The sequence below is a fragment of the Prevotella merdae genome (assembly GCF_900290275.1).
GTDB lineage: Bacteria > Bacteroidota > Bacteroidia > Bacteroidales > Bacteroidaceae > Prevotella > Prevotella merdae.
In genome coordinates this window covers 310,001-367,671 of the sequence record NZ_LT985324.1, presented here as the reverse complement: position 1 = coordinate 367,671, position 57,671 = coordinate 310,001, and the positions used below count along the sequence as shown (strand labels likewise).

Below are 57,671 nucleotides of genomic sequence, written 5' to 3'. Positions count from 1 at the left end.
ATGTTCATGATGGTGAGGAAGAAGGTGGTTTGTCAGTATCGCTCACTTGGGCAGATGAAACCGACCAAGGTACGGAAGTGAAGGACGTGAAACTCTGGATATTCAATGCCGATGACGGTTCCTTAGTTGAGGAAAAACATTATGGCAGTGCGCAGGAGGTGGCAAGCCAACGCTTCGCTCTTCCTGAAGGGCATTATCAGATATTGGCTATTACCAATCTTATAGAGCCATTCTTCATCACTGACCAGACCAGGGCTTTGACTAATTGGAACAATATCCAGATAGGCTTGACCAATCCTAAGGATGTGAAGGACAATGCTTATTTCGGAGTTGCCGATGTGAAGATAGACAACAAGGAAGGCAACTATGTGGTGCGGAATCCTGTCAAAAGCGTGCTTGCCGAACTGACCATCATCATAGAGAATGTACCTAAAGGCACAGAGATGAGTGGCAAGGCTTTAGACTGTGCCTGGTGTCTGTTCCCTACACAGAAGAATAGTGATGGCGACTATGGGTTGCCGAGCATAGATCCAACGGAAGTGGAAATGCCTACTATCCTGGCTACGGAATCAACCCTGAAATCAGAAGTCATCCGGCTGATGCCGACCATACAGGGAAGCCCCGCCTCTCATGTTTATCTCCGCCTCTTGCTGCCTAACGGGATCTTGCAAGAGTATGACATCACCACTCCGGCGATGAAGGTTGGAGGAAAGTATGAGTTGCGACTCAACTACAACCAGATGCAGCCAAAGATGAATCTGGAAGCTACCATCAACGGTTGGACGAACCTCAACAATGAAGTAGAAATAAAATAATAATAACTTTTAAAATATTGATAATATGAAAAAGATGACTAAGTTTTTCGCCCTTGCACTCTTGGCTGGTGCAATGGTTTCATGCAGTACAGAAGACACCGCACCTTCTACCCAGAACGAAAAGGTAGCCGTGCAGTTTACTGGTGGTATCAACGTAAACACCCGTGCTGCGGGTGTAGCCTGGGCTGATGGTGACAAGATCGGTATCTTCATGACAGGTACCAAACAGCCTCTCTCGGCAGATGCAATCAAAGAGGGTGTTGACAATGTTTGCTATCAGTCAAATGGAAGTATAGGCTTTTCACCTGTTTCTGGAGGTAAGACTATTTTCTTCCCGATAGATGGAGATGTGGACTTCTATTCTTACTATCCACAGACCACTGTCAATGACTACAAGGTAGCACTTGATGTAACAGACCAAGGGAAACAAGAAGCTATCGACTTCATGTATGCCAAGACTGAAGGCTGCAACAAAGCTACGCCACAGGTATTCTTGAAGTTCTACCATAAGTTAAGCAATCTTGTTTTGGAAGTTCAACCAGGTAACGGTCTCACGCAAGAAGACCTTAAGAAAATGACTGTGACAGTGAAAGGTCAGAATACCAAAGCCACTTTCAATCTTGCGGATGGGACTATCTCTGGTGAAGAAACTCCTGCGGACATCACGATGAAAACTACCGAAGCTGGCAAGCTGTATGAGGCAATCCTGCTCCCTACAGAAGAAGCAAGCCGAGTGATAGAGTTTGACCTCAACAATGGTTACGACGCTCCTTTCGTATGGACAATGCCTGTAAAACTTGAGGGTGGCAAAAGATACCACTATACAGTAGTAAAATTGAGTCGTTCTGCCGTAGATATTTCTGGAACCATTGAGCCTTGGATAATGGCAGGAGACAATAATGAACATATAGCACAATAACAACTCTTAAATAACAAGAGATATGAAGAAATTTAGATTCTTATACATTGCTGCCGCAGCATTGCTGTTTGCAGCTTGCGCTAACGAAGAAGACGGTATCGGCAACAATGGTCCTGTTGCAGCCACAGTAAAGGCGGATATTTCCAACAATATCAAAACCCGTGGAACTGCAGACAACGACAGATGGACAACTGGCGACGCTATCGGTGTGTATGTCACTTCCGCAGGAAACACAAAAGGAACAAATGTTAAGTATGAATATGACAGATATGGTGAATTCGTTTCGGCAAATCCTATTTATTTTAGAGATAACGCGGAACAGACATTCAGTGCGTATTATCCATACATTGATGACCCCAATAATGACAAATTCGATGAGGATGGTTGGTTAAAAAATGATTGGGCTATTGATTACAGCAATCCAAGTAATACCTTATTAGCAAACGATTTTCTCTTTGCCTCGGGAGCAACAGCCAGCAAAGCATCGCCAATGGTTAATTTCACTGACTTGAATAATGTGGGTGAATCCTTGCCAGAGAAAGATCATCGCTTTAAGCACAAGATGAGTATGATAGAATTTACGGTCAGTGCAGGAGAAGGTATTGAGAGCAGGAAGAATAATCTTCAAAGTATAACATTGGACAAGATAAAGACACAGGGTAAGATAAATGTAAAAACAGGTGCGACAGAAGTCACAGGGACTTCTTCCCTAAAAACCTTACCAGTAACAGGTCTTTTGACCGATCGCAGGGTCTGCAAGTTCATACTCTTCCCGCAACAGTTCGAAAACAAAGAATTGACCATCAGTTGTAGTGTGTTGTATAACGAAAATACTATTAACAATTATACAACAAAGATACCCCTACCAAATGGATTCGAAGGTGGTAAAAAATATACTTATACTATCACTGTTAGAAATAATAGTATAGTAATAGGAAATGCAAGCATAACGGGTTGGGGTATTGGCATAGACAATGGATCTCTCGATGCAGAAATGGAATAATAAGGTACTGAAAATAGGAAATACAGGGTTAGTGAGCTTGGCCGCTCACTAACTCACTAACAATAAAAAACTGAAGATTATGAAGACGATAAAACAAAGAATTTCCTATGCGGTAATGGCTCTTATGGCTATGGGCTTTACAGCATGTACGCAAAATGAAGATATGGCTCCAACGCTGAAAGGGCAGGAAATCAATGCCACTTTCTCTGTTGGAGGTATGCAGACTCGTGTCAATACATTGGGAAATGGTAAAAATTGGGAGGACAAAGATAAACTGAAAGTAAGTATATTTACTGATTATGATCCTGGTAGTACGACTGTTCTTTCTTTTAATGGCGAAACCTGGTCCCGCAGTGGTAGTTTCCGTTGGTTAAATGGATACGAACAACATACTATTTTGGCTGTATATCCATCTGACATGGATTTTGGGAAAAATAATCTACAGTATGATTTACAGACAGACCAAAGCAGCGAAGATAAATTGAAAAACGCTGATCTCATAACTGGATATTGGTACGATGTTCCTTGGTCCGATTTAATAACCATTCCTATGAAGCATCGCATGTCGCTGGTTACAATAGTATATCATGTTGGAACTGCAGATTATCCTAATATGGATATTAGTGAACCACAAGTGTATTCTAAGCACAATAGTGTTGATTTTAGTAGAGACCAAGCCCGAGGGCAATTTGTCATGAGTACACCTAAAGGTAATCCTGCTTGGGTAAAAGCCTATAAGCATGACGATGGTATGTTTTCTGCAATTGTTATCCCTGGTTCATACATTAAAGATGAAGTCTTCTTGAGATTCATGATAGGCGACAATATTTTTAATGCTAAAATGAAGATGCCTACTGACTTTGAAGAGGGTAAACGCTACACCTACAAACTCGATATAGGAAAAGACAAAGTGGAACTGACCCGAATCAGCGTAGATGATTTGAAAGGTTGGGACAGTAACAACGAAGAAGAACTCAAATAATTGGAGGAAAGAATATGAAAAAGATATTTCAATACATCATGCTGGCAGTCGTTACTATAGTAATGGCGTCATGCACAAGTGATATAGAAGAAACAACCGCAACAACAGGCAAGAGCAACGTACAGTTGGTTGTAGGTGAATTTCCTGCATTCGGAGATTCACAGACTCGTGCTATTGGTACACCTGATGAAGGCAAGACTTCATGGGCAGAAGGAGATGAACTACTTTTGGTGATAGACAACACTTCTTATGGAAGTCACAGTGCAACCTTTACATATAATGGCAAGAGTTGGGAGTTGACAAGTGGTGAATTGGTTTATCGGGAAGGAGACCCTGCATATATACCTCATGTATATTACGCCCCTAATTATAAATGGGCCAACACCTCATTAATGTTGAAAAAAGGTAAGGCGGCAGGAACGGATGAACTTATCGAGGGAAATGCTATAATCACTGGTAATGGTGAGACTATAACCGTTTCTTTTGCCGAGGCAACACGCAAATATTCACGTTTGCGTATTGCAACTCTACCCAATGAGCAAATAACAGTTGATACCGAAGATTTCACTCCTGCGGGCAGCAGCGATATGGAACAGAAAGGAAATTATACACTTACTTCGGATGAAAAGGGCAATGCCTATTTATATGGTACTTTTGAAAATAATTCCGAAGTTACAGTGAAATATAGAGAAGCAGCATTGACAACTTACACATTCTCGCAAGCAACAGAAAATGCTAAGAGTTATGCTCTGGATGCTACTGTTGTTTCGCTGGCTGACGAAGGTATCACTTACGATCAAATTGTGGGAAACGTCAAGAAGGAATTGGATGCGGGCAAGACTTACATCAATCTCATGCTTGCTCCCGATGCGGATGAAGAAACATTGGATGCAATACATATCGGACTTGCAGGAGCAAGTTATGGGACTATAAACCTTACTTTGATAGGATGTAAGAAGATTCCTTCAGGAGGATTTATGTACTGGAAAATGCTGAAATCCATAGCCCTCCCAGATGTTACAGAAATCGCGGAAAAAGCTTTTTTAGATTGTACAAGGCTTCAAAAAGTAGTTTTAGGCAATCTTACTAAAGTATATGGTAAAGCAGGAGAGAAAGGTATCTTTGAGGGTTGCAGAACCAAAGACATCGACTTGATTTTGTCAAAAGACCAGAAAGTCATGAATGGTGGCAAAACCGAAGGTGGATATTGTTGGACTGCTGATATTACTAAAGATTATAGTGGTAGCGACGAACATAATGGAAGAGTATTCCTCAATTATGACTTCCAGTCTATTACATGTGATTATCAAGTTCCATAATAAATACAGATTATTTAACTCCTAAGCTGGGCAGGAGTATAAGTTGCCCAGCAAACATATCCCCCCGCACCTCACGGGAAACGACAAGGGTCTATATGCCACGATGAACAGGTGGCGTATAGACCCTTGAATGTAAATCAGCATCTGTAGTGTTGCAGCTCATTAAAACTTATATATAGTTAAAACCTTGACCTTAGAAGTTTTATAGGTTTTGCTTGGTAGTTTCAAGAATAAAACGTACTTTTGTTGATGAATAACCATATATACATTAAATAAGGAGTAAGTATGAATACCTCAATCATAAATGAGCCACAGCTTTTGGTAACGGTATCTGACCCTACTATGTTGACAAAGCTGAAAAACGCCATCAAAATGATGAATGGTGTTAGTTCTATTTCTATTATGAGACCTAAGAAGACTGGTCTGGAACTTGCCGAAGAGGACAAGGCGAAAGGTAGGGTTACCCAATGGAATTCTGTTGACGAAATGTTTGACACTGTTTTAGGAGAATAATGTATAAGTTTGGTACAACCAAAAGATTTGACAAGGCTTTAAAGCTTTGCAAAAAGCGTGGCTATCCGATAGAAGAACTAAGAAAAGCCATAGCAATATTGGTAGAAAATGGTAGTCTACCATCAGAATACAAACCACATGTTCTTCATGGTAACCATGAAGGTGAATGGGAGGCGCATATAAAACCAGACTGGCTGTTAATTTGGGAACAGAATGATGACGAATTGACTCTCTTAATGCTAACAACGGGTACCCATTCCGATGTGTTTGGCAAAACAAGAAGATAATATCCCCCCGCACTTCGGGGAAACGACAAAGGGTCTATATGCCACGATGAACAGGTGGCGTATAGACCCTTCATCGTGTCCTGGTGCCTGTTGGGTGGATGATATTACTTAAAAACGTCTTCTTAATCGAAAAATATGGCACAAAAGCGTTTCTTAATAGAAAGAAATGGCTATCTTTGCAGAAAAACAAACGTTTAATTGAAAAATATGGCACATAATAATACTATCCATAATATTATGGAAGTAGTGGTAGGTACTGCTGACATTCGCAGTAGCAATCAAGTGAAAAGTGGAAAACTGAGAAAGATAGCTACAAGAATCTATACAAGTAACATGGATGATGCACCTGAGGACATCATCAGAAGAAATGTATTCTATATTTTAGGACAACTTTATCCTCATGCTGTTATCAGCCATCGCTCTGCATTTGAACTTAAACCAACATCTGATGGCGATATCTTCTTGACATACAAATATACCAAAAACATAGAATTGCCAGGTATTAAAGTTCACTTAATGAAAGGTCCAATGGGTACAGCCCATGATATGCCTTTCATTGAGAACTTGTATATATCAAGCACAGAAAGACGCATGCTTGAAAATCTCCAAAAAGGTAGGACTCGTGGCAATGTTTCCAAATGTTTGCCAAGGACGTATATCGAGGAGAACCTGGAAAAAATGTTAGTAGTTAATGGAGAAGAAGGCATCAACGGCTTCCGTGACAAAGCTAAGGAAATTGCCAAACAGCTGAATATGACAGAAGAGTTTGAAACTCTCAATTCTATTATTGGAGCCTTGCTTTCTACCAAACCCTCAGGAATACTTTCCTCTGGCAGTGCTTTAGCCAGAGCTCAAGGTGTGCCGTTTGATCAAGAACGTGTCAAATTGTTTGAAACGTTGTTCAAGGCGCTTCATAATGAACCTTTTCCTAATATGGACGAGCAGAATGTTTCTACCGCATCATTTAGAAACTTTGCATTTTTCGAGAGCTACTTCTCTAACTATATCGAAGGAACAGAGTTTGAGATAGAAGATGCTTATCGCATCATAGAGACAGGTCAGCCAATGCCAGCAAGAAATGCAGACTCACATGATGTTCTTGGAACGTTCCAAATTGTAGCAAGCAGACGAGAGATGATACGAACGCCAAATACTGCCGATGAACTGATAGAGATCCTTCAAGACCGTCATAGAATTATGATGGCAGCGAGACCCGACAGGAATCCAGGTATGTTCGTGGGTCAAAACAACCATGCTGGTGATTCGCATTTCGTAGACTGCACACTTGTAAGGGGAACTTTGATAAAGGGATTCGACTTCTACAAAGCCCTGGAGTCGCCTTTCGCCAAGGCTCTCTTTATCCTATTCATGATTAGCGAGGTTCATCCTTTCAATGATGGTAACGGTCGTATCTCAAGAATCATGATGAACGCTGAACTTGTCCATGCAGACCAATCAAAGATTATCATTCCTACAGTCTTTCGTGAGGATTACCTAAATGGATTGAGACGCTTGACTAGAAAAGGCGACCCAAGCGTTATCATCAAGGCTGTATCAAGAGTTCGGCAGTTTAGTGCCAACATCATAGGTGAGGATTTCGAGGAGACACGTCGTTACCTTGAGGGAACCAATGCCTTCAAAGATGGTGACGAATATATTTTGAGATTCTAAACGACAATGGTCTATATGCCACGATGAAAGGTGGGCGTATAGACCCTTCTCTTCAAAAGCTATCACAATATTTACCAAAACTTTTCTTCTGTTTTCTTTGCGCTTTCAAAATAAAAGCTTAGCTTTGTAAGTGAGACTGATTAAAAAAGGAGGTTGCAATGCCAAAGAAATTATGAACTTAAGTATTGTTTCTGCAAAATATGTGGCGCCATTAAAAGTGGAATTGCACTTTAATGATGACACCGTTAAGACGATAGATGTTGGCGCTTTTATCAGAAAGCATCCACATCCGCAATACAACTCTTACTTGAATGAAAACAAATTCAAAAAGTTCAAGATAGAGTTTGGCAATATCGTTTGGGGAAAGAATTGGGATTTGATATTCCCAATAGATAAGTTATATGCTGGCGTTTGCTGCTAAACAACATTCAAGGGGCTATATGCCACGATGAATAGGTGGCGTATAGACCCTTGATTATATGGTGATATTCATAATCTACCTGGCATCAAACCAAAGTAGTCATTTTCAGAAAATCTCGCAGATGAATGTGCTTAATGCCATCAATATTGGTTTGACTGTAAAGCCTATCCATAGAAATCACGTATTTGGGATGACTGTCTTTTATCAATTTCAAATTGCCGAATTCACGCTCTACCGTTTCCTCAGAAGCCAGCAGATAGGTAACTTGCACATACGCCACACTATCCGCTTTCTCGGCAACAAAATCAATCTCAGCCTTATACATCTGACCAACATATACTTTATAACCCATCCTGCACAAATGGATATATACAGCGTTCTCCATCACCTTTTCGATATCAAAACGCCTGTTGCCACCTATAATATGATTCCTGATTCCCAGGTCTTCGAAATAGAACTTGTCGCCTAACTCGAAAAGTCGCTTGCCATGAATGTCGTATCTGTTAACTCGATCGATAATAAAAGCATTGCTTAAATACTCCAAATACGTGAGAATCATCTTGGCAGACGTTTCGGTGTTCTGGCTTTTCAGAAATTTTACAATACTCGTTGCTGAGAATTGTTTACCGATATTATCGCTCACAAACTTCAGCAGCGTTCGCAACAATGGTATGTTTCTGATGTTTTCTCGCTCTATGATATCACGAAGTACTATCGTATTATACACATTGTCAAGATAATCTTCTACCAAATCCGTATTTTCCAATCCTAAACTGCGCAACTGAGGGAGCCCGCCATACTGCAGATACAGGTTCAAGGAAGCATCATCATCCTTCAGTTCATGGAACGTCAGAAACTCTTCATAGCAGAGTCCTCGAATACGATAAGCTATATATCTGCCTCTCAGGCGAGTTGCCAGTTCGCCCGAAAGCATCTTGGCGTTGCTGCCGGTAATCATAATCTGGCAGGTATCATCCGATTGGATACTGAGGAGTGCTTTCTCGAAATCAGAAATCTCCTGCACCTCATCAATAAACAGATAGTTTTCCTTACCCTCAACGATGTTGGCTGCTACATAAGCCTCCAGATCCTGATAGTTGGCTATCATATCAAATGAGGTTTTCTCCTTATCTATATAGATAACGTGATTTTCTTCATTCTCAGCGATGTGATTATAAATTCGCCGCATCACACAACTCTTGCCGACACGCCTTTGGCCCGTCAATGCAATCATCATTCCACGTCCAAACATGCGTTCGATACGGTTGGAATACCCTAGTCTTTCTAATATTTTTTGTTTCATACGAGTAAAACTTTTCGCAAAGATACTCTTTTTGTTTCACATAAGTAACAAAAACGATAGATTTTTGTTTTTATTACTTATAATTAACAGGTTGGGTACACATTGCACCTCACGGGAAACGACAAGGGTCTATATGCCACGATGAACAGGTGGCGTATAGACCCTTGATTATTTGGTGATAGTCGTAATCTACATCTTGGCTATTATATTTTTATGTTGTTTTCTTCACGAATAATTTGGTAGTTACAAAAAAGCAGTGTATCTTTACGGCAGAATGCTGCACTTGGCAATTTGAAAACAAGCTTTCATTGTGTTTGTTTGCATAGCCAATGAATCAAATAACAAAAATTCTGTTTATGGGAAAGATAGTAGATAAAACAGAGACTAAGATAGTTACGCTTGATGGTGTTGAGATTATCAAGCAGGTAACGAAGGTACTTATGCCTAATGGTAAGTACCGATATCCTACTGTGTATTTTACGGTTAACGATGATATCAAGGCTTTGACAACAGAACAATTAGACAAAATCCGCATTCCTGTCTATAAACAGTTAATTTGAAATTAGTATGGAAGAAAGTGAAGGTTATCCATTCGTCCTGACTTCGTCATTGCGTCACCCAAAAATCTTCATCAAAGAGTTTGGAGATTTTCTGATGCCTTGCCATCAACATTGTCTGAGTGTATACATCCTTGTTCAGAGGTAGCTTAATTTGTATGGTGGTGATGGTCTTTGCTAATCTGTAAACCTCGTGATTCAAGCAAATTAACGAGATTTTCCGAGGATTCAAACCGTTTTGTAAAGGAAATAAGATTCGCCATATTCAAAAGGGTATAAACAAAAAACGCCTCGCACGATTTGAGCATTGTTAAGAGGCTTGGCGAGGACTGACGCTGTAAATATACGAATAATTATTGATAATACAAACTTTTTAGCAAGAAAAATATCGCAAAGTGGATTTCTTTGACATATTTATATTTGATGATGTTAAATCAGACCATGGAATCATACTTTGCCAGTCAAACAAAGTGGTTTTCAAGGTAAAAGTGTTATCTTTGTAACGTCTAACCCATACCAGAAGCCCCAATGGGCAGAGGTTGGGCAGACATATATACATATAAGGCGTAACTGTACGCTTTGGTTTTGACGCAGTAATAATCTGGCAGTTCGAGCAAAGTTGTCAAGAGTGCTTTCTATATACGTACACAGGCGTGGGGCTTTCGGCGTTGCTCGTTTCGACAACTTGGGCGATGCCAGAGCATTTACTGCGTAGAACGAGTGACAGGATTGGCTCCACGTTTTCATGTATATATACCAACCATTTATTAATCATGCCAATATAGTAGCCGTTGGCATTTACTGAAATGGATTTTATGCATAAGGAAATAAGATATGAAATAAAAGATGGTAAAATATATACCTACAAAATTGAGGAAATATCAAATTATTCCAAATTGCTTCGGTACAAACCGAATTATAGAAAAATTACAGACGATATTATCTTTGTTGATAATGGGAAACACAAAGATTACCTTTTACTCTCACAAGAATTATTTGCTGAAGAAATAAAACACTCACCTAAGCCTACCACTAATGGGGTGTTAGGGAATCATTCTATATTCTTCTATATGTATGGTCATACGAAAGATTGGATAAAGGCGACAGAGAATGAAATAGCAGTTGGTAAAGCCCTACTAATATGTTGCTCAGATAGTAATATAGAAAAAACATTGCTAATGCTCAGAAACTCACGTAACATTAACGAGTATGCGCAAATGTTGGAAACCGAATATAAAATTTCGCAGATTGTTTCAAGACAAATTGCAAATTTTAGTATAGCTCAGCTTGCTGGCATTAGATTTGAAAAAGTAGAAGAGAATATTGAAAAAGAAAGGCAGTTGTTGGAAAAACTACATGCGCTTTTACAATTAGAGCAAAGCTAACCCTATATCAAAAAAAATATGACAGACAGATATTTACTATTTAAAGAATTTGCGCAAGAATGCAGCAACAGCGACTTCTATATAGGACAAGGAAATCCTAACTCAATGATTTTGTTTGTCGGCTGTGAGCCCAACAATACAAATGAGCTGAAGGTGATAAACAACAGACACACCTTTGAGTGCTTGAATGAACTAAATGGCAAGAGTTATAAAGACCTTTGGCAAATCCGCTCGAAAAAAGGCGAGGGATGTACATGGAGCAAGTATCAAAAGATAATAGATACTGTTTATCCTAAAAGAAAACATATAGCAGGAAAATTAGATTTTGAAGAAATGGCATTTTGTACGGAGCTCAATAATGTTTGTGCTCGCCATTCTGCCTATGCAAAAAAAGACACGATAGGGACAAAACTTGAGTTGTTCAAAGAATCTAAGTTCATACAATCTTTTCCTGTAGTGGTGCTTGCTTGTGGAAGCTATATTGTCAATCAAGGAAGCAATAGACAAATTGACAATACTTTTGGAGTGTCTTTTCACAAAGTTGGTTTACCTGATTCGACTCAAAATTATTGGATTCATTATGATGGTCTTGATTACGACAAATCAAATAAGTTAGTCATCCATACAAGACAATTAAGCGGACCAATAAATAATGAGTTACTATTTTCTATAGGTAACTCTATTAAAAGTTTTTTGGAATTAAATTGCGACTTATAAAGTAGGCTGTCCAATTTATTGTACCCACTTTTTACTGTTTTCAATCACTAAGTGCTTGATATGCAATACTCAACCTTAGTTGAAAAAAGGAGGCGTATAGACCCTTGATTATATGGTGATATTCGTAATCTACATTTCCGCTATCAGCAGCTTTATCTCCTCTGCCGAAGAATGTCGCCACGCACACCCTGAATGTATGAGTTAAATATTGCAAACATTTATTTATTTTCTTACGGAAAGTTCTCAATATAGAGAACTTTTATTTATTTTTGCAGCAAAAATAAACGATTATGAAGATATTAAAGTTCAAATTGCTAAAAGATTTTGCAAGGAAACATCCTGATGCAGCAGATCCGCTCATGCGCTGGGCAGAGTTTGTTGAAAAGACAGAATGGAAAAGTCATGCAGAATTAAAGCAAGCATTTCCTTCGGCAGATTATGTAGGGAATGACAGATATGTCTTCAATATATCAGGCAATAAATTTAGGCTTGTAACTATCGTTGTGTTCTTTCAAGGATTTCTACATATTAGATTTGTTGGAACTCATGCCGAATATGATAAAATTAAGGACATTAAAAATATATAACTATGACTATCAAAGACGAAAAGACATATAATGAAATTGAAGAGCGAATGGAGGCTCTGCTTGCAAAGGGTACCCAATTGGGCGGTATGGACTTTCTCAGCGAAGTAGAAAAAGAAGAATTAAAGGTCCTCAGCGAAGCTGCTTACGATTGGGAATGCGAAGTTGATCCCCATCCATGGCGAGTTAAGCCTTCACTTATAGCTGCCATCAAAGTTGCTTTTCGCCAAAAAGGATACAAGCAAAAGGAGGCTGCAAAAGCTATAGGCGTATCAACAACCGCATTAAGTGATATTCTCCATGGACGTCGTGCAATTAATTTTGATGTTGCAAGAAACATATACCACAACCTTGGCGTTCCTGCCAATGTTGTATTGGGATAAACAAACGACAAGGGCCTATATGCCACGACGAACAGGTGACGTATAGACCCTTGGTTATATGGTCGTAAAATGACACAAGTAATATATATTAAATGAACATATATTAAATGCCAAAAGAACATATATTAAATGCCAAAAGAACATATATTAAATTGACGAGGGTGTGTCAAAATAGGAGTTAGAGGAAGTTAAGAAGAAGTTAATCCATCTACGATGGATGGGAGTTCTTGCTAAAGCAAGCGGCAAAGCCGAGCGAACAGACAATTGCTTTATTTTCAGCAATTTATACATATGTCCGCTAACATCCGTTAACTTCGGGCGAAGTCCAAACTTCCTTTAACTCCTATTTTGACACACCCTCTATTCTCCCTTATATTTTAGGCAAAACTCTTCGCCAAGTTTGAAGCCTTCCTCGTACAGACGCTCCAGCTTTGCGGTATCTTTCTCCATACGCGTAACCTCCATAGTACGCTCCGGACGAATGCATACAACACTACCCTCTTCTTCCATTCGGTCTATCATATCGAGTTGTCGGTTGTAAGCCTCAAGTCGTCGGCTAAGCACCACACGCAGGCGAGGATACTTCTTGTATATAAACTTAGGTATCTTATGGTCGTGACCCGTGTTGCGCCAACCCTTGTTGCGGGTAAGGATAAGCACATTATTCTTATGTCCCATTTCCACGGCACGCATCACCGGAATGCTGTCAACTATTCCTCCATCAAGCATTGGCACACCATCTACCATAACAATTTTGCTGACATATGGCAACGAGCTCGATGCCCTGACAGCATCAAGAGCACGCTGACGGTCGTTTCGCTCCTGCAAATATTCGGCGCGACCGGTTAAGCAGTTGGTAGTAACCATCTCGAACGTTGCCTTATTATTAAAAAAGGTGTCGAAGTCGAATGGTATATACTCATTAGGGAACTTGTCGTACAACAACTTTCTGTCGAATATGCAGCCTTGAGTTACAATATGACGCAAGCCTATATAATTGTAACGCGCAAGATAATCAATATTGGATACACGCGCCCTACGAGGCTGCCTGCTGATATACGACATACCATTGCAAGCGCCAGCCGACACAGCCACTACATAATTAAAATACAAACCGTGTTTCATGAAGGCGTCCAACACGCCACTGGTAAAGACGCTGCGCATTCCGCCGCCTTCGAGTACAAGTCCGGTGTTACTGTCAATAGTCATCTCACTTATGTTTTTCCGTTATCTACAATAATAGTTTCCTCATTGCAAAAGTAAGCAAAATACATCAAACAACCGACTCAAACACAAAAATATTTCAAAACCTTATGACACTTTGCGCATCAGCCTTTGTTCTAATCATAATAAAACATAAATAAGAAGTTAAGTCTTTGGTGTGTGTTTAAAATTCATTAACTTTGCACTTAAACTTAATACATTATTAATATGTTTGATAAAGCTACCTACGTAAACCGCCGCGCCAAACTCAAGGAGCTTGTAAAGAGCGGAATTATTATATTGTTCGGAAACAACGAATCACCTTGCAACTGTCCTGCAAATGGCTATTCACCATTCCGTCAGGACTCTTCCTTTCTATATTACTTCGGTTTGAACCGCGACGGTCTTGTTGGCGTTATCGACATCGACAACGACATTGAGACACTTGTGGGCAACGACATCGACATAGAGGATATTGTATGGTTTGGCAGCGTAGACAGCGTGCACGATATGGCAGAAAGCGTGGGTGTAAAGAACTCGGCACCTATGAAGAGCCTTAAGACAATATGCAACGATGCCATGCGTCTGAAGCGTCGCATCCACTTCTTGCCGCCTTATCGCCACGATATCAAGATTCAGATATTCGACTTGCTTGGCATTCATCCGGTACAGCAGAAGGAAGCTGCAAGCATGGATCTCATCAATGCTGTTGTAAAGATGCGTTCTACCAAGGAGCAGCAGGAGATAGAGGAGCTTGAGCGTGCTGCCGTTATTGGTTACAAGATGCACACTACAGCTATGCGTCTTACCAAACCGGGCGTTACCGAGAAGTATATCAGCGGACAGCTCGACGGTATTGCCAGCTCGTATGGTGCAATGGTTAGCTTCCCTAACATTTTCAGCCAGCATGGCGAGATTATGCACGGATGTCCATCAATGGCAGAGCTTGAGAGCGGTCGACTGGTTTTGTGCGACTGCGGAGCCGAGACTATAAACAACTATTGCTCGGACAACACACGTACTTATCCTGTCAACGGCAAGTTTACACAGCGTCAGCTCGACATATACAGCATTGTTGAGGCTTGCCACGACTACGTGCTCGATGTAGCCAAGCCTGGTGTTAAATATATGGACGTACACTTTGCCGTGTGCCGCCTTATGACAGAACGTCTTAAGGAACTGGGACTGATGAAGGGCGATGTAGACGAGGCTGTAGCAGCTGGTGCACATGCCATGTTCTTGCCTCACGGTTTGGGTCATATGATGGGTATGGATGTTCATGATATGGAGTCGTTAGATCAAATTAATGTTGGTTTTGATGCCGAGACACGTCCACGTCTTGACCAGTTTGGAACTAATTGCCTACGTATGGGACGTCGACTTGAAGAGGGTTTTGTTGTAACCGACGAGCCAGGCATCTACTTTATTCCTGCCTTGATAGACAACTGGAAAGCATCAGGTCATTGTGCAGAATTCCTCAACTTCGACATGCTTGAGACCTACAAGGATTTTGGCGGCATACGTATCGAGGACGATGTGCTTATAACAAAGGACGGATGCCGATTCATCGGCAAAGACCGCATTCCTTATCATCCTAAGGACATCGAGGAGTTTATGAAGAACAATTAATTCAAACAACAATAAAAAAACAATGAAGAAATTTTTCACACTTGCGCTTCTTGCTGTATTCGCATTGAACGCAAACGCTGAGGAGAAGAAAGACGAGAACAAGAACAAGCCCGTCTTCACTACCATCAAGGCAAACCCTATCACAAGCGTTAAGGACCAGAACCGTAGCGGTACATGCTGGGCTTACTCAACACTCTCATTCTTTGAGGCTGAGATTTTGAAGGCTACTGGCAAGACATACGACCTTTGCGAGTCGTTTGTTGCCAATAAGGACTATATGGACCGTGCTGTTCAGGTGGTTCGTTTGCATGGTGATTGCCAGTTTGCTCAGGGTGGCTCGGCTTACGATGTTTACTATGTTCTTAAGAACTATGGTATTTGCCCAGAGGACGCTATGCCGTTCCCAGGCTCTCTCTATGGCGATTCTTTGAACAACTTCAACGAATTCTTCGGTCAGCTTGAACCTTACGTAGCTGGTATTGCACGCAGCAAGGCCAATAAGATTTCAAGCCAGTGGAAGGTTGGACTTCAGGGTATCCTCGATGCATATCTTGGCAAGTGCCCAGAGTCGTTCACATACCAGGGCAAGAAATACACACCAAAGTCGTTTGCAGCAAGCCTTGGCTTAAACTGGGACAACTATGTCTCAGTTACAAGCTATAGCCACAAGCCATACTACACACAGTATGCTGTTGAGGTGCAGGACAACTGGCGCAACCCATTGTCATGGAACCTTCCTATGGAGGATATGGCACGCATTATCGAGAACGCTATCATGAACGGTTATACTGTAGCATGGGGTGGCGATGTTAGCGAGCCAGGATTCACACGCAAGGGTCTTGCTTACTTCTATGACACTAAGAAGATGGAGAGCCTTTCTGGTTCGGACATGGCTCGCTGGCTTAAGATGTCGCCTGCAAAGCGCACCAACCTTGTTGACTCTCTTGGATGCACTGTTCCTGAGCTTGAGCCTACAGCAGAGCAGCGTCAGCAGCGCTTCGACAATTGGGAGCTAACAGACGACCACGGTATGCTTATCTACGGTATCGCTAAAGACCAGAACGGTAAGGAATACTATATGGTTAAGAACTCTTGGGGCGAGACTGGCGACTACAAGGGTACATGGTACATGACAAAGAACTTCATCATTGCCAACACTATGGACTATATGGTTAACAAGAACGCCATTCCTAAGGACATCCTTAAGAAGATTGAGGACGCAAAGAAGAAGCAGTCAATTGCCGACTAAAAGAAATACAAACTATAACGTCCCCTCGTTTGGTCATCCCAGACGAGGGGACGTTTTTTTTTATACTATAGGAGGTACGGTCTCCGAACCGTACCACTCAAGCAGCCTATAAAATATGTAGTTTGTGCAACATTTTTTAGATACATATTATTTCATAGAAAATAATTTTTTTCTTACTTTTGCCTTATCTTATAAAACAATATAAAAACCTATCTAAATGCATCGACAATATCTATTAGGCTTTGATGTTGGCAGCAGTAGCGTCAAGGCTTCGCTCGTAGACATCGACAACGGACAATGTGCCGCATCTGCCTTCTATCCCGAAACCGAAGCTCCTATTAAAGCAATAAACTCTGGTTGGGCCGAACAAGACCCTGAAATGTGGTGGCATAACGCCAAACTTGCACTTAAAAAGATAATGGCAGAAACCGGATGCAAGGGAGAGGACATACAAGGTATAGGCATTTCATATCAGATGCACGGCCTGGTATGTGTGGACAAAGACCTTAAACCATTGCGCGACAGCATTATCTGGTGTGACTCTCGTGCCGTGCCATACGGCGAGAGGGCATTCAATAAGCTTGGTGCCGACTATTGTCTTAGTCACTTGCTCAACTCGCCTGGCAACTTTACCGCAGCTAAATTGGCTTGGGTTCGCGAGAAAGAGCCACAACTGTTTGAACAGATATACAAGATAATGCTGCCAGGCGACTATCTGGCAATGAAACTTAGCGGAAAGGCTAATACCACTATAAGCGGATTGTCGGAAGGCATATTCTGGGATTTTAAGGAGCGGAAAGTGTCTGAGCCATTGCTCAACACATTTGGCATAAACAAGGATATGATAGCCGACATAGTACCTACATTTGGCATACAAAGCAATGTATCGGCAGAGGCAGCCGCAGAGACAGGCCTTGCCGAAGGCACTCCTATATCCTATCGTGCAGGCGACCAGCCTAACAATGCGCTATCTCTTAATGTGTTTAACCCAGGCGAAATTGCCTCGACAGCTGGCACATCAGGTGTGGTGTATGGAGTATTGGGCGAGGTTGGATACGATAAAAAGAGTCGTGTAGGCACATTTGCCCACGTCAACTATACTGACATACAAACACGTCTTGGTGTGCTATTGTGCATCAACGGAACAGGATGCTTAAACTCATGGATACACCGCAACATTGCGCCCGAACTGTCGTATGCCGAGATGAACGAACTTGCAGCAAAGGCCCCTATAGGTAGTGACGGTGTAAGCATAATCCCATTTGGCAATGGAGCAGAGCGTGTGCTGGAAAACCGTGAGACTGGATGCAGCATACATGGTATAAACTTCAACAAGCACAACCGCGCACACATAATACGTGCGGCACAAGAAGGCATCGTGTTCTCTTTCTGCTACGGCATGGAAGTGATGCAAGACATGGGCATGGTTATACATAACATACATGCGGGCAAAGCCAATATGTTCCTAAGTCAGCTATTCAGACAAACACTTGCAAATACAAGCGGGGCTACCATCGACTTGTACGAAACCGACGGCAGTGTAGGAGCTGCAAAGGGTGCCGGTATGGGATGCGGTATATACAAGGACAATAATGAAGCATTCGCTTCGCTTAAGAAACTCGTAACCATTGAGCCTGAGCCAAATATGGCACAACAATATCAAGAGGCTTACATACGATGGAAGACTATACTCGGAAAGCAATTATAAAACAATGGTAACGAAATAAACTATTAAAGATCAGTAATAACCTAAAAAGCTAAAACAACTATGGCAAAAGAGTATTTTCCACAAATTGGAAAGATTCCTTTCGAAGGACCAGAAAGCAAGAACGTAATGGCATTCCACTACTACCAGCCCGAAAAGGTGGTAATGGGAAAGAAGATGAAGGATTGGTTGAAGTACGCAATGGCTTGGTGGCATACACTTGGCGATGCATCTGGCGACCAGTTTGGTGGCAGCACACGCTCGTATGAATGGGACAAGGCAGACAATGCCGTGCAGCGTGCGAAGGACAAGATGGATGCCGGATTCGAGATAATGCAGAAGCTCGGTATTGAGTATTTCTGCTTCCATGATGTAGACCTTATCGAGCCTGCAGATGATATAGACGAGTACGAGGCTAATATGAAAGCCATAACCGACTATGCTTTGGAAAAGATGAGCGGCACTAACATCAAGCTTCTTTGGGGCACAGCCAATGTGTTCAGCCATAAGCGCTATATGAACGGTGCAGCTACCAACCCCGACTTTGATGTTGTGGCTCGTGCTGCTGTACAGATTAAGAACGCAATAGACGCAACAATAAAGCTTGGCGGCAGCAACTACGTGTTCTGGGGTGGACGCGAGGGCTACATGTCTCTGCTTAATACCGACCAGAAGCGAGAAAAGGAACACCTGGCACAGATGCTTACACTTGCCCGCGACTATGCTCGTTCTAAGGGATTCAATGGTACATTCCTTATTGAGCCTAAGCCTATGGAACCAACAAAGCATCAGTACGATGTTGACGTTGAGACCGTAGTTGGATTCCTTCGCGCACACGGTCTTGACAAGGACTTCAAAGTAAATATCGAGGTAAACCACGCAACTCTTGCCGGTCATACATTTGAGCACGAGCTTGCCGTAGCTGTAGATAATGGCATGCTTGGCTCAATTGACGCCAACCGAGGTGATGCTCAGAATGGTTGGGATACCGACCAGTTCCCTATCGACAATTTTGAGCTTACACAGGCTATGATGCAGATAATACGCAACGGTGGATTGGGTAATGGCGGTTCTAATTTCGATGCAAAGCTGCGCCGTAACAGCACCGATGCTGAAGATATCTTCATTGCACACATATCGGGTATGGATGCCATGGCACGTGCATTGGAGAACGCGGCTGCAATACTTACCGAAAGCGAATTGCCAGAAATGTTCAAGGCTCGCTATGCAAGCTTTGACGAAGGCGAAGGCAAGAAGTTTGAGAATGGCGAACTTACACTCGAGCAGCTTGTAGACTATGCCAAGAAGAACGGCGAGCCTAAGCAGACAAGTGGCAAGCAAGAGAAATACGAGACTATCGTAGCGCTATACGCTAAGTAATAAATACGAAGAGGGTGTGTCAAAATAGGAGTTAAAGGAAGTTAAGAAGAAGTTAACTCCTATTTTGACACACCCTCATACAAGCGATAAAATCCCTCTACCCTATTATTCGTAAACCTCGTCTATGCCATATTCCATATCATCGGCATCCTTGGCACAAGGGTCGAAACCCTCAGGCAGATTAAACTTAGAGTTAGGGTCGTAAGGCAGACTGCTGTCACGATATACCTTCTTCATGAAATATGCCCATATAGGCAGAGCCATAGTGGCACCCTGACCCATACGCATAGAGTCGAAGTGTATGTCACGATCCTCACCTCCTACCCAGCATCCGCTTACAAGCTCAGGTGTGAATCCCATAAACCAAGCATCGCTATTGCGGTTGGTTGTACCAGTCTTTCCACCAATATCGCCAGTGAAGTTGTACTTATAACGCAGGCGTCCGGCAGTACCGCCGTCTACAACACCCATCAACTCTACAAGCATCTTATTGGCACTCTCGGCACTAATAACCTCGTTCATACGTGGCTGGAATGTAGCAACTACGTTGCCATCGTTGTCCTCAATACGACTGACAAACAATGGAGCCACACGAATACCGCCATTGGCAAAGGTTGTATAAGCACTTACCATCTCGGCCACAGATACCTCGCACGGACCAAGACACAACGACATAGAAGCATGTATGTCGGGATTGTTGATACCATAATCGTGTAGAAGCTGCACAAACTGTTGCGGACTAAGCTTGCTCATAAGATAAGCCGATACCCAGTTGCTTGACTGAGCAAGACCCCACTTAAGCGTTACCATCTCTCCGGCACGCTTATGACTTGCGTTACGCGGTGTCCATGGTTGGCCAGCTACCATATATGTACGCTGCACATTAGGCGCAAGATCGCATGGCGAGAAGCCGTTTTCCATAGCAAGCGAGTAGAGGAAAGGCTTGATAGTAGAGCCCACCTGACGTCGTCCACCCGTAACCATATCGTACATAAAGTGTCTATAGTCGAGACCACCAACATATGCCTTTACAGCACCCGTCTTGGGATCCATACTCATAAATCCGGCACGCAAGAACGACTTTACATAGCGTATACTGTCAATCGGTGTCATTGTAGTGTCGAGGTCGCCATGATAGGTAAATACCGACATATCGGTTGGCGTATGGAATGCACGATGTATCTCCTCGTCGCTTGCGCCGTTAGCCTTCATCACACGATAGCGTTCGCTCTGAAGCACGGCACGCTCCATAATCTGATTTACCTGCTTCTTAGTAAGTTGCGAAGTAAATGGAGCGTTAGACTTGCGACGATTCTCCTTTGTAAACTCAGGCTGCAAGAAGCGAGCTACATGACCATAAACAGCCTCCTCGGCATAACGCTGCATACGCGAATCTATTGTGGTGTACACCTTCAGTCCATCTGCATTAAGATTGTACGGAGTACCGTCCTTCTTGAAATTCTTGTTGCACCAGCCATAAAGTGGATCGGTAACCCAAGCAATAGAGTCGAGCACATACTGACGCTTGTTCCATGAAGGATACTTAGATATGTCAGGACGTTCGGCTGTCATATATATGCGAAGGAACTCACGCAGATAAGGAGCCGTACCATCCTTATGGTCGGTACGGTGGAAGTCGAGTTTAAGGTCCTTTGCAGCATACTCGTCGTACTGCGAATCAGTAAGATATCCAGCCTTTCTCATCTGGTCGAGCACCACATTGCGACGCTCGCGACAGCGTTCAGGATAGCGTACAGGGTTGAACAGCGACGGATTCTTACATAGTCCGATAAGCGTAGCAGCCTCCTCAACAGTAAGATCCTTAGGCTCCTTATTAAAATAGGTGTTTGATGCGGTCTTTATACCAACCGCATTATGAAGGAAGTCAAAGTAGTTGAGGTATAGTGCAATAATCTCCTCCTTGGTATAGTTGCGTTCGAGCTTTACGGCAATAACCCACTCTATAGGCTTTTGCAACACACGCTGCAACGTACTCTTGGCAGTCTCAGAATAGAGCTGTTTGGCAAGCTGCTGTGTTATGGTAGAGCCACCACCAGCAGATGTCTGTCCTAATAGTCCACGTTTAACGATAGCACGTCCAAGAGCAATAAAGTCGACACCCGAATGATCGTAGAATCGAGCATCCTCTGTAGCTACAAGAGCATCAACAAGATGAGGCGACAGATTGCTGTAAGGAATGCAAACACGGTTCTCGCGATTGAAGTTCCATGTACCTATCACCTTGCCGTCAGCACTATATATCTGTGTGGCAAAACGGTTTATAGGATTCTGCAAGTCCTCAATAGGCGGCATATAGCCTATCCATCCATTCCATATAGCCGTGAATGCAAGGACACTGACAATAAATGCAAGGACAAGAGTTCCCCAAAGAAAGTGTACGAACGCTTTTCTCATGTTCTTCGTATTTTCGATTTTTAATGACTTCTGATTAGTGCACATATAGGTATGCAGTATGCAAAGGTAAGCTAAAAATATGACATTCAAGCCCACAATATATGTACATTTTATACAAATAGCATAAATTTCCACAAAAATGGTCTATAAAGGTATACGTATATCAGAAATTTGTTATAATTTTGCAGCCGAAATAAATAGTATATATATGACTGAACAAATACTTGACTACCTTATTTCAATAGACAAGACTCTTACAGTATTCTTCAACTTCAATGGTGGTTTGTTCAACGACACCCTATGGGATAGTTTCTCATCGCGCTTGACATGGGTTCCGCTTGCATTGGCATTCCTATTTTTTCTTTATCACAAACCAAAGAAATGGAAGGAAGCAACGCTTGTGGTGCTTGCCCTTGTACTTATCATAACGCTATGCGACCAGGTTACATCAACCATTATGAAGCCTTACTTTGCCCGTCTTCGCCCGTCGCACACGCCGGGTGTGGAGAATCTGTTGCATTATGTCAACGGCTATCGTGGAGGTAGATACGTATTTGCATCCAGTCATGCAGCCAACTCGTTTGGCGCTGTAACGTACGTGTCACTAATAGTTGGAAGACGCAAGATTTCAGCTTTCCTGTTCCTGTTTGCACTTATGGTGTGCTACTCTCGAATATACCTCGGCGTGCATTATCTTGGTGACCTCATGACTGGAGCATTGATTGGTACAGCCATAGCCTACACAGTTTATCGCATAATGCCATATAAATGCAGATATGGATTTAGAATACCAAAGTCGACAGCATTAAACCGCAAAGCAGTATTCTTTTTAAGGAACAGACTGCAACGCAAATGTGTATAAAAAAATAAAAAGCTAAGCCCTCGTTTGACAATGTTAAGCGAGGGTTTAGCTTTTATTATAATGTCTGCGATTGTTATAATGTCTGCGATTGCTTGAAATGAGATTAGTCGATAAATCGCTTTGTTATTTCGCCATACTCGTCGATACGACGGTCGCGCAAGAATGGCCACCAGCGACGCACATCTTCGCTATGTGCAAGGTCTATCTCAGCTATTACACTTTCTTCCTCATCAGCCGACGAGCGATAAAGCATCTCGCCCTGGGGACCAACAACCATTGACGAACCCCAGAACTGAATGCCCTCAGTCTGACCACTTGGGTCGGGCTCGAAACCAACACGATTGACCGATACAACTGGCAAACCATTAGCCACAGCATGACCACGCTGAACTGTTGTCCATGCCTCACGTTGGCGTTGCTGCTCATCTTCTGTATCATTGGCAGCATAACCAATAGCTGTAGGATAAATAAGCAATTCGGCACCCTGTAGAGCCATCAGACGGGCAGCCTCTGGATACCATTGATCCCAACATACAAGCACTCCAAGCTTGCCAACACTGGTCTGAATAGGATGGAAGCCAAGATCGCCCGGTGTGAAGTAGAACTTCTCGTAGTAAGCAGGGTCGTCAGGAATGTGCATCTTGCGATACTTTCCAGCTATGGTTCCGTCACGTTCTATTACAACAGCAGTATTGTGGTAGAGTCCAGGCGCACGACGCTCGAACAACGAAGTAACAATAACCACTCCACACTCCTTAGCCACCTGACCAAAGAACTCGGTAGAAGGTCCGGGTATTGGTTCAGCCAAATCAAAGTTGTCTACATCCTCTACCTGGCAGAAGTAAAGCGAGTTGTGGAGTTCTTGCAGAACCACAAGTTCGGCACCACGCATAGCCAAGTCGCGTATGCCTTCGGCAAGTCGCAATACATTGGTCTTACGGTCAGCGATATTGTGCTGCTGAAGATATCCTATTTTCAAATGCTTCATAATTTATTGTCTTTATTGATTTTACTTATACTATGTACACGGCAAAGGCGGACAGCATGGACGATATTATCGCACTCGCAGTTGCCAGAATGCAACAGCAGCTGCAGCCGCAACGTTAAGCGAATCTACTCCATGCGACATAGGAATGCGCACCACATAATCGGCTTGATCGATTGTAGCTTGTGGCAGTCCGTCGCCTTCGTTACCCATAACTATAGCCAACCGCGGTTCGGCAAGAAGTGTCTTATCATCTATCGACACCGAACGGTGAGTAAGAGCCATGGCAGCAGTACGCAATCCGATGTTGTTAAGACTGCTTAATGGTGCATCCATCCAAGTCCAAGGAATGGAGAATACAGCTCCCATCGACACACGTACAGCCCTACGTGTAAGTGGATCGCACGATGTACGAGTAAGCAACACGGCATCAATGCCAAGCGCAGAAGCCGAACGAAAGATAGCACCTACATTTGTAGAATCGACCACCCCGTCTATTACCACCACTCTACGTGCATTACCGCACACATCCTCTACACTGCGTTGTGCCGGACGACGCATAGCACAGAGTACGCCACGCGTAAGCACATAGCCAGTAAGCGTGGCAAGCAAGTTGCGACTACCAGTATACACAGGGATGTCAGGACATCTGGCAATTATATCAGCCGCGTCTCCCTCTACGTGCCTTTCCTCGCAAAGCAGCGACAAAGGCTGGTAGCCAGCATCGAGCGCACGTGTTATAACCTTAGGGCTCTCAACTATAAATATGCCGTTGCCATGTTCGTATTGATGGCGCAGTTGCTTCTCGGTAAGGTTGCCATACACCTCAACACCAGGCTGAGCCAATGACGTTATCTCAATTAAAGGCATATACGCTCCTATCTAACAGATTGTCCTTGGCTATTATAAATACATCTCCTTAGGGTACTGCATTGTAAGGCAGTGTATAGATCCATGCTGGCGCACGATGGTACGCGAGTCGATGGCAATGATGTCATAGCCTGGGAAAGCCTCGGCAACGACCTCAAGCGCACGTGCATCCTTAGCTTCCTGATTGTATGTAGGCACTATTACAGCCCCGTTTAATATAAGGAAGTTGGCGTATGTAGCCGGCAGACGGTCGCCGTCATCGTAGATGGCATCGGGCATAGGAAGCTTAAGCAAGCGATAGGAATTGCCATCGGCATCGGTAACATCCTTTAGTTGCTGCTCAAGAGCCTTAAAGTCGGCATACTGCGGATCGTTCTCGTCGTCGCATCCTACATACAATAATGTATTGTTGGGACACATTCGAACAATAGTGTCGATATGACCATCGGTATCGTCGCCAATAAGCTGACCATGATCGAGCCAAATAATCTTGCGGGCACATAGGCGCTCCTTAAGAGTTTGCTCAATCTGCTCCCTGGTCATTGGTTGATTGCGATGTGGTGCCATAAGACACATACTTGTTGTGAGAATAGTTCCACGACCGTCGCTCTCTATTGAACCGCCTTCAAGAACAAAGTCGTCATAGTCTACACGCTCGCCATGCAGTATTCCCTTTTCAAATAAAGTGCGGTTGATAAGGTTGTCCTTATCGGCAGCAAACTTCTCGCCCCATCCGTTGAAGCGGAAATCGAGCAGTCGGCATGTTGCCAACTTTTGTTCATCCTCATCACTACCAACTAAAGATTCTGCATCTGATTCCTTCACAGGAACAAGCGTAATAAAAGCATGGTCGCGTGCCCAAGTGTCATTGTTGTCGCACTTGATGATGCTCACGCCCTTAATCTCATTGTTATCCAAACTGTCTTCCAGCTGCTCGAGCACAGACTTAGGATTCTTGGCCGCAATTATTAGCGGCTCATAGCATGCCACAGCCTTAGCTATCTGTACAAATGTCTCTGTTATGTCGTCAAGATAAGGAAGCCAATCAGTTTCCTCATGTGGCCAAGTAAGCTGTACACACGCTTGGCGATGCCATTCGGAAGGAAGAATGTAATTGTTTTTAGACATAATATTATACGAACATTATATATGTTATCATTGATAAGTATGCAAAATTACAAAAAAATCCCATATCACAACACTATACTCCACATAATAATAAAATTAATTGCATACTTTCGGGCTTATCTCAATAAAAAGCAGTATTTTTGTAGTCCGAAAGGCCGTCCTCTGTCTTTTGGACTGACACAATGCCTTTGTCATTACTTAGCAAAAACAATAACAATTATAAATGAAAAAATTCATACTCGACCTTACGGTCAGCTCAATTGAAGCTTTGAGCGACAAGCATGTGCTCATCAAGCTTACCGACGACAAGCCTCTTCCCGAGATGCTTCCAGGACAGTTTGTAGAGGTGCGCGTAGACAACTCACCTTCTACTTTCCTGCGCCGCCCTATTTCTATTAATAATGTGGATTATGACAACAACGAACTCTGGCTCCTTGTAGCAGCAGTAGGCGAAGGAACACGCAGCTTGCAGCAGCTCAAAGCTGGCGACAAGCTGAACTGTGTATTGCCTCTTGGTAACTCGTTCACCATGCCTAACGACTCATCGCAGAAGGTATTGCTTGTTGGTGGTGGCGTTGGTGTGGCTCCTCTGCTCTACTTTGGCAAGAAAATCAAGGCAATGGGCATTGAGCCTACATTCTTGCTTGGCGCACGCACAGCCAATGATGTATTAGAGAAGTCGTTGTTTGAGGAGGTTGGCCGAGTGCTTATCACAACAGAAGATGGTTCGGAAGGCGAGAAGGGGTTTGTAACTAACCACTCTGTATTGTCGCAAGAGAACTTTGACCTTATATCAACTTGCGGACCAAAGCCAATGATGATGGCTGTGGCTCGCTATGCTTACAAGAACAACATCGAGTGCGAGGTTTCGCTCGAAAACAAGATGGCTTGTGGTGTAGGTGCCTGCCTTTGCTGTGTAGAGAAGACAGTTGAGGGCAACAAGTGTGTATGCAAGGAAGGTCCGGTAATGAATATAAAGAATTTGTCATGGCAGATTTAAGCGTAAAAATAGGCGGTCTTAAGTTGAAGAATCCCGTAATGACCGCATCGGGAACATTCGGATATGGTTTGGAGTTTGCCGACTTTGTACCTCTCGACGGTATTGGTGGCATCATAGTCAAGGGTACAACACTCAACCCACGTGAGGGTAACGACTATCCTCGTATGGCAGAAACAGCACAGGGTATGCTCAACTGCGTTGGCCTGCAGAACAAGGGTGTAGACTACTTCTGCAAGAACATCTATCCGCAGATAAAGGACATTGACACCAATATGATTGTAAACGTAAGCGGTTCATCGCCCGAAGACTATGCCGAGTGTGCTGCACGTATCAACGAGCTCGACAATATACCGGCTATTGAGCTTAACATCTCATGTCCTAACGTAAAACAGGGTGGTATGGCTTTCGGCGTTACTACCACTGGCGCCGCAAGTGTTATGCGTGCCGTACGCCAGACTTACCACAAGCCTATCATTGTGAAGCTATCACCTAACGTAACAGATGTAACCGAGATAGCCAAGGCTGTAGAGGCCGAAGGCGCCGACAGCGTATCGCTAATCAATACCCTTATGGGTATGGCCATCGACATAGAGCGCCGACGTCCATTGCTCAGCATATCTACAGGCGGACTTAGTGGTCCTGCCGTTAAGCCTGTTGCCTTGCGTATGGTATGGCAGGTTGCAAAAGCCGTAAAGATTCCAGTTGTAGGTCTTGGCGGCATAAGCACAGCTGAGGACGCTATCGAATTTCTTATGGCTGGTGCTACAGCCATCGAGATTGGTACAGCCAACTTCATTGACCCTACCGTTACTATAAAGGTGCGCGATGGAATCAACGACTGGCTCGACAAGCATGGATGCACTTCGGTGAGCGAGATTATTGGTGCGCTTAACGACTAAAGCGCACCTATTATATACATTGCGCATTAATATTGCATAACATTAATATTATAAAAGGTGGAACAAAAGAAATCACAGCGTGCCAATTTGGACGACAAGCGCCTTACGGGCTTCTTGATAGGACTCGTTGTAACGTTGTCGTTATTTCTTGCCGCCCTGCAATACACCACGGGGAATTCGGACAACAAGGCAAAAGAACCTGACGATGAGGAGACTCCTGACGTAGACCTTCTGCCTAAACCTAAGCGCAGCGACATGATTGCTGTTATTCAGCCCAAGCCGAAAAAACCTTCTACACAGAAACTAAAGATTGTTGAGGAGAAGGAACAAGCCGAAAAACTGAACAACATAACACAAATGCGCACTATTGGCTCTGATGACGACAAGGAGATGGAGGACGAGAACGACAAGCGAAAGAGTGATAAAGACGCACCCGAGACTGTTGCTATCGACGTAAACGACAATCCGCTAAATTTCCGCATCGTAGAGCAGTTACCCGAATATCCTGGAGGTATGGCCGCATTGGTGAAGTGGCTTAATAACAACATTATCTATCCACCTGCAGCCCAACGGCAAAATATACAGGGACGTGTGGTTATAAGCTTCATCATCAATAAAGACGGAACCACATGCAACCTGAAGGTAGCCAAGTCGGCTCACCCTCTACTTGACGGTGAAGCCATGCGCGTACTAAGAAAGATGAAGAAGTGGAAACCTGGTGTAAACAACAACAAGCCATGCCGCACTCTCTTCGCCATACCTATAGAATTCAATTTATAAACGTAAACACTACTAATATGTTAAAAGCTGACGAAATACTGAAGCTTGTCAACGATTATCTTGACAATATGCCTTACGACCGTAAACCGTCGTCACTATACGAACCTATACGCTATGTGCTGTCTATGGGGGGAAAACGCATCCGCCCTGTGCTTATGCTGCTTGCATACAATATGTTCAGCGAGCATCCCGAGGATATCTTGATGCCGGCATGTGCACTTGAGACCTACCACAACTACACTTTGCTGCACGACGACCTTATGGACAATGCCGACCTACGTCGTGGACACGAGACTGTACACCGCAAGTGGGATGCCAACACAGCCATCCTATCAGGCGACTCTATGCTGGTGCTTGCATATCAGCGTATGGCTCAATGCGACAAAGACAAGATGCCTGAGGTGCTGAACATCTTTACAGAAACGGCTCTCGAGATAGGCGAAGGACAGCAGTATGACATGGACTTCGAGCATCGCAACGACGTTACCGAGGAGGAGTACATTGAAATGATAAGACTCAAGACAAGCGTTCTGCTGGCATGTGCATTGAAGATTGGTGCCGTACTTGCTGGTGCTACAAACGAAGATGCCGACAACCTTTACCGCTTTGGCGAACAGATTGGACTGGCGTTCCAGTTGCAAGACGACTATCTAGACGTATATGGCGACACACGCGTATTTGGCAAAGCCATCGGTGGAGACATAACCTCCAACAAAAAGACATACATGCTGATCAACGCTCTTGCGCGTGCTAATGACGAGCAACGTGCCGAACTTGAAAAATGGATATCGGCTACAGAGTTCGACCGCAAAGAGAAGATTGCCGCTGTGACACGTCTGTACAATGAGATTGGCATAGACAAACTGGCGCAAGAGAAAATAAACTTCTACTTCAAGCAAAGTCGCAAATATCTAGAAGCCATATCTATCGAAGAAGATCGCAAGGCTGAGCTTACAGCCTATGCACAGCGCATGATGAAGCGCGAATATTAAAGAATAATTAAACTCTAAAGAACAATTACTCGTGCCTTACCGAAGATTTCCAAAAACCGACACAGCACGACTCAACTCGATACGCACACTGCTTGACAACAATGATGTATACGCAGCTAACAAGCGCTTTATCGACATCGACCTTATAAATAAGGTGAAGGCGTATCAAGAACAGCTGAAGTCGTTGTGCAACTATTTCCGTCTCTGCTACGATGCACAGATGGACAACTATCGCTGCATAGCCAAGCCTCAAAAGCGCATGATGATGTACGTGCAACACTTCATGCGCGTGCTCGACATGTCTATAGAGCGTGGCGAGATTAAACCTACGGCGTTGCAAACCTTCTATACAGTGGACGACATCAACGAAACTCTGCGTCTGCTGCACAACGCAGACGATGCCTACCGACTAACGCCCAACATCATAGAGGGCGAGAAGAAACGCATTGCACAAGGAGGACGCCCCATATACAATCCCACAATAGGTATGGTGGCCACTCACTACGACATCTTTAAGGACATATACGAACAACAGCACATTATGAATGAAAAGGCCGACCGTGCCCTTGCCGAACTGAAGGCATTACGAGCAAAACTCGACCCGATTATTGTAGACATATGGAATCAGGTGGAAGCCCACTTTGCAGAATTGCCACCCGAGACCCGATTTGACGAGTGCCGCAAATACGGCTTAATTTACTATTATCGTACAGGAGAAAAGAAACCGGAATGAAATTTATAGACACACATACACATCTTGACGGCGAGGAATTTGACACCGACCGCGATCTTGTAATGGAGCGTGCCCGCAAAGCGGGAGTCAGCAAGGTGTTTATACCAGCCATAGACCTAAAGTCGGTCAAGACGGTTATAGACACCTGCCAACACTATCCTGGCTATGCCTATCCTATGATTGGCTTGCATCCAGAAGAGGTGCGTGCCGACTGGTGCAACGTGCTCGACGAGATGCAACAGATGCTTAAGCCTGGTCACCCATTCATAGCAATTGGCGAGGTTGGACTCGACTACTACTGGTCGCGCGAGTTTGAGAAAGAGCAGATGCAAGCCTTTGAGCGTCAGGTGGAATGGTCTATCGATACACGACTGCCACTTATGATTCATTGCAGAAAGGGTCAGAACGAGATGGTTAAGATGCTGGGCAAGTATCGCGACCTGTTGCCTGGAGGTGTATTCCATTGCTTTACCGGAAACGAGAAAGAAGCCGAGGAACTATTGCAGTTCCCCAATTTCGTGCTCGGTATAGGAGGTGTGCTTACATTCAAGAAGAGTCATCTGCCAGAGGTATTGCCCTCGGTAGTGCCTCTCAACCGAATAGTGATAGAGACCGACTCGCCTTATATGGCGCCCGTACCAATGCGCGGTAAGCGCAACGAGAGCGCTTACGTAAAGTACGTGCTCGAACGTCTTGCCCAGGCATATGGTGTAGATGACAGCGAGGTAGCGGCTGCAACTAACGCCAATACCAAACGCATATTCCCCTTAGCGTTCAAATAAAATGGTATTAGCCTGTATTCAAGTTGATTAAATTTTGTCATTTGGTAAAAAATGTTTAATTTTGCACTTGTTTACAGGTAACTATTGTTTTATTTTTTCAACACTAATATTTCGAAGATGAAAACTTTCGATTTCAAACCCCAATTGTTTTCGACGCTGAAGTCGTACAACAAAAAAACATTCATGAGCGACCTCATGGCGGGTGTCATTGTGGGCATCGTTGCTCTGCCACTTGCCATCGCTTTCGGTATAGCCTCTGGCGTAACACCTGAGAAGGGAATTATAACGGCTATCGTTGCAGGATTCATAATCTCGCTGCTCGGTGGTAGCAAGGTTCAGATTGGAGGTCCTACCGGTGCCTTTATCATCATCATCTACGGTATCATTCAGAAGTACGGACTTGAGGGTCTGACTATTGCCACCATTATGGCGGGTGTGTTCCTGATTCTTTTCGGTGTGCTGAAACTCGGAACTATCATCAAGTACATCCCCTACCCTATTGTCGTTGGATTTACAAGCGGTATTGCTGTTACCATCTTCACCACACAGATAAAGGACCTCTTCGGATTGAGCATTGACTCTGTACCTTCCGACTTCGTAGACAAGTGGATTTGCTACATCTCCAACTTCTCTACAGCCGACATCTGGTGCTCTATCGTTGGTATTGTGAGCGTTATTATAATAGCCATCACACCTAAATTCAGCAAAAAAATACCTGGCTCGCTCGTGGCCATCATCGTCATGACTATCGCTGCCTTGCTGCTAAAGCAGTACTGCGGCATTACATCCATCGAGACCATTGGCGACCGCTTCAACGTAAGCAATGAGATACCCAACATGCAAGTTCCTGCCATGACTTGGGACACAATAAAGAGTCTTGTACCACCGGCACTTACCATTGCCGTACTCGGAGCCATAGAGTCGCTGCTGTCGGCTACTGTTGCCGATGGTGTGATAGGCGACCATCACAACTCTAACACAGAGCTTATAGCTCAGGGTGTTGCCAATCTCGCATCACCTTTGTTTGGTGGTATTCCAGCAACTGGAGCTATTGCACGTACAATGACCAACATCAACAATGGCGGACGCACGCCAGTGGCTGGCATCATCCACGCGGTTGTATTGCTGCTCATCTTCCTCTTTTTCATGCCATTGGCCAAGTACATTCCTATGGCATGTTTGGCTGGTGTGCTTGTTATCGTATCTTACGGCATGTGCGGATGGCGCTCGTTCGTTGCCTTGATGAAGAACCCGAAGAGCGACGTAACCGTGTTGCTCATCACCTTCTTCCTAACCATCATCTTCGACCTTACAGTTGCCATTGAGGTGGGACTTATCATCGCCTGTCTGCTATTCATGAAACGTATGTCGGAGACTACAGACGTTAAGGTAATAATGGACGAGATAAACGAGGAGTCGGACATCGTTAAGGGCAACCTCGAACACCTTACCATTCCGCAAGGAGTTGAGGTATACGAGATTAACGGTCCTTACTTCTTCGGCGCCGGAAACAAGTTCGAGGAAATTATGGCTGCATTCGGCGACCGTCCGAAAGTGCGCATCATACGTATGAGAAAGGTGCCGTTTGTCGATTCAACCGGTATACACAACCTTACCAACCTCTGTATTATGAGCAAGAACGAGGGCATACAGATTGTGTTGTCGGGTGTCAACGAAAAGGTACACTCGCAGTTGCAGAAGGCTAAGTTCTACGACCTTATAGGCAAGGACAACATCTGCAGCCACATCAACCTGGCACTCGAACGTGCTAAGGAAATAATCAAGTAGATTGAATGAAAAAAGAACTCATCACACTATCACTTGCCACATTAGGCATTGCAGGCATGCAAGCACAGGAAAGCCAAACGGCTTACAACTTCCTGAGGCTTCCTGTAAGTGCGCATGCTGCCGCATTGGGTGGCGACAACATTACGATAATTGAGGACGATGCCTCGCTTATGTTTCACAACCCTGCATTATTGTCGTCGGTTGGCGATAAGTCGTTGGGCCTTAACTTTATGACATACATGGAGGGCTCAACCACAGCAAGCGCGTCGTTCAACCGTAATGTGGGCGACAAGGCATCGTGGGCAGTAAGCGGACAGTTTATCAACTATGGCTCAATGCGACAGACTGATGAGTTTAACCAACAGACGGGCGAGTTCTCGGCTAAGGACATTGCCGTGAGCGGATACTTCAGCTACATGCTTAGCCAACATATTGCGGGCGGTATTGCAGCCAAATTCATAACATCGTACATAGGCGACTACAACAGCATAGGTATGGGCATCGACCTCGGACTCAACTACTACAACTCCGAGGACGAGCTCTCTGTGTCGCTTGTTGCAAAGAACCTTGGCGGACAGCTTAAGGCTTACAACGACGATTATGACCCTATGCCTATAGACCTACAATTTGGCGTTAGCAAACGATTTGCCCACACTCCGTTCCGTGTATCGGCTACTCTTGTGGACCTTAACCATTTGAACTACAAGTTTGCCAACCATCTTGTAATGGGTGTCGACATAGACATGTCGCAATCGTTATGGATAGGTGCCGGTTACAACTTCCGCCGTGCCGATGAGATGGGCATTGAAGATACCGACGGCAAAAGCTCGCATGGAGCAGGATTGTCATTTGGTGCTGGCATAAACCTAAACCGCTTCAAGGTGAACCTTGCATACGGCAAGTACCATGTATCGAGTTCGTCAATAATCGTGAGCGCAGCCTATTCGCTCTGATAATTCAATAAGACTATATAAATAAGACTATATAAAAACTAATAACAATATGAAAAAAATTGTGATAGCCATCGACGGATACTCGTCGTGCGGAAAAAGCACTATGGCTAAGGATCTTGCTCAAGAGGTGGGCTATATATACGTAGACACAGGTGCTATGTATCGTGCAGTTACATTGTTTGCCATGCGTCATGGTTTGTTCGACGCCGAAGGCAACATCAATGTGGAGAAACTTGAGAGCCTGTTGCCTGAAGTTAACATCTCTTTCAAGCTTAATCCAAAGACCGGAAAGCCTGAGACATGCCTTAACAACGAGGTTGTAGAGAAAGAAATACGCTCGCTTGAGGTGTCGCAACACGTAAGTCCGATAGCTGCCCTGCCTTTTGTACGTGCCAAGCTTGTTGAGCAACAGCAAGCTATGGGCAACGAAAAGGGCATCGTTATGGATGGTCGCGACATTGGTACCGTGGTGTTCCCAAATGCTGAACTGAAGATATTCGTTACTGCTTCGGCTGAGATTCGTGCACAAAGACGCTTCAAAGAACTCGAGGCTAAGGGAATGCCTGCCGACTTTGACGCTATACTCAAGAATGTTGAAGAGCGCGACTATATTGACACTCATCGCGAAACATCTCCACTTAAGCAAGCCGACGACGCTTTGGTGCTCGACAACAGCTATCTTACAATTGCCGAACAGAAGCAATGGCTTATGGAGAAATTTCATGAAAGAACAGCTGAGTAATAGATAGTGAACAGCTGAATAAACAAGAAAGAATTGCTGAACAACAAAGAGTGAACAGCTATTTGGACACAATTGTATAAAAAGCGAGGCGGTTGCAAGCTATTTTCAAGCCTGCAACCGCCTCTAAATATATCAATATCAATTAATAAAGTTTCAAACCAAATCTCACATTACTTTGTGAGAAACATGTTGTTATTAACTTTTACGGCCTCAGCCAAAGCTGCACAACATACCAAAACTACAAAACCTAAAATCATCATAATCTTTCTACCTTTCTTAAATAAATCTTTGTTATCCTTTTGTTATCATCTTTCTGTGTTCTTCATCAACCAACTGGCCCGTTAGGACCATTTTCTATTACTTAGAAAAGTTGATTTTCTTGTTCACTACTACAGCCTCTACGAGTGCTGCACAGCAAATAGCGAATATAAATCCAAATACCATCATAATACTGTTCCTTTCTCTTTTTGTTATCCTAATCACTTTAACTGATGCAAAGGTAATACCTTTTGTGTACGCACACAAGTATTATGGCAGTTATTTTGGCTTTGTCTTATATTTATTGATAGAAATCAATGACTTGTCTTAAATTTGTGCCAATTAGTCAGTAGGCAATACATTTTGTCATATAAATAATGTTTATACATTATATAATATTAATGTTATGCACATATAATAATAGAGAAGTTTTTATTACTTTTGCCAAGCGAAAACACTAAGGCACCCCTATAGTAGAAAATAACAACTAATAAGCAATTAATAATGAAGGACGTTCCAGTATTGCTGCTCACTGGTTATCTGGGCAGCGGAAAGACAACATTGGTAAACCGTATCCTTTCAAACAAGAAAGGCATTAAGTTCGCAGTAATAGTAAACGACATTGGCGAGGTGAATATCGACGCCAATCTTATTCAGCAAGGCGGTGTTGTAAACCAAAAGGACGACAGCCTTGTGGCTTTGCAGAACGGCTGTATATGCTGCACCCTGAAGATGGACCTTGTAGAACAGCTGCGCGATATTGTTGCCGAACAGCGTTTCGACTACATCGTTATTGAGGCAAGCGGAATATGCGAGCCTGCTCCTATCGCCCAGACTATTTGCTCTATACCAACACTCGGACCTCAGTATGTATCTAAAGGTGTGCCACGTCTCGACTGCATTGTTACCGTGGTTGATGCCTTGCGCATGAAGGACGAGTTTGGCGGAGGCGACGCTTTGCAGAAGAGCGACTTAGCCGAGGACGACTTGGAGAACCTCGTAATCCAGCAGATTGAGTTCTGTAACATCATCCTGCTTAACAAGGCATCTGAAGTGAGCGCCGAGGAATACAGCCACCTTGTAGAGATAATACACGCCATACAGCCTAAGGCCGTTATCATGCCGTGCGACTATGGCAACATCGACCTCGACCGCATCATAAACACACGAATGTTCGACTTCAATGAAGTGGCTACATCGGCTGCCTGGATTAATGAACTTGAAAACCATCACGGCGACGAGGAAGAGGAAGAAGAGGAGCATGAGCATTGTCATCATCACGACCACGATGAGAACGATGAACATTGCCATCATCACGACCACGATGAGCATTGCTGCTGCCATCATCATCACCACGATCATGAGGGAGGCGAGGTAGAAGAATATGGTATTGGCACATTTGTGTACTATCGCCGCAAGCCGTTCGACATGAACTTCTTCGACAACTTTGTTGCCAAGCTGTGGCCAAAGAGCGTTATACGCGCCAAGGGCATTTGCTGGTTTAAGGAACAGCCCGACATGTGTTACCTCTTCGAGCAGGCTGGCAGACAGATAGGATTGAAGAATGCTGGTCAATGGTACGCTACAATGCCCGAGGACGAGCTTAAGCCTTTGCTCGAGCGTGAGGAAGGATTGCGCAACGACTGGGACGATACATACGGCGACCGTATGCAGAAGATTGTCTTCATCGGACAGAACATGGACAAGACGACTATTAAGGAACAGCTTGACATGTGTCTTACAGAATAAGGAAATAACATAAGGGTCTACGGCTTACCAGCCATAGACCCTTTTTATTATTATATTGTGCCACTCTCTTATACTTTATTCTTTCTTTGATCGGCAAGCGTAATCACATCGCAATCGCTGAATCGCGCTCCATCTATGGTAAGACGTACAATTGTGCGTTCCTTGTGCCATCCTTGCAGACCTGCCGCACCTGGATTTATGTGCAACAATCCTAATTGCTTGTCGTATTGCACCTTCAGTATGTGCGAGTGTCCACTAATGAATAGTTGAGGCGGATTGGCCATTATCTCTCTTACGATGCTGCGGTCGTAACGTCCTGGATAACCGCCAATGTGCTTCATCAAAACTTCCACATCCTCACATTTAAAGCGCAACACATCCTTGAACATCAAGCGAAGGTCACCACCGTCGCCATTGCCACACACGGCACGCAAAGGACGAAAAGTGGCAAGACGTTCGGCAATCTCTGTTGAGCAAAAGTCGCCACAATGCCAAATCTCATCGCAAGGTTCAAAGTATTTAAGGTAGCGTTCGTCCCAATAAGAGTGGGTGTCACTAATGATGCCTATCTTCTTCATTTCTGCACCTTACGTATAAAGTCGGCAATAAACTGCTTGGTGCCCTCCAATCCCAGGCGCGACGAGTTTACACACAAGTCGTAGCTTGCACTACTGCCCCATGTCTTGCCCGTGTAGTAGTTGTAATAGCTTGAGCGCGACTCCTCCTTATTGCTTATAATCTTCCTTGCCTCTTCTGGCGAGCAGTTGTTAAGCCTCTGTACGTTTGCGATGCGGTCGTCAAGGTCGGCTGTGATAAATACCGTCACAATATTCTTATGGTCGCGCAACACATAGTCGGCACAACGTCCCACAAACACACACGGCGATTCCTCGGCAGCCTTGCGTATGGCCTCGCTTTGGAGACGGAACAAATTCTCTTGCGACAATCCATTGTCGTAGAACGAAGAGTCGCTAATAAACGGAACATGCATGTGGAATATCTGGTCAAGGAATCCCTTTCGCTCGTCGTTCTGCTCAAAGAACTCCTCACTAAATCCGCTTTCCTTGGCAGCAAGATTAAGCACCTCGCGGTCGTAGAACTTGCAGCCAAACTCGTCTGCAAGCATCTTTGCCACTATTCTGCCGCCGCTGCCAAGCTGGCGACCTACGCTTATTATCAAATTGTTGTTCATAATCTATTAGGTTTATTATATAAGTTATGTAGGAGGTACGGCCTGCGTAGCCGCACCACGCAAATTGTAGTTTCAAAAACAGTGTGTTACGGTCGAAGCCGTATTATCTATGCTTTCTTGAACCTCTTGATATATTTCATCAGCATCACAGCAGCCACAACCAACGATACTACGTCGCTTATAGGCTGAGCCATCCACACGCCGTCTACCTGATAGAAGTGTGGCAAGACAAGCAGCACAGGCAAGAAGAATAGCAGCTGACGCGACAACGACAGCAGCATACTAATCTTTGCCTTGCCAATACTCTGGAAGAATCCGGTGCAAACCATCTGAATGCCCACAAGCGGGAACAACAGCATGGTGATGCGTATTGACCGTTCGGCTATCTTTATCAAGGTTTCGTCGGTGGTGAACAGACGCGCGCACTCGTACGGCAGGGTCTGAGCAATAACCCATCCCAGGGTGGTAATGCACGTGGCTATAATCATGGTGTACTTCAGTACGGTAAGCAGTCGGTCGTAGTTGCGTGCGCCGTAGTTGTAACCAGCTATTGGGAACATGCCCTGGTTCATACCCATGTTAATCATAATAAAGATGAAGCCTATCTTGTTGCAAATACCATATGCGCCCACAGCAAGGTCGCCACCGTGTAAGGTAAGGGCATTGTTGATGAATATGATTACTATGCACGAGCACACGTTCATGGCAAACGGCGACATGCCTATGGCCAATATATTCTTGATGATACGACTCACGGGGCGGTAGATGCCACGCCTGAAGTGTACGATACATTGCGGATTGCTGAAGATGCGCAGCTGCCACATCAGCACACAGAACTGTGCGATGATGGTTGCCAATGCCGCTCCGCCAATGCCCATGTGCAATGGCCATATAAAGATAGGCGACAGTATGGCGTTCAGTATAACGGTCATTATCGAGGCCATCATTGCCGAGCGAGGCTTGGAGGCTGCTCGCAGTATGGAGTTCATGCCAAAGAACATGTGCGAGATTACGTTGCCCGCAAGTGTTATTACCATATATTCGCGGGCATAAGGCAAAGTTGCCTCGCTTGCTCCGAAAAACATTAGGATGGGGTTAAGGAATAGCAATGTGACGATGCTGAACGCCACACCAATGATAAGGTTCAGAGTAACGGCATTGCCAAATATGCGCTGGGCTGTATCGTAGTCCTTCTGTCCAAGTCGCACAGAGATGCATGTTGACGCTCCTATACCAACACCAGCACCGAAGGCTGCGCCAAGATTTTGAAGAGGAAAGGTTATGGCAAGTCCGCTGATTGCCAATGCGCCGCAACCTTGTCCGATAAAGATGCTGTCGGTCATGTTATACAGCGACGCTGCTGTCATGGCGGCAATAGCAGGCAAGGCATACTGCATTAGCAGCTTGCCTACTGGCTTGGTGCCGAGTTCGAGGGTCGCTTGTTTGCTGTTATCCATAAATAATATTTAAAAAATGAGAAGCCCCACCTCCTGACCCTCATTATGTTAAGGGCAGAAAGTGGAACTTGTAAGGTTTAAATATAAGATAAAGCCTCTCTCTATCTGACGAACAGAAAGAAGAGACACTTTTAAGGTTTTAAATATAAAGAGCATTTTGCTCTCATGCCTATTATGGAGAGGTCAGAGGGGGTGTTTTTGTCTGAATTTCTGTTTAGAATCCGTAAATCTCCTTCAACTTAGCTCCCAGCTTGTCGCCGCGCAAGTCGAGCGCCACGATAGTGCCCTCCGGGTCTACAAGGAAGCTTGCCGGAATAGATGTAATGCCGTAGGTCTGTCCGGCGATGGTCTGCCATCCCTTAAGGTCGGAAAGGTTGATCCATCCCAGCTGCATGTCCTCTATTGCCTTCTTCCAAGCCTCAAGCTTGCTGTCGAACGAAAGACCCACAATCTCGAAGCCCTTAGCATGATACTTCTCATAGTTTGCCTTTACGTTAGGCATTTCGCCACGGCATGGTCCGCACCACGAAGCCCAGAAGTCGATAAGCACATAGTTGCCCTTGCCGCAATACTCCGACAACTTGTGTGGCGTTCCGTTTACGTCGTTCTCCACAATGTCCACAAACTTCTTGCCCATAAATGCCGCCTTCTTTGCCATAATGGCATAATAGCGTTTCACCTCGTTAAGGGCGGGATGCTTGGCATAAACGCGACTGTCGTCGAGCAAATCCTTCATCTCGTTATATTCGAGACCGAAGATAACGTCGCCGAGGTAGGCAACGGGGATCAGATTATCCATATTGGCTTTGATAATCTCAAGCTTGCGAGCGTTGAGCTTGGTATCAATGGCCTCAATCTTAGGCTGAAGTTCTTTCAGCTTATTCTTTCTCTCCTGCTGAGAAAGACCTTCATCGCTGTACATCTTAGCCACCTGCTGGTAGAGAGGCTCCAAACCTACGCTCAAAGCATCCACCTCACGGTCGTAGGCATTGAGCTTGGTGTTTAGCTCGGAACCTTTAAGAACGTTGTTAGTAAGGTCGGCTGTTATGGGCTTACCATCGTTGAAGAAAACACGATAGTCCTTCTTGGTAGTTGTAAGGCCTAACAAGGCGTCCTTGTCCGACTTGCCATTAATGGCAAATTTACCAGCTTCCACCTTTGCACTGTCAATAACTTCGGGACGACTTCCGTCAATATCCATAACATATACGGTTTTAACGCTTGCTGGACATGTGCCGTTGATGCGATATTCCACACTCTGCTGGGCAAATGAAGCTGTGGCAAAGAGTGTCATTGCCAATGTTGAAATAAAGTTCTTGTTAATCATATCACGTTCTAATTAATTGTTTTTTAAATTGTTTATTTATAATCACCTCTATTTGTTTATTAATTGATTGCAAAAATACCGATTTTTTGTCAAAACGACAAACAATACCCACCTTATTTTTATATGACTTAATAATTCGGCTATTTCAAAAAAAATGCGTACCTTTGCACCCCGAATTTGGTGATGCGGCAATTGCTTATCATTTGCCGTCCCAGCTACAGAGTGCTTGGTAAACCTCTTAAAAAACAAGAAAATGCAAACAAACAAAAAACAAGTGAGCGTGCTGTTTATGCTTTTCAGCACGTTGTTCTGCGTTTGTCTGATTACGGCAAACGTGCTCGAAACAAAGCAAGTGTCTATCGGTCTGTTCAATCTCAGCATTACTGGCGGACTGATTGTGTTTCCTATCTCCTACATCATCAACGACTGCGTGTGCGAGGTGTGGGGCTACAGCAAGACCCGTCTGCTCATCTGGCTTGGCTTTGCCATGAACTTCCTCTTTGTTACCTTCGGAGCCTTGTGCGACGCCTTGCCCGCCGCTCCCTATTGGGACAACGATGCAGGCTTTCATGCTGTCTTTGGTTTGGCTCCCCGCATTGCCCTTGCCTCGTTTTTAGCTTTCCTCGTTGGCTCATTTGTCAACGCTTATGTAATGAGTCGAATGAAGATTAAGTCGAATGGCAAGAACTTCTCTGCCCGTGCCATCTTGTCTACGGTTTACGGCGAGATTGCCGACTCGCTCATCTTCTTCCCCTTGGCTCTCGGTGGCGTGGTGCCTATGAAAGAGTTGCCCGTACTCATCGTGTCGCAAGTGGTGCTCAAGACTCTCTACGAGATTATTGTTCTGCCCATCACCATCCGCGTGGTAAGGGCCACAAAGAAGCTTGAGGGCGAGGACACCTACGACAAGGGCGTGAACTACAGCGTCTGGAAAATATTCAGCATTTAATAAAAAAACATTTACAGGAGGTACGGTCTCCGAACCGTACCGCGCAAGTGGCTGTATCGTATTGATAATGTGCTGCTTGAGTGGTACGGTTCGGAGACCGTACCTCTTGCTATATATAAACAGCCAGCACATATTTTTTAGCTTTTCAAAGTAATATATGTTACTTTACCATTTAATATTATTTACTTTGCCATTTAATATTATTTACTTTGCCATTTAATATTATTTACTTTGCCATTTAATACATATTACTTTAAGTAACAGTTCAGAATTACTTTACATACCCTCCTACAGATTGCCGTTCATATATAAAATTGCCGTTCATATATAAAGATAAATATGAATACTTCCTTATATATAATTATGTATAACCTTGCCAAGCGCCCCACTACACCTCGTCAAGATATTTATTTAATTTGTTATTTATATTAAATATTGTTAACTGTGTGAAGTAAATAAAAAATTATGTATACATTTGCAACGTAGCTTTAATTCATGATAACACAATTTAGAACACACCATAAAACACAATTTAAATATTCACATTTTTATTAATACTAATCAAAAACAATCAAAGTATGGCAAAAAATCTTAAAGTGGGTATGCTTGTATGCGCCTCGCTGTTAGCGGCAAATGCAGCTTATGCTGAAAACTCCGCCACACAGGAAGGTATGCGCTTTGAACAGCAAACCAGCAAAATCAAGGGAACTATTGTCGACAGCAAGACAGGTGAACCTATCATCGGTGCCAGCGTCAAAGTGAAGGGTACAAAACACGCCACAATCACCGACGTTGACGGCAACTTCGAGCTAAACGCTCCCGAAGGTGCCCCACTTTTGGTGTCGTATGTGGGATACAAGAACGAGGAGTTCGAGGCTCGCAACGGCATGAAGATTGAAATCCACGAAGACTCTGAATCGCTTGAGGAAATTGTGGTTGTGGGTTACGGCACACAGAAGAAGGAGAGCCTTACTGGCGCCATGGCCAACATCAAGGCCGACAAGCTGAAGGACGTTACATCGGCTACTGTCGAGAACATGCTCAATGGTAAGGTTTCGGGCGTATATGTGGCTCCTGGTTCTGGTCGTCCGGGCTCTACGGGTGCTATCGTTATCCGTGGTCAGACTTCTATCAATGGCGCTACGGCTCCATTGTGGGTTGTCGATGGTGTTATTGTGGGCAATTCGGCAGGCGACCTCAACCCTGACGACATTGAGTCGATGACAGTACTTAAGGACGCTGCCTCTACAGCTATCTACGGTTCTGAGGGCGCCAATGGTGTTGTTGTTGTAACTACAAAGCAGGCTCGTCACGAGAAGATGTCTATCACGCTCTCGGCTAAGGCTGGTGCCAGCACGCTTAGCCGCGGCAATATGGAGATGATGGACGGTGCCGAGTTCTACGACTACTACAAGTCGTTCCTGAATGTAGAGGCTGTTAACTTTCCACGTTGGAACGAAGACTTGCGCAATTCTAACTTCGACTGGTTCAAGCTTGCCAAGAAGACTGGCTCTACCCAGGACTATAATATTACGCTCAATGGCGGCAGCGACAAGATTCAGTCAATGTTCACCATGGGCTACTTCAAGGAGGAAGGTGCCGTTAAGGGATACGACCTCAGCCGCTATAGCACACGTATCAAGGTTATTTACAAGCCTTACGAGTGGCTTAGCATCAAGCCTAACCTCAGCGGATCGCGTACTACAGATAAAGACCGTCAGTACAGTGTAGGCGCAATGTACTCTATGTTGCCTTGGGATAATCCGTACGACGAGAACGGCAATCCTGTGCCCAACTACTATTCGGGATGGGTCAACTCAAAGGCTACCAACTACCTCAACGACCTTGCAGCGGGCAACTATTCTTCAAGCTGCTCGTACGATTTGTCGGGAGGATTCGACTTTGACGTCAAGATTACTCCTTGGCTCACATTCTCGTCTGTCAACAATTACAGCTACTACAACAGCCAGACTCACGGCTACACCGACCCTAAGTCGAGCGGTGGCGAGGGTGTAGACGGACGTATTACCGAATACAACTACAATGCGACACGTCGCTACACCAACCAGTTGCTGCGCTTCCAAAAGTCATGGGGCAAGCACAACGTTAACGGATTGGTGGCCTACGAGTTCAACGACTACGAGATGAAGTATACCGACGTTTACGCTACTGGTTTCCTATCTGGTTTCGAAGACTTCTATACAGCTGCCAAGCCTGAGAAAGCCAACGGCTACCGTCAGGCATGGGCTAAACAGTCGTACTTCACACAGTGGCGCTATAATTATGACAACCGCTACTTCGGCGAAGTTTCTCTGCGTCGCGACGGTCGCTCTAACTTCGGTTCGAACAACCGCTATGGCAACTTCTTCTCGTTCAGTGGTGCATGGAACATAAACAATGAGAGCTGGTTTAAGGCCGAATGGGTAGACATGCTCAAGTTGCGTGCCTCTTTCGGTTCGGTAGGCAACGTGCCAACATCGCTCTATCCTTCGTATTCGCTCTACTCTGTAGGTGCTACATACAACGAAATGTCTGGCGCACTCATCTCGCAGATTGGCAACAAAGACCTCACATGGGAGAAGACATTCACAACGGGTGTCGGCATTGACGCTGCTTTCTTCCATAACCGCCTTACTGCTACTCTCGACTTCTACGTCAAGAACACAAGCAACATTCTCTACCAAGTGCCAGTAACGGGCCTTGTTGGTGTTACTTCTATATGGAAGAACATCGGTAAGATGCGCAATACTGGTGTCGAGCTTACCATCGGCGGCGACATCATACGCACCAAGGACCTTACATGGAACGTTACAGCCAACATCTCGCACAACAGCAATGAGCTGCGCGACCTATACAAGCAGCGCGATGCCAACGGCAACTATGTTGTAAAGCCTGTGATTATCAGCGACGGTACTTCTATTGCCGGCACTGCACAGCGCATTCTTGAGATAGGAAAGCCTGTCGACACTTATTATATGAAGGAATGGGCAGGCGTTAATCCTGAAGACGGAAAGCCACAGTGGTATATGGACGATGCCAACGGCAACAAGGTGGTTACCGACAGCTATTCAAAGGCTTCTTACTACAAGTGCGGCAAGTCGTCGCCCGACGTTTACGGTAGCTTCAGCACATCGGTATTCTACAAGAACTTCGACCTTCAAGCCAACTTTGGCTACTCGCTTGGCGGACAAATCTACAGCTACTTCCGTCAGGAGTACGACTCAGACGGTGCATACGCAGGCGACCGCAACCAGATGAAACTACAAAAGGGTTGGTCGCGCTGGCAGAAGCCTGGCGACAAGGCTACACATCCACGCGCCATGTACAACAACCAAGACAAGGGCAACCTTGCCTCTTCGCGCTATCTCGAAAGCTCAGACTATCTGAAGCTGCGCTCGCTCACACTGGGCTACAACTTCGACCTTAAGAAGTATGGCATCCAGACCCTGCGCCTCTCTGTATCAGGCGAAAACCTCTTCTGCATTACCGACTACTCGGGTGTTGACCCTGAGCTTCCTGCCGACAGCAACGACAAGGGCGTGCTCAGCGTTACAAGCACAGGCGGTGTTTCGGTTTATCCTGCCGTACGCAAGTTTATGTTCGGTGTTAACTTAACTTTCTAAAACCCAGACTACAATGAAAATGAAGAATAGTATATTGGCTCTAATGCTTGGCGCCACATTATTTGGCTCGTGCGACATAGAGCGATTCCCGACCTACAACATGTCGGACGAACAGATAAAGAACGACCCCGCTGGCAATCTCGACGCCTTGCTCAACGGCATCTATGCACAGCTCAAGTCATGGTCGGACCCAATGCACCGTTGCGGCGAATACGCTGGCGACAACATGGTGATTCGTGGATCATCAACCGACGCCTTCTTCGAGTTCATAAGCTACTCGCGCACACCTAACAACTATCGTCTGCAGAGCTTCTGGGACTCTGGCTACAAGGCCATCGCCCAGGCTTCTAACGTTATCCAAATGGTGCCCGAAGGCCAAAGTACAGAGGTGGACAACTCGCTTGGCGAGTGCTATTACGTGCGTGGCATGATGTACTTCTACCTCTGCCGCGCCTACGGACGTCCTTACTATCAGGCTCCTACAAAGAATCTCGGCGTGCCTATCGTAAACGGAACACCCGACAACATTCTTGACCTGCAGCTCGACGACCGCGCCACAGTAGAGAACACCTACAAGCAGGCTATCGACGACCTTAAGAAAGCTGAACAGCTGCTTACCGTAAACCGCGGACCTGCCTACGCATCAAAGGCTGCGGCACAGGCCATGCTCTCGCGTGTCTACCTCTACATGAGCGGCACTTACGAGAATCCTAACCGTGAGTATGCTCAGCTTGCCAAGGAATATGCCGATAAGGTTATAGGCAATTCCGACTACGAATTGCTCCCACGCGAGGATTTCATGGTTTACAACACGTTGCGTCCTGAAGACAACAAGGAATCTATCTTCGTTGTTAAGCGTGTAGCTTCTGAGTACTCTGGATGGGACCACTACTACGGCATCGGCGGTATGTATTCTAACATCGGCGGTATGGGATGGGGCGAAATGTATGCTAGCCAGAAGTACATCGACCTGCTCAACGAGACTGGACGCAACGACTGGCGCCCGGCTTCGAAGAAGATTGTTGACGCTCGTGCAAACTTTATCGAACCTACATACACCGACGACAATAAAGAGGTGTTCCGTTTCATCTATGTAGGAAGCGACAACAACAAGCACTATGCACAGTTCGATACAAAACACACTGGCGACAAGGTTACTTGTGTTGACAAAGAAGGTAATTCATACGACCTTACAGTGGTTGACGCTACTGCCCAGTACTACACCATCAACTATGGTGGCAAGACCTATCAGGGTATGCTCGACAACTACATCACTGTAAACCGCGAGTATCCGCAGTTCTACATCGTGAAGTGCTCGCGCGAGGGCGAAGACTCACAGCTCCACTCTCCGGTCATCAGCCGTTTGGGCGAGATCTACCTCAATCGTGCAGAAGCTCTTGCCAAGCTTGGCAACTATGCCGAGGCCGAGAAGGACCTTAACAAGATTCGTGGACGTGCTATTGTAGGTGGCGAGTATCCTACCGGAACTCTCAACGCCAACAACGCATTCACACTTATCGACAAGGAGCGCCAGCTTGAGTTGGCTTACCAGGCAGAGCGCAGCTACGACGTATTCCGCAACGGTCATGCTCTGACACGCGACTATCCAGGTCCTCACAACCAGCATGAGGTGGTTAAGGCTTCAGATTATCGCGTTACATACTACATTCCTCAGAATGCTATCAACGCTTATCCGGGCACACTCACTCAGAATCCTACTGACGACAGTGGCGTAATCATGCAGTAAGCGGCAGTAGCCCATATTATTAAGGAGACAACCCACATACAAGTGGTTGTCTCCTTTTTTGTTCTTGTTCTCAGGTCATTTAAAAGTAAAAGAGTTCTATTAGCACATGGATTCTTCGTTCTTCACTCTTTGTTCTTCGTTCTTCACTCTTTGTTCTTCGTTCTTCACTCTTTGTTCTTCACTCTTTGTTCTTCCCTTAACTATTGGATTTTTCACTTTTCTCTTTTCACTTTTCCCTTAACACTCCTCCTTGTTCTCTTGTCTTAAAAAAAATACGTAACTTTGCACCAAAATTATAATCAAAAAACACAAGGAAATGTCAACAAATTCAGAAAACCGTCGTGACGAGGGCTTACAGGCTCTTGGCGCCAAAACCAAATATCGTGACGATTATGCGCCAGAGGTGCTCGAGTCATTCATCAACAAGCACCAGGGCAACGACTATTGGGTGCGATTCAATTGCCCCGAGTTCACATCCCTCTGCCCCATTACCGGACAGCCCGACTTTGCCGAAATACGCATCAGCTACGTGCCCGACGTAAAGATGGTGGAGAGCAAAAGTCTAAAGCTCTACCTATTCAGCTTCCGCAACCATGGCGACTTCCACGAAGACTGTGTCAACATCATCATGAAGGACCTCATCAAGCTGATGGCCCCTAAATACATCGAGGTTACAGGCATCTTCACACCACGTGGAGGCATCAGCATCTGGCCCTACGCCAACTATGGCAAACCTGGCACCAAGTGGGAACAACTTGCACAGGAGCGATTTGCAAAGCACGATATTTAAATACTAAAAAAACTTTCATAAGTGCCTTATTTGAATTTTTTTGCCTAATTTTGCACATTTGAAAGAGTATGCACGGGCCACACCACAAGCAAGGCGCGTGCAGCATACAAATCAGAATATAGAAAAAACAACTTTAATAGAGATGAAAAGAAAAATCCAGTTCAGTCTCGTTTATCGAGATATGTGGCAGTCTTCTGGCAAGTTCCAGCCACGCAAAGACCAGTTGGAGCGCATCGCTCCCGTTATCATCGAGATGGGTTGCTTTGCCCGCGTAGAAACCAACGGCGGAGCCTTCGAGCAGGTCAACCTTCTCGCTGGCGAGAATCCTAACGACGCCGTGCGCGCCTTCTGCAAGCCTTTCAACGAGGCTGGCATCAAGACCCACATGCTCGACCGTGGTCTTAACGCGTTGCGCATGTATCCTGTGCCCGACGACGTGCGCGCCCTTATGTATAAGGTAAAGGCCAAGCAGGGCACCAATATCACACGTATCTTCGACGGGCTGAACGACGTGCGCAATATCATCCCCAGCATCAAGTGGGCTAAGGAGGGCGGAATGACTCCACAATGCGCTCTTTGCATCACCAACTCTCCGGTTCACACTCTGGAATACTACATGAACATCGCCGACCAGGTGATTGCCGCTGGAGCAGAGGAAATCTGCTTGAAGGATATGGCGGGCATCGGCCAGCCAGCATTCCTCGGCAAGCTGACAAAGATGATCAAGGACAAGCATCCTGAAATTATCATCCAGTATCACGGCCACTCAGGTCCTGGCCTCTCTATGGCCTCTATCCTTGAGGTGTGCAACAACGGTGCCGACATCATCGACACAGCCATCGAGCCATTGTCATGGGGTAAGGTTCATCCCGACGTTATCTCTGTCATCAGCATGCTTAAGAACGAGGGCTTCGAAGTGCCAGAAATCAACATGTCGGCCTACATGAAGGCTCGCGCCCTGACACAGGAGTTCATCGACGATTGGTTGGGCTACTTCATCAACCCCGGCAACAAGATTATGTCGTCGCTCCTTCTCGGTTGCGGTTTGCCAGGCGGTATGATGGGATCAATGATGGCCGACCTTGGCGGTATGCGCACTACTATTAATAATGTACGCAAGAAGAAGGGCGAGGACGAGCTCTCTATGGACGACCTCCTCATCAAGCTCTTCGACGAAGTGGAGTATGTATGGCCGCGCGTAGGCTATCCTCCATTGGTTACTCCGTTCTCGCAGTATGTCAAGAACATCGCCCTCATGAACCTCCTCACCATCGAGCAGGGCAAGGGTCGCTTCGTGATGATGGACGAATCGATGTGGGGTATGATTCTCGGCAAGTCGGGCAAGATTCCTGGCACTATCGACCCAGAGCTCGTAGAGCTTGCCAAGAAGCAGGGCCGCGAGTTTACTGATGTCGACGCTCACACATTGCTCACCGACGCTCTCGACGACTTCCGCAAGGAGATGGACGAGAACGGTTGGGAATATGGCCAGGACGACGAGGAACTCTTCGAGCTTGCCATGCACCCGGAGCAGTATCGCAACTTCAAGAGCGGCCAGGCCAAAAAGAACTTCCTTGCCGACCTGCAGAAGCTCAAGGACGCAAAGCTTGGCGCAAACCTTTCTCCCGAGCAGCTTAGCGCCTACAAGCACGCCAAGGCCGACGCTATCGTTGCTCCTGTCAAGGGCGACATCTACTGGGAATTCTCAGGCGAGGGCGAATGCGCTCCTACTGTTGAGCCGTTCATCGGCAAGGAGTACAAGGAGGGCGACATCCTTTGCTATATCCAGGCTCCTTGGGGCGAGTTTGTTGAGGTGCCCGCAGCCCTCGGCGGCAAGCTCGTTGAGATTAACGCCAAGCGTGGCTCGAAGGTTTCAAAGGGCGACGTTATTGCCTACATCGAGCGCGAGCACGAGTAAACCTCTGAATACATATAAAAAATGTACGAACAGATTATTGACAAATACTACGGAGGATGCGACGAGCTGCGCCACATCCTCCTAACACACAGCCAGTCCGTAGTGCAACGCGCGCTACGGATTGCTGCAAATCACCCCCAACTACACATCGACACCAACTTTGTACTTGAGGCTACCATGCTTCACGACATTGGCATCATACGTGTCGACGCTCCCGGCATCCATTGCCACGGCACTGAGCCATACATCCGACACGGCGTGTGCGGAGCCGAGATTCTGCGCAACGAGCATCTGCCCGAAAGCTATGCACGCGTGTGCGAGCGACACACCGGAGCCGGACTCACACTCCACGACATTCTGTCGCAAAACCTGCCCCTACCCCATCACGACCTGCAGCCAGAGACCATTGAGGAGAAGCTTATATGCTACGCCGACAAGTTCTTCTCTAAAACTCATCTCGACCGCGAAAAAAACATACAACAGGCAGAGAAGAGCCTCGCAAAGTTTGGAGGCGACACCCTGGCACGGTTCCGTGAGATGAAAAGGCTGTTTGAGCCGGAATTGTAACAAATAACATTCATTAAAATTGAGAACTAAATCCGTCATAGCACTCCTTTTGTGTGTTGCCATTTTTGTGGTGGCAGCTAACGACACGCCCTTCGCACAACGAAAATTATCGCGAAAGACCACACTTGCTGACTCCATCACCAATGCCGACTCCACACGCCTCGACACCATAGCAGCCCATCTGGCCGACTCGCTCGAAGCCAACCAGCCCGACACCACCAAGATGGACTCTATGCAGCTAGCCATCTACCGACACAACAAGGCTATCGACGACTCCATACACCTCGACTCGCTCAACCGACAGCGAGCCAACGGTATCAACTCGCCCGTGCAATACACAGCCAACGACTCGCTGGTGTACGACGCCACATCTAAGACCGCACGACTTTACGGACAGTCTACCGTAAAGTACGAGAACATGGACCTGGCTGCCGAGAAAATTCACATGAGCATCGACTCGTCCCTGGTGCACGCAACAGGCGCCAAGGATCCAACCGATACCACCGGACACACCCTTACCGGCAACCCCATCTTCACCATGGGCTCCGACAAGTACGAGAGCGACACCATGGCCTTCAACTTCAAAACCAAGAAGGGACTTATCTCCAAAGTCTACACCCAGCAAGAGGAGGGTTTCCTTCAGAGCGAGCTGTCAAAACGCAACGCCAACGGTGACATCTATCTGCAACACGGACGCTACACAACGTGCGACGCCAAGCACCCAGACTTCTACATTGCACTCTCGCGAGCCAAGGTTCGACCAGGCAAAGACGTGGTCTTCGGACCGGCCTATCTGGTAGTGGCCGACGTGCCCTTGCCGCTTGCCATCCCCTACGGCTTCTTCCCCTTCACCAAGAGCTATTCGTCGGGATTCATCATGCCTACCTACGGCGACGAGAGCGCACGCGGATTCTATCTACGCGACGGTGGCTACTACTTCGCCATCAACGACAAGTGGGATCTTAAGCTCCTGGGCGAAATCTACACCAAGGGATCATGGGGCGTGTCGGCGGCAAGCAACTATAACAAACGCTACCGCTACTCGGGCAGCTTCTACTTCAGCTACCAGGACACAAAGAACGGCGATAAGGGAATGCCCGACTACACCAAGCAAACATCGTTCAAGGTGCAATGGAGCCACCGACAGGACTCCAAGGCCAATCCCTACAGCTCGCTGTCGGCAAGCGTCAACTTTGCAACATCCAGCTACGAGCGCAACAACCTCAACTCGCTCTACAACCCGCAGACGCTTACACAGTCTACCAGAACTTCATCCGTGTCGTGGAGCACAACATTCTCAAGCATCGGCCTCTCGCTCTCAAGCACGGCCAACCTCTCGCAGAACATGCGCGACTCTACAATATCCATGACGCTTCCCGACCTCAACATTTCGCTCTCGCGCTTCTACCCCTTCAAGCGCAAGCACATAGTCGGCGATGAGCGATGGTACGAGAAAATATCCATGTCGTACACCGGACAAATATCCAACAGCATCAACACCAAGGAAGACAAGCTGATGCACTCTAACTTGGTGAAGGACTGGCGCAACGGATGGAACCACAACATACCAATATCGGGCAATTTCACCCTGTTCAACTACATCAACGTGTCGCCATCATTCAACTTCCGCGACCGCATGTACACACACAAGGTAATGCAGTCGTGGGACGCTGCCAACCAGCGCGTGCAAAACGACACAATCTATGGATTCAACAACGTCTACGACTACAACTTCTCCATAGGCCTGTCTACCAAGCTGTACGGATTTTTTGTACCCAACCGCAAGATCTTCGGCGACAAGTTCCAAACCATACGCCACGTCATCACCCCAACAATCAGCTACAGCTACGCGCCCGACTTCTCGGCAAGCCGCTACGGCTACTACAAAACCTACCAGAAGACCAATCCCGACGGATCGGTAGAACTGGTGGAATACTCGCCCTACAACGGACAGCTCTACGGCGTGCCAGGCAAGGGCAAGACGGGTAACATCTCGTTCGACATTTCAAACAACGTGGAGATGAAGATTAAGAGCGACAAGGACTCTACAGGAATCAAGAAAATCAGCCTTATCGACGAGCTGGGACTTGCCATGAGCTACAACATGGCAGCCAAGGAGAAACCCCTGTCCGACCTCACCATGCGCATACGCCTTAAGTGGTGGAAGAACTACACGTTCAACATGACTGCCGTATTCGCATCATACGCCTACGAGCTCGACAAGAACGGACATCCATACGTTGGCAACCACACCCTGTGGGGAATGGGCAAGTTTGGACGCTTCCAGGGCACATCCCAGAACTTCTCATTCACGCTCACACCCGACAAGCTTAAAAAATGGTTCGGCAGAGGCGACGACGACGACCGCAAGAACAAGGGCAACAAGGACGAAGAGGAGGGCGTCGACACAGACATCGAGTCGAACGTAGACGACACAATGATAAACGCACAGCGTGGAGCCAAGAAGAAGAGCGGCGGCGGAAAGGCCGAAACCGACAAAGACGGATACATGCGATTCTCCATGCCATGGTCACTCACATTCGGCTACGGCATCACGATGAGAGAGAACACGGAGGGCAAGTTCAACACCAAGTCGATGCGCTACCCCTACAAGTTCTCGCAGAACCTCAACGTTAGCGGCAACATACGCCTGAGCGACGGCTGGAACATATCGTTCTCATCGGGCTACGATTTCGATCAGCACGACCTCTCGATGACCACAGCCTCGCTGCAACGCGACCTCCATTGCTTTAACATGTCGTGCTCTGTAGTGCTTGCGCCATACACCAGCTACAACTTCTCGTTCCGCTGCAACGCCTCTACCCTGACCGATGCTCTGAAGTACGACAAGCGCTCGGGCTACAGCAACGCCGTGCAATGGTACTAATAATTAAAAAACGGCCATTCGTACCGTTATCTTAAGATATTTTTGTACCTTTGCAACTGCCAACCACAACAATGGTACAAATTAAGGGGCCTCGTAGCTTAGCTGAATAGAGCGTCAGATTCCGGTTCTGAAGGTCCAGGGTTTGAATCCCTGCGAGGTCACTTTTAGACAATATTGCTTTTTATTTGATTGTATCGCTAACAGCTTCTTTACCAAGCTGTTAGCGATATTATGCTTTGTGTAAGCTGCTGCTAATAAACGAGTTACACCGTAAACACATACGTAAACAAGTTTATTTCGCAACGTTCGGGTACACCAGTAATTATCGGCTTTCTCGCACATTTGGACGTTCCATCCCTCTGCTTCGTAGTATATTATCGTTTATTCTTTCCTGACTTCGTCATTGCGTCACCCAAAAATCTTCATCAAAGAGTTTGGCTATTTTCTGATGCCTTGCCATCAACATTGTCTGAGTGTATACATCCTTGTTCAGAGGTAGCTTAATTTGTATGGTGGTAATGGTCTTTGCTAATGCAAGTACCTTGTTTACGCTCATCTTAATCTCTGAGACTTTCAACATGCGCTCCAGTTCCTTGTATACTTTCAAAGCCACAAAGCAGATGCATATATGGGCTTCGATGCGTTTGCGTGTAGTTACCTTTCGTAAGCGCGCCATGCTTGTAAGCCTTTTCCAAGGCTGCATATTCCCTTCTCCCGGTTATAGGCATCTTTCTTTGCACGGTCATCTGTATAGCCGACCAGGAGACGGCGTCCGCCTCCTTTGTCATATTCTACCATCTGGCAGTCGCGCTTGGGCTGTTCCAGTATCCAGTTCTTGACTTCCTGACTTTCATTCTTTATCTTCGCACCTATTATATACTTGTAGCCGTGCGCCTCAAGCTCCGCTATATTTGCATTGTTCATCAGGCCGGAGTCGGCCACCACAACGAAGTTTTCCAATCCGTATTTGCTTACAAACTCGTTTATCGTCGGCAGCATCGTGTGGCCTTCATATTTGTTGCCCTCATAGATGCAATAGGCAAGCGGATAGCCGCCCAAACTTACAAGCAGGCCGAGTAAGATCTGAGGATTACTGTGTCGTCCCTCTTTAGAAAAGCCGGTCTTGCGCAAGTCGTCCTCATAATCCGCTTCAAAGTAAAGTGTGGTGACATAATAGAATAGCACACCGATATTTCCACCGAACAGTTTTGCTGTATGGCGCACGCTGATGTCCTGTACGACTTCGTGCTGATGGTCGCTAAGTTTGTCAAGATAGCGATAGATTTTTGAGAGATCCACATCTTCGTCAAAGTGGTTTTTTCAGATATTCCACCGTAGCAACCTTGCTCGTTGGATATGCCAAACGAGCCTATACAAGCTTGCGGAACACTTCATCGTCAATACGATTGAAAACAATCCTGTCAAAAGTGCTGTCCAATATTCAGAGAATGCAGTACGTACTCATTTATGGGTTGCTATAATTGCATATCTGATAATCGCCAAAATCAAGGCTTACTACAAAAGTCCGTTTTCAATCACCGAGGTGGCTACGTTAATAAGAATCTCCGCACTCGATGCACTTCATTTTATTCAATAAACAAAACATACTTGCTTGTTAATCAGAAAACATTTAGTATATTTCCTCTATAAAAGTAGCCCATAAGCAATATAACATACTATAGAAAGCCAATTTCTGCTTGATAAAAAAAAGGCACACGTTTTTTTCAGACAATATAATCGCTATACACGACACCTTTTTCCAATATTTATCTTTGTGAACATCGAGACCACAGACATCTCTCATAGACTTGGAATTTAGGTAAAACATTGGAATTAAGAGCTCGTTTATGAACTCATTGGAGGAAACTCCGCTCTAAAGTTACTGCATAGAGCATGAATAGTCTGAAGGCTATGTATGGCTGTGGTCTCAACTTTTTTATAAAACTGGCGTATAATTCGCTTTTTATATAAGTTTGCAGATGTAAAAATATTTTAGTTTATTAGTGGCGGTCTTATCATTTGGTCGTACACCAAATCTGGAAAGAAATGGCTCAACAGCCTATAAGCAGCCAACATTCACAAAAGAAAAAAATAGTGTTAAAGTGCGTAAAAAACATAGCGATATTACGCGCAGAATACGTATATTTGTAGCAATTATGAAAGCTATAAACAGATATATTTCCGCAATATTGCTCCTGCTTACCATGCCTACGTTGGCGGCAGCCCAGGAGCCCTACCGCCATCACAACGACAACGATGGCAGTATGGCGCAGCCTCGCTTCGATGACTCAGCCCTACAGAGCATCATGCCCACACGCTACGGCGGACGCTCGCGCAAATGGCGCGAGGAGGCATTAGCAAAGGAAGCCGAGCACATGGAGCAGCACCAAGACTCGCTCAACTTTCCCCCACTTAACCAATACGGTCAGCCCGAAACCATAGGCCGCTATCCAATTGCTTTTAGCGGCTGGAGCAATTGGGCCCTACACCGTGATCTAAACGTACAGCTCGGAGCCTCAGTTTTTACCCAGTTTGGAAAGGGCGCACGTGGCGGAGTTGGATTCCAGCAGAACATAGCCATGATGTACGCCATGCCCGTAACCGACAAGCTGTCGGTGGCTGTAGGCGGCTACCTCAACAACGTAAGCTATGCTGGCGGCAACTGGCGCGACGCTGGTCTGTCGGCTGTCGTGGGCTATCGCTTCAACGACCATTGGGAGGCCTACATCTACGCTCAGAAGTCGATAACCAACAATCTTTCCAACCGCATGCGCTACAGCCTCTACGACAGCTACTACGGCGGATACGGCAATATGGGCATGGGCGCCTTGGGCGGTTTCAGCCGCAACTTCTTCGGAATGCCCGCCTACTCCATTTACGACCTCTACAACATGGGCGACCGCATTGGCGCCACAGTGCGCTACAACGTCAACAACAACCTGAGCATCGAGGTGTCGGTGGAGAATAGGAGATAGGAAGTTAAGAATTAAGAGTGAAGAATCCAATTGTTAAGGGAAAGTGTAGGTGGTACGGTCACCGAACCGTACCACACAAGTGGTGTTAGACAAGAAAAGCACATGGATTTTTCACTTAACTTCCCTTTTCCCTTAACCGTACCTCCTTATGAGAACACGAATTACCAAAATTATCCACGAATTTACCACGAATAACCTCCTTTACCCTCAATAAATAGAATTCGTAGCACGTCGTAGCGTCGTCGTTTCGTGCGACTATTATCGTGGCCATTTTACACTATTCTCGAGACACCTTTCGAGTAATGGCTTTGGTCAGAGCGTGTAGTCGCGTGTGAGCAATCCGCTTGTGGATGGACGTTGGACATGTGCCAGTTGGATTACATTTACAAAGAAAGTGCAAGGCAAACGTACTCAAGCTTTTGAAATGCTGCCTGTCTTCAGCAAAGTTACAACATTCTAAAACATCAATCATACGATTCTGTACGATACGTGCGATTGAGTGCGATTTTCTTTGTAAGACATAAGAACAGAAGAACATGTTTTTTTGTTAAGACATGAGAACATGTTTTATCGTAGGAGGGTATGACAAGCTTGTCGTACCCTCTTTGCAATGATTGTCCTGGTAGTTTAACTTTACGATATTTTGGTGGTACAAAGTTACGTATTACAATTACACAGCATACTATATATAATATAAGGTACGTATATAATAATGTGTAACGCGTGTAAAAGGAAGAATAAGTACATAAAAAAAAGGTCTCCAAAGTCGTTAGACCTTGAAGACCTCAAGTAAAGAAGGCAGCCACCTACTCTCCCGCATTGCATTGCAGTACCATCGGCGCAAGCGGGCTTAACTTCTCTGTTCGGAATGGGAAGAGGTGGGACACCGCCGCAATAACCGCCTAAAGTTCGTTCGCTACGCTAACTCACAATTTTGAATTTTGAGTCTTGAATTTGGAATTCGTTGCGTGCGTATAAGTTAGACACGTTGATTAAGCAAAACTATTGTTAAGTTGTACAACAACTGAAAGCACGACTACTCATGAAGAAAGTCTCGGGCAATTAGTACTGCTCGGCTTTGACATCGCTGTCTTTACACCTGCAGCCTATCTACGTCGTCGTCTACAACGACCCTCAATGGAGTTCTCATCTTGCGGATGGCTTCGCACTTAGATGCTTTCAGCGCTTATCCTAACCAGACTCGGATACCCAGCGGTGCGCCTGGCGGCACAACTGGCAAACCGGAGGTCTGTCCATCACGGTCCTCTCGTACTAGTG

At 45.4% G+C, this 57,671-nt stretch carries 47 protein-coding genes, 1 tRNA gene, 2 rRNA genes and 1 pseudogene (2 of these 51 running past the window's edge); 38 read left to right on the top strand and 13 right to left on the bottom strand.

The window, feature by feature from the left end; translation table 11 throughout:
* The 9 genes from C9991_RS07940 to C9991_RS07900 all read left to right on the top strand — a co-directional run.
* Positions 1 to 815: the 3' portion of a FimB/Mfa2 family fimbrial subunit gene (locus tag C9991_RS07940; protein ID WP_106812031.1), read on the top strand. Its footprint begins 79 nt before the window's first position; only the last 815 of its 894 coding nucleotides appear in the window; its start codon lies off the left edge, out of view; its stop codon occupies positions 813 to 815.
* Between the two features lie 25 nt (positions 816 to 840).
* Positions 841 to 1,734: a fimbrillin family protein gene (locus C9991_RS07935; RefSeq protein WP_106812030.1), complete on the top strand. Its 894-nt coding sequence runs from the start codon at positions 841 to 843 to the stop codon at positions 1,732 to 1,734.
* A gap of 22 nt (positions 1,735 to 1,756) precedes the next feature.
* Positions 1,757 to 2,737 carry a fimbrillin family protein gene (locus C9991_RS07930; protein WP_106812029.1) on the top strand — a complete coding sequence of 327 codons (981 nt, stop codon included), beginning with the start codon at positions 1,757 to 1,759 and terminating at the stop codon, positions 2,735 to 2,737.
* Between the two features lie 79 nt (positions 2,738 to 2,816).
* A complete protein-coding gene (locus tag C9991_RS07925; RefSeq protein WP_106812028.1) occupies positions 2,817 to 3,719 on the top strand; it encodes a fimbrillin family protein in 903 nt (300 codons plus the stop codon).
* 14 nt (positions 3,720 to 3,733) lie between these two features.
* Positions 3,734 to 5,038 carry a leucine-rich repeat domain-containing protein gene (locus C9991_RS07920; protein WP_106812027.1) on the top strand — a complete coding sequence of 435 codons (1,305 nt, stop codon included), beginning with the start codon at positions 3,734 to 3,736 and terminating at the stop codon, positions 5,036 to 5,038.
* Between the two features lie 285 nt (positions 5,039 to 5,323).
* A complete protein-coding gene (locus tag C9991_RS07915; RefSeq protein WP_007900915.1) occupies positions 5,324 to 5,551 on the top strand; it encodes a hypothetical protein in 228 nt (75 codons plus the stop codon).
* Complete coding sequence (locus tag C9991_RS07910; RefSeq protein WP_198643766.1) at positions 5,551 to 5,838, top strand: type II toxin-antitoxin system YafQ family toxin; 288 nt, start codon at positions 5,551 to 5,553, stop codon at positions 5,836 to 5,838. Before C9991_RS07915 ends, C9991_RS07910 begins: the two co-directional genes overlap by 1 nt.
* 207 nt (positions 5,839 to 6,045) lie before the next feature.
* The gene (locus C9991_RS07905) at positions 6,046 to 7,509 is read left to right on the top strand and encodes a Fic family protein (RefSeq protein ID WP_106812025.1); all 1,464 of its coding nucleotides are present in this window, start codon (positions 6,046 to 6,048) and stop codon (positions 7,507 to 7,509) included.
* A gap of 172 nt (positions 7,510 to 7,681) precedes the next feature.
* Entirely contained in the window at positions 7,682 to 7,930 is a 249-nt protein-coding gene (locus C9991_RS07900; protein WP_106812780.1) for a DUF2442 domain-containing protein, read from the top strand.
* A gap of 85 nt (positions 7,931 to 8,015) precedes the next feature.
* Here C9991_RS07900 and C9991_RS07895 read toward each other — a convergent pair whose 3' ends face one another.
* A complete protein-coding gene (locus C9991_RS07895; protein ID WP_022109872.1) occupies positions 8,016 to 9,233 on the bottom strand; it encodes an ATP-binding protein in 1,218 nt (405 codons plus the stop codon).
* Between the two features lie 356 nt (positions 9,234 to 9,589).
* On the opposite strand from C9991_RS07895, the gene C9991_RS07890 reads away from it, so the two are divergent.
* The 5 genes from C9991_RS07890 to C9991_RS07860 all read left to right on the top strand — a co-directional run bounded on the left by C9991_RS07890 (position 9,590) and on the right by C9991_RS07860 (position 12,859).
* Complete coding sequence (locus C9991_RS07890) at positions 9,590 to 9,793, top strand: hypothetical protein (RefSeq protein WP_157949403.1); 204 nt, start codon at positions 9,590 to 9,592, stop codon at positions 9,791 to 9,793.
* 788 nt (positions 9,794 to 10,581) lie between these two features.
* A complete protein-coding gene (locus C9991_RS07880; protein ID WP_157949402.1) occupies positions 10,582 to 11,175 on the top strand; it encodes a hypothetical protein in 594 nt (197 codons plus the stop codon).
* An 18-nt stretch (positions 11,176 to 11,193) separates the two neighbouring features.
* The gene (locus C9991_RS07875; RefSeq protein WP_106812022.1) at positions 11,194 to 11,892 is read left to right on the top strand and encodes a hypothetical protein; all 699 of its coding nucleotides are present in this window, start codon (positions 11,194 to 11,196) and stop codon (positions 11,890 to 11,892) included.
* Positions 11,893 to 12,182: 290 nt separating this feature from the next.
* Positions 12,183 to 12,479 carry a type II toxin-antitoxin system HigB family toxin gene (locus tag C9991_RS07865; RefSeq protein WP_106812020.1) on the top strand — a complete coding sequence of 99 codons (297 nt, stop codon included), beginning with the start codon at positions 12,183 to 12,185 and terminating at the stop codon, positions 12,477 to 12,479.
* A 2-nt stretch (positions 12,480 to 12,481) separates the two neighbouring features.
* Entirely contained in the window at positions 12,482 to 12,859 is a 378-nt protein-coding gene (locus tag C9991_RS07860) for a helix-turn-helix domain-containing protein (RefSeq protein ID WP_106812019.1), read from the top strand.
* A gap of 360 nt (positions 12,860 to 13,219) precedes the next feature.
* Here the strand turns inward: C9991_RS07860 and C9991_RS07855 are convergent, their stop codons facing one another.
* Complete coding sequence (locus C9991_RS07855; RefSeq protein ID WP_106812018.1) at positions 13,220 to 14,068, bottom strand: patatin-like phospholipase family protein; 849 nt, start codon at positions 14,066 to 14,068, stop codon at positions 13,220 to 13,222.
* 222 nt (positions 14,069 to 14,290) lie between these two features.
* Between C9991_RS07855 and C9991_RS07850 the strand changes: the two genes are divergently transcribed.
* The 4 genes from C9991_RS07850 to xylA all read left to right on the top strand — a co-directional run bounded on the left by C9991_RS07850 (position 14,291) and on the right by xylA (position 20,025).
* A complete protein-coding gene (locus C9991_RS07850) occupies positions 14,291 to 15,691 on the top strand; it encodes an aminopeptidase P family protein (RefSeq protein WP_106812017.1) in 1,401 nt (466 codons plus the stop codon).
* 22 nt (positions 15,692 to 15,713) lie between these two features.
* Positions 15,714 to 16,940 carry a C1 family peptidase gene (locus tag C9991_RS07845; protein WP_106812016.1) on the top strand — a complete coding sequence of 409 codons (1,227 nt, stop codon included), beginning with the start codon at positions 15,714 to 15,716 and terminating at the stop codon, positions 16,938 to 16,940.
* Positions 16,941 to 17,157: 217 nt separating this feature from the next.
* Positions 17,158 to 18,648, top strand: coding sequence for a xylulokinase (locus tag C9991_RS07840; RefSeq protein ID WP_106812015.1), 1,491 nt, complete (start codon positions 17,158 to 17,160; stop codon positions 18,646 to 18,648).
* A gap of 60 nt (positions 18,649 to 18,708) precedes the next feature.
* The gene (gene xylA, locus C9991_RS07835) at positions 18,709 to 20,025 is read left to right on the top strand and encodes a xylose isomerase (RefSeq protein WP_106812014.1); all 1,317 of its coding nucleotides are present in this window, start codon (positions 18,709 to 18,711) and stop codon (positions 20,023 to 20,025) included.
* A gap of 105 nt (positions 20,026 to 20,130) precedes the next feature.
* Here the strand turns inward: xylA and C9991_RS07830 are convergent, their stop codons facing one another.
* Complete coding sequence (locus C9991_RS07830) at positions 20,131 to 22,440, bottom strand: transglycosylase domain-containing protein (protein WP_106812779.1); 2,310 nt, start codon at positions 22,438 to 22,440, stop codon at positions 20,131 to 20,133.
* A gap of 208 nt (positions 22,441 to 22,648) precedes the next feature.
* Here C9991_RS07830 and C9991_RS07825 point away from each other — a divergent pair, with 208 nt between their 5' ends.
* Positions 22,649 to 23,302, top strand: a complete 654-nt coding sequence (locus tag C9991_RS07825; protein WP_157949401.1) for a phosphatase PAP2 family protein — start codon at positions 22,649 to 22,651, stop codon at positions 23,300 to 23,302.
* A 103-nt stretch (positions 23,303 to 23,405) separates the two neighbouring features.
* Here the strand turns inward: C9991_RS07825 and C9991_RS07820 are convergent, their stop codons facing one another.
* From C9991_RS07820 to C9991_RS07810, 3 genes are all read right to left on the bottom strand, one after another.
* Positions 23,406 to 24,290, bottom strand: a complete 885-nt coding sequence (locus C9991_RS07820) for a carbon-nitrogen hydrolase (RefSeq protein WP_106812012.1) — start codon at positions 24,288 to 24,290, stop codon at positions 23,406 to 23,408.
* Positions 24,291 to 24,356: 66 nt separating this feature from the next.
* A complete protein-coding gene (locus C9991_RS07815; protein ID WP_106812011.1) occupies positions 24,357 to 25,157 on the bottom strand; it encodes a TrmH family RNA methyltransferase in 801 nt (266 codons plus the stop codon).
* 33 nt (positions 25,158 to 25,190) lie between these two features.
* A complete protein-coding gene (locus C9991_RS07810; RefSeq protein ID WP_106812010.1) occupies positions 25,191 to 26,285 on the bottom strand; it encodes an agmatine deiminase family protein in 1,095 nt (364 codons plus the stop codon).
* Positions 26,286 to 26,508: 223 nt separating this feature from the next.
* Between C9991_RS07810 and C9991_RS07805 the strand changes: the two genes are divergently transcribed.
* The 10 genes from C9991_RS07805 to C9991_RS07760 all read left to right on the top strand — a co-directional run bounded on the left by C9991_RS07805 (position 26,509) and on the right by C9991_RS07760 (position 36,961).
* Positions 26,509 to 27,285 (top strand): dihydroorotate dehydrogenase electron transfer subunit, encoded by a 777-nt coding sequence (locus tag C9991_RS07805; protein ID WP_106812009.1) that lies wholly within the window; start codon positions 26,509 to 26,511, stop codon positions 27,283 to 27,285.
* Positions 27,273 to 28,184, top strand: coding sequence for a dihydroorotate dehydrogenase (locus C9991_RS07800; RefSeq protein ID WP_106812008.1), 912 nt, complete (start codon positions 27,273 to 27,275; stop codon positions 28,182 to 28,184). The genes C9991_RS07805 and C9991_RS07800 overlap by 13 nt, the downstream gene beginning before the upstream one ends.
* 57 nt (positions 28,185 to 28,241) lie before the next feature.
* Complete coding sequence (locus C9991_RS07795) at positions 28,242 to 28,964, top strand: energy transducer TonB (protein WP_106812007.1); 723 nt, start codon at positions 28,242 to 28,244, stop codon at positions 28,962 to 28,964.
* Positions 28,965 to 28,981: 17 nt separating this feature from the next.
* The gene (locus C9991_RS07790) at positions 28,982 to 29,956 is read left to right on the top strand and encodes a polyprenyl synthetase family protein (protein WP_106812006.1); all 975 of its coding nucleotides are present in this window, start codon (positions 28,982 to 28,984) and stop codon (positions 29,954 to 29,956) included.
* A gap of 31 nt (positions 29,957 to 29,987) precedes the next feature.
* The gene (locus C9991_RS07785) at positions 29,988 to 30,689 is read left to right on the top strand and encodes a hypothetical protein (RefSeq protein ID WP_106812005.1); all 702 of its coding nucleotides are present in this window, start codon (positions 29,988 to 29,990) and stop codon (positions 30,687 to 30,689) included.
* Positions 30,686 to 31,471 carry a TatD family hydrolase gene (locus tag C9991_RS07780; protein WP_106812004.1) on the top strand — a complete coding sequence of 262 codons (786 nt, stop codon included), beginning with the start codon at positions 30,686 to 30,688 and terminating at the stop codon, positions 31,469 to 31,471. Before C9991_RS07785 ends, C9991_RS07780 begins: the two co-directional genes overlap by 4 nt.
* Positions 31,472 to 31,588: 117 nt before the next feature.
* A complete protein-coding gene (locus C9991_RS07775) occupies positions 31,589 to 33,259 on the top strand; it encodes a SulP family inorganic anion transporter (RefSeq protein ID WP_106812003.1) in 1,671 nt (556 codons plus the stop codon).
* Between the two features lie 5 nt (positions 33,260 to 33,264).
* Complete coding sequence (porQ, locus tag C9991_RS07770) at positions 33,265 to 34,212, top strand: type IX secretion system protein PorQ (protein WP_106812002.1); 948 nt, start codon at positions 33,265 to 33,267, stop codon at positions 34,210 to 34,212.
* 49 nt (positions 34,213 to 34,261) lie between these two features.
* Positions 34,262 to 34,954, top strand: a complete 693-nt coding sequence (gene cmk, locus C9991_RS07765) for a (d)CMP kinase (protein WP_106812001.1) — start codon at positions 34,262 to 34,264, stop codon at positions 34,952 to 34,954.
* Between the two features lie 762 nt (positions 34,955 to 35,716).
* Positions 35,717 to 36,961, top strand: coding sequence for a GTP-binding protein (locus C9991_RS07760; RefSeq protein WP_106812000.1), 1,245 nt, complete (start codon positions 35,717 to 35,719; stop codon positions 36,959 to 36,961).
* A 68-nt stretch (positions 36,962 to 37,029) separates the two neighbouring features.
* On the opposite strand, the gene C9991_RS07755 is transcribed toward C9991_RS07760, so the two are convergent.
* From C9991_RS07755 to C9991_RS07740, 4 genes are all read right to left on the bottom strand, one after another.
* Complete coding sequence (locus C9991_RS07755; protein ID WP_106811999.1) at positions 37,030 to 37,539, bottom strand: metallophosphoesterase family protein; 510 nt, start codon at positions 37,537 to 37,539, stop codon at positions 37,030 to 37,032.
* The gene (locus C9991_RS07750; RefSeq protein ID WP_106811998.1) at positions 37,536 to 38,153 is read right to left on the bottom strand and encodes a cytidylate kinase-like family protein; all 618 of its coding nucleotides are present in this window, start codon (positions 38,151 to 38,153) and stop codon (positions 37,536 to 37,538) included. The genes C9991_RS07755 and C9991_RS07750 overlap by 4 nt, the downstream gene beginning before the upstream one ends.
* A gap of 107 nt (positions 38,154 to 38,260) precedes the next feature.
* Entirely contained in the window at positions 38,261 to 39,610 is a 1,350-nt protein-coding gene (locus C9991_RS07745; protein WP_106811997.1) for an MATE family efflux transporter, read from the bottom strand.
* Positions 39,611 to 39,824: 214 nt separating this feature from the next.
* On the bottom strand, positions 39,825 to 40,937 hold the full coding sequence (locus C9991_RS07740) for a TlpA disulfide reductase family protein (protein WP_106811996.1): 1,113 nt from the start codon (positions 40,935 to 40,937) through the stop codon (positions 39,825 to 39,827).
* 253 nt (positions 40,938 to 41,190) lie between these two features.
* Between C9991_RS07740 and C9991_RS07730 the strand changes: the two genes are divergently transcribed.
* The 8 genes from C9991_RS07730 to C9991_RS07690 all read left to right on the top strand — a co-directional run bounded on the left by C9991_RS07730 (position 41,191) and on the right by C9991_RS07690 (position 53,579).
* On the top strand, positions 41,191 to 41,886 hold the full coding sequence (locus tag C9991_RS07730; protein WP_106811994.1) for a queuosine precursor transporter: 696 nt from the start codon (positions 41,191 to 41,193) through the stop codon (positions 41,884 to 41,886).
* A gap of 602 nt (positions 41,887 to 42,488) precedes the next feature.
* Positions 42,489 to 45,509, top strand: coding sequence for a SusC/RagA family TonB-linked outer membrane protein (locus tag C9991_RS07725; RefSeq protein ID WP_374229019.1), 3,021 nt, complete (start codon positions 42,489 to 42,491; stop codon positions 45,507 to 45,509).
* A 19-nt stretch (positions 45,510 to 45,528) separates the two neighbouring features.
* Positions 45,529 to 47,256, top strand: a complete 1,728-nt coding sequence (locus tag C9991_RS07720; RefSeq protein WP_198643805.1) for a RagB/SusD family nutrient uptake outer membrane protein — start codon at positions 45,529 to 45,531, stop codon at positions 47,254 to 47,256.
* 316 nt (positions 47,257 to 47,572) lie between these two features.
* A complete protein-coding gene (queF, locus tag C9991_RS07710; RefSeq protein WP_106811992.1) occupies positions 47,573 to 48,046 on the top strand; it encodes a preQ(1) synthase in 474 nt (157 codons plus the stop codon).
* 142 nt (positions 48,047 to 48,188) lie between these two features.
* Positions 48,189 to 49,964, top strand: coding sequence for a hydroxymethylglutaryl-CoA lyase-like TIM-barrel protein (locus C9991_RS07705; RefSeq protein ID WP_106812777.1), 1,776 nt, complete (start codon positions 48,189 to 48,191; stop codon positions 49,962 to 49,964).
* Positions 49,965 to 49,985: 21 nt separating this feature from the next.
* On the top strand, positions 49,986 to 50,531 hold the full coding sequence (locus C9991_RS07700) for an HD domain-containing protein (protein ID WP_106811991.1): 546 nt from the start codon (positions 49,986 to 49,988) through the stop codon (positions 50,529 to 50,531).
* A gap of 19 nt (positions 50,532 to 50,550) precedes the next feature.
* Positions 50,551 to 53,418, top strand: a complete 2,868-nt coding sequence (locus C9991_RS07695) for a putative LPS assembly protein LptD (protein WP_106811990.1) — start codon at positions 50,551 to 50,553, stop codon at positions 53,416 to 53,418.
* Positions 53,419 to 53,505: 87 nt separating this feature from the next.
* Positions 53,506 to 53,579: transfer RNA gene (locus C9991_RS07690), tRNA-Arg, on the top strand.
* Positions 53,580 to 53,818: 239 nt separating this feature from the next.
* Here the strand turns inward: C9991_RS07690 and C9991_RS07685 are convergent.
* A pseudogene (locus C9991_RS07685) lies at positions 53,819 to 54,859 on the bottom strand (IS1634 family transposase); the annotation flags it as partial.
* A gap of 715 nt (positions 54,860 to 55,574) precedes the next feature.
* On the opposite strand from C9991_RS07685, the gene C9991_RS07675 reads away from it, so the two are divergent.
* The gene (locus tag C9991_RS07675) at positions 55,575 to 56,393 is read left to right on the top strand and encodes a hypothetical protein (RefSeq protein WP_106811989.1); all 819 of its coding nucleotides are present in this window, start codon (positions 55,575 to 55,577) and stop codon (positions 56,391 to 56,393) included.
* Positions 56,394 to 57,186: 793 nt separating this feature from the next.
* On the opposite strand, the gene rrf is transcribed toward C9991_RS07675, so the two are convergent.
* Positions 57,187 to 57,299: ribosomal RNA gene (gene rrf / locus C9991_RS07670) — 5S ribosomal RNA — on the bottom strand.
* Between the two features lie 137 nt (positions 57,300 to 57,436).
* A 23S ribosomal RNA gene (locus C9991_RS07665) occupies positions 57,437 to 57,671 on the bottom strand; it runs 2,657 nt beyond the window's last position.

Excerpts from the sequence above, each read along its gene's own strand:
- C9991_RS07935 (WP_106812030.1), top strand. The coding sequence starts at position 841 with ATGAAAAAGATGACTAAGTTTTTCGCCCTTGCACTCTTGGCTGGTGCA.
- C9991_RS07930 (WP_106812029.1), top strand. The coding sequence starts at position 1,757 with ATGAAGAAATTTAGATTCTTATACATTGCTGCCGCAGCATTGCTGTTT.
- C9991_RS07925 (WP_106812028.1), top strand. The coding sequence starts at position 2,817 with ATGAAGACGATAAAACAAAGAATTTCCTATGCGGTAATGGCTCTTATG.
- C9991_RS07920 (WP_106812027.1), top strand. The coding sequence starts at position 3,734 with ATGAAAAAGATATTTCAATACATCATGCTGGCAGTCGTTACTATAGTA.
- C9991_RS07915 (WP_007900915.1), top strand. The coding sequence starts at position 5,324 with ATGAATACCTCAATCATAAATGAGCCACAGCTTTTGGTAACGGTATCT.
- C9991_RS07910 (WP_198643766.1), top strand. The coding sequence starts at position 5,551 with ATGTATAAGTTTGGTACAACCAAAAGATTTGACAAGGCTTTAAAGCTT.
- C9991_RS07905 (WP_106812025.1), top strand. The coding sequence starts at position 6,046 with ATGGCACATAATAATACTATCCATAATATTATGGAAGTAGTGGTAGGT.
- C9991_RS07900 (WP_106812780.1), top strand. The coding sequence starts at position 7,682 with ATGAACTTAAGTATTGTTTCTGCAAAATATGTGGCGCCATTAAAAGTG.
- C9991_RS07895 (WP_022109872.1), bottom strand. The coding sequence starts at position 9,233 with ATGAAACAAAAAATATTAGAAAGACTAGGGTATTCCAACCGTATCGAA.
- C9991_RS07890 (WP_157949403.1), top strand. The coding sequence starts at position 9,590 with ATGGGAAAGATAGTAGATAAAACAGAGACTAAGATAGTTACGCTTGAT.
- C9991_RS07875 (WP_106812022.1), top strand. The coding sequence starts at position 11,194 with ATGACAGACAGATATTTACTATTTAAAGAATTTGCGCAAGAATGCAGC.
- C9991_RS07865 (WP_106812020.1), top strand. The coding sequence starts at position 12,183 with ATGAAGATATTAAAGTTCAAATTGCTAAAAGATTTTGCAAGGAAACAT.
- C9991_RS07860 (WP_106812019.1), top strand. The coding sequence starts at position 12,482 with ATGACTATCAAAGACGAAAAGACATATAATGAAATTGAAGAGCGAATG.
- C9991_RS07855 (WP_106812018.1), bottom strand. The coding sequence starts at position 14,068 with ATGACTATTGACAGTAACACCGGACTTGTACTCGAAGGCGGCGGAATG.
- C9991_RS07850 (WP_106812017.1), top strand. The coding sequence starts at position 14,291 with ATGTTTGATAAAGCTACCTACGTAAACCGCCGCGCCAAACTCAAGGAG.
- C9991_RS07845 (WP_106812016.1), top strand. The coding sequence starts at position 15,714 with ATGAAGAAATTTTTCACACTTGCGCTTCTTGCTGTATTCGCATTGAAC.
- C9991_RS07840 (WP_106812015.1), top strand. The coding sequence starts at position 17,158 with ATGCATCGACAATATCTATTAGGCTTTGATGTTGGCAGCAGTAGCGTC.
- xylA (WP_106812014.1), top strand. The coding sequence starts at position 18,709 with ATGGCAAAAGAGTATTTTCCACAAATTGGAAAGATTCCTTTCGAAGGA.
- C9991_RS07830 (WP_106812779.1), bottom strand. The coding sequence starts at position 22,440 with ATGAGAAAAGCGTTCGTACACTTTCTTTGGGGAACTCTTGTCCTTGCA.
- C9991_RS07825 (WP_157949401.1), top strand. The coding sequence starts at position 22,649 with ATGACTGAACAAATACTTGACTACCTTATTTCAATAGACAAGACTCTT.
- C9991_RS07820 (WP_106812012.1), bottom strand. The coding sequence starts at position 24,290 with ATGAAGCATTTGAAAATAGGATATCTTCAGCAGCACAATATCGCTGAC.
- C9991_RS07815 (WP_106812011.1), bottom strand. The coding sequence starts at position 25,157 with ATGCCTTTAATTGAGATAACGTCATTGGCTCAGCCTGGTGTTGAGGTG.
- C9991_RS07810 (WP_106812010.1), bottom strand. The coding sequence starts at position 26,285 with ATGTCTAAAAACAATTACATTCTTCCTTCCGAATGGCATCGCCAAGCG.
- C9991_RS07805 (WP_106812009.1), top strand. The coding sequence starts at position 26,509 with ATGAAAAAATTCATACTCGACCTTACGGTCAGCTCAATTGAAGCTTTG.
- C9991_RS07800 (WP_106812008.1), top strand. The coding sequence starts at position 27,273 with ATGGCAGATTTAAGCGTAAAAATAGGCGGTCTTAAGTTGAAGAATCCC.
- C9991_RS07790 (WP_106812006.1), top strand. The coding sequence starts at position 28,982 with ATGTTAAAAGCTGACGAAATACTGAAGCTTGTCAACGATTATCTTGAC.
- C9991_RS07780 (WP_106812004.1), top strand. The coding sequence starts at position 30,686 with ATGAAATTTATAGACACACATACACATCTTGACGGCGAGGAATTTGAC.
- C9991_RS07775 (WP_106812003.1), top strand. The coding sequence starts at position 31,589 with ATGAAAACTTTCGATTTCAAACCCCAATTGTTTTCGACGCTGAAGTCG.
- porQ (WP_106812002.1), top strand. The coding sequence starts at position 33,265 with ATGAAAAAAGAACTCATCACACTATCACTTGCCACATTAGGCATTGCA.
- cmk (WP_106812001.1), top strand. The coding sequence starts at position 34,262 with ATGAAAAAAATTGTGATAGCCATCGACGGATACTCGTCGTGCGGAAAA.
- C9991_RS07760 (WP_106812000.1), top strand. The coding sequence starts at position 35,717 with ATGAAGGACGTTCCAGTATTGCTGCTCACTGGTTATCTGGGCAGCGGA.
- C9991_RS07755 (WP_106811999.1), bottom strand. The coding sequence starts at position 37,539 with ATGAAGAAGATAGGCATCATTAGTGACACCCACTCTTATTGGGACGAA.
- C9991_RS07750 (WP_106811998.1), bottom strand. The coding sequence starts at position 38,153 with ATGAACAACAATTTGATAATAAGCGTAGGTCGCCAGCTTGGCAGCGGC.
- C9991_RS07745 (WP_106811997.1), bottom strand. The coding sequence starts at position 39,610 with ATGGATAACAGCAAACAAGCGACCCTCGAACTCGGCACCAAGCCAGTA.
- C9991_RS07740 (WP_106811996.1), bottom strand. The coding sequence starts at position 40,937 with ATGATTAACAAGAACTTTATTTCAACATTGGCAATGACACTCTTTGCC.
- C9991_RS07730 (WP_106811994.1), top strand. The coding sequence starts at position 41,191 with ATGCAAACAAACAAAAAACAAGTGAGCGTGCTGTTTATGCTTTTCAGC.
- C9991_RS07725 (WP_374229019.1), top strand. The coding sequence starts at position 42,489 with ATGCTTGTATGCGCCTCGCTGTTAGCGGCAAATGCAGCTTATGCTGAA.
- C9991_RS07720 (WP_198643805.1), top strand. The coding sequence starts at position 45,529 with ATGAAGAATAGTATATTGGCTCTAATGCTTGGCGCCACATTATTTGGC.
- queF (WP_106811992.1), top strand. The coding sequence starts at position 47,573 with ATGTCAACAAATTCAGAAAACCGTCGTGACGAGGGCTTACAGGCTCTT.
- C9991_RS07705 (WP_106812777.1), top strand. The coding sequence starts at position 48,189 with ATGAAAAGAAAAATCCAGTTCAGTCTCGTTTATCGAGATATGTGGCAG.
- C9991_RS07700 (WP_106811991.1), top strand. The coding sequence starts at position 49,986 with ATGTACGAACAGATTATTGACAAATACTACGGAGGATGCGACGAGCTG.
- C9991_RS07675 (WP_106811989.1), top strand. The coding sequence starts at position 55,575 with ATGAAAGCTATAAACAGATATATTTCCGCAATATTGCTCCTGCTTACC.